Raw genomic sequence first — 56731 nt, 5'->3', positions numbered from 1 at the left:
AAAAACTGAGCAAAAAAGAGGCCGTTGAGCAGGCGTATAGCCTGCTGGATGTGGTGGGGCTGCGTGATAAAGCGGATGCCTGGTCGCGCCATCTCTCTGGCGGGCAGCAGCAGCGCATCGCCATTGCCCGCGCGCTGGCGCTGCGTCCGCGGGTCATGCTGTTTGATGAACCCACCTCGGCGCTGGACCCGGAGCTGGTGGGCGAAGTGCTGGATGTCATCAAGAAACTCGCCCGATCCGGCACCACGCTGGTGGTGGTCACCCATGAGATCGGCTTCGCCAGAGAAGTAGCGGATCAGGTGGTGTTTATGGTCGACGGTAAAATTGTGGAGCAGGGCAGCAGCCACGAGGTGCTGAACCGGCCATCGCACGCGCGAACGCGTCAGTTCCTTTCACGAGTCCTGTAAGGAGTACCCATGAAATATGGACTTCTGGCAGGGCTGGCCTTTACCGCCGCCAGCCATGCCAGTATTGATTTAAAAGCCAACGAGCAGCCGCTGCCGGTGACGGTGGATCAGCAGGCGGTGGCGAAGATCCCCGCTCATTACAAATTTGTCGAGCCGGGAACCCTCACGGTGGCCATTTCTGCGCTTAACTCACCGCCGCTGGCCCTGCTTGCCAGCGACAACCGTACGCGAATCGGCAGCGATCCGGATATCGCCCGGCTGCTGGCAGGCAGCCTGGGGCTAAAACTGAAGCTCGTTCCCACCGCCTGGGAAGACTGGCCGCTGGGGATCACTTCCGGGCGCTATGACGTGGCGCTGGTGAACATTGCGGTGACCGAACAGCGCAAAGAGAAGTTTGATTTTGCGACCTATCGCGTCGATTCGCTGGCGTTTACGGTGAAATCCACCAGTCCGGTGCGGTCGATTAACGGTCCTGAAGATCTTGCGGGTAGAAAGGTTATTGTCGGATCCGGCACCAATCAGGAGCGCATCCTGTTAGGCTGGAACGAGGAGAATAAAAAGGCCGGGCGTGAGCCCGCGCTGCCGGTGTACCTGACGGATGATGCCTCGGGCAATCTTTATATTCAGTCCGGGCGGGCGGATGTGTTCTTTGGACCACAGTCGGTCGCGGCGTATAAAGCCGCGCTGACCGGTAAAACGCGCGTTGTCGGGCTGGGCCCGAAAAAAGCGTATGTCGCCACGACCACCAAAAAAGGCAATCAACTGGTCTACGCCCTGCAGGCCGCGCTGGACGGCGCGATCACGCGCGGGGAGTATCAGAAGGTGCTGGCGCGCTGGGGAGAGCAGGGCGAAGCGGTGACACACTCGGAGGTTAACCCGCCTGGGATCACGTATTAATTGTGCTCTACACTTAGGATTTTCACTCCTGAGAGGGCAACATGATCAAACTTTATGGTGCACCCGGCTGGGGCTCGGCAATCAGCGAAGTGATGCTGACTCTGGCAGACATCCCTTACGAGTTTATTAATGTGGACGGGTTTGATGCGCCCGGTCCGCAGCGCGAATTGCTGCAAAGACTCAATCCATTGTGTCAGGTGCCGACACTGGCGCTGGAAAATGGCGCGATCATGACCGAAACAGCCGCCATCGCCCTGATGGTGCTCGACAGGTGTCCCGATCTGGCGCCGCCCGTCGGACAGGCAGAACGTCAGCAGTTTCAGCGCTTGCTTATCTGGTTTGTCGCGAACGTCTATCCGACCTTTACCTATGCCGATTATCCCGAACGCTGGGTGCCTGACGCACCGGAACAGTTGAAGAAAAATTGTATCGAATACCGCAAATCCCTCTATTTGTGGTTCGATAGCCAGCTCAAAGCGGCCCCGTTTGCGCTGGGTGAACAGCTTACGCTACTCGACGTCTATATTGCGGTCGCACATACCTGGGGGCCACGGCATGCGTGGTTTGCCGAGAATACGCCAAAGATAACGGCCATTGCAGACGCCGTGTGTCAGCTTCCTGAACTGCACAAGGTGTTAAAGGCAAACGGCATTATCTGATAACGTGTAAACCTGATTCATAACAGGAAGCCTGCACATGCCACATGTAGATATCAAATGTTTTCCCCGGGATTTAAACGACGAACAAAAAAATGCGCTGGCGGCAGATATTGCCGAGGTGATAATTCGTCATTTCAACAGTAAAGACAGTTCAGTGTCGGTGGCGTTAAACCAGGTTAATCCTGAAGACTGGAAAGCGCAGGTCTGGGACAGCGAAATTGGCCCGAATCTGGATTCGTTGATTAAAAAGCCCGGCTATTCGATGTAATTTTATTTGTCGGGCAGCGGCCTCGTTGACCCGGCATTTAAGTTTCTCCCGACATTTCGCAAAAATCGATAATACGATCCTGTGACGTTTCCGTTACACTTTCCCTCTCTAAAACTTTCACGAAATCATCTGGTAAGCACAGCAGTTGCGTTAAATTCAGTACAGGATAATTTTCTCATGACAAAATTACCTCAGTTCTCACTCGCCTTTTTTCATCCTCGTTACTGGCTCAGCTGGACAGGCATTGCAGCGCTCTGGTGCATTGTGCAGCTCCCGTATCCCCTTTTATTAAGAATCGGACACGGGCTTGGTCGTCTGGCCATGCGTTTGCTTCCCCGTCGTGTGGACATCGCTCGCCGCAACCTTGAGCTCTGTTTTCCCGACATGAAAAAGGATGAGCGCGAAAAGCTACTGCAGCGTAATTTTGAATCGGTTGGCATGGGCGTCATCGAAACCGGGATCGCCTGGTTCTGGCCTGACTGGCGGGTGCGTAAATGTTTCAGCGTCAGCGGATATGAACATATGGAAGAGGCCCGGGCGCGCGGAAACGGTGTGGTGCTCATCGGTATGCATTTTCTCACGCTTGAACTGGGGGCGAGGATCTTTGGTATGCTCAACCCGGGTGTCGGTGTTTATCGCCCTAACAATAATGCGCTGCTGGACTGGCTGCAGACGCGCGGCCGTCTGCGCTCAAATAAAACCATGCTGGATCGCTATGACCTGAAGGGCATGATCCGCGCCCTGAAGCAGAATGACATTCTCTGGTATGCCCCGGATCATGACTACGGTAAAACCAACAGCGTGTTTGTACCGTTCTTTGCGGTTCCTGATGCCGCGACAACCGCCGGAAGTTATATGCTGGTGAAGAGTGCCAGACCGGCGGTGATCCCGTTCGTTCCACGCAGAAAGGCAGACGGCAGCGGTTACGAACTGATTATTCTTGAAGATATCGGCGAAATGCTGCAGGGCGGTGATAAAGCGTCGGTAGCCACGCAAATGAACAGGGCGATTGAGCGCGCGGTGCTGATGGCGCCGGAGCAATATATGTGGTTGCACCGACGCTTCAAAACCCGTCCTGAAGGCCAGCCGGACAGATATGCGCGCAAAAAAAGCGTGGTCACTTCCAACAGAACTGTATCTACAGGCGACATGCCTGAACAGTCAGGCATTCAGCACTAAAGTATGCCCTCACCGTAACGTGAGGGCAGGCTGACGGCTACAGCGCAGCCCTGCGGTACGGCGCATAATCTGCTTGCCACCAGGTCTCTTCAATCCGCGCCAGCAACATCTCATCCTCCATGGCTGGCGCAACACCTTGCTCAATGGCCGCTCGGGCGACGGCAAACGCGATATGGCGTGACACCGTTTCTATATGATCCACCGGCGGCAATAACCCGCCTTTTTCGGTTGTCACCAGCGGCGACTGCGCGGCCAGGCTGTGGCTTGCCGCCATCAGCATCTCCTCGGTGACCCGGCGTGCATGGCAGGCCAGAATACCCAGCCCCAGCCCGGGGAATACATAGGCGTTATTACACTGGGCAATATCGTACTGCTCGCCCTGCCAGAACACCGGCGCAAACGGGCTGCCGGTGGCGACGAGCGCGGCGCCCTGTGTCCAGGCAATGAGATCCTGCGGTTGCGCCTCCGCGCGGGATGTGGGGTTAGAAAGCGGCATAATCACCGGACGCGGGCAGTGGCGATGCATCTCTTTCACAATCTCTTCGCTGAAGAGGCCCGGCTGGCCTGAGACCCCAATCATTACCGTCGGATGCGCGTTTTTAACCACGTCCATCAGCGAAATATTGTTCGACTCAACCTGCCAGTCGCGGATCGCCTCGCGCGCCGTGAGCAGGTTTTTCTGGAAGTCGAGGAGGTTGGTCATATCGTCAGTCAGCAGGCCAAAGCGATCGACCATAAAGATCCGACTGCGGGCTTCGGCTTCGGTTAGCCCGTCATCCATCATCAGCGCCACGATTTTTTCGGCGATGCCGCAACCGGCGGATCCGCTCCCCAGGAAGACCACGCGCTGATCGCGAACACGGGTCCCGGCAGCATGGGCGGCAGCAATCAGCGTGCCCGCGGTCACGGCGGCGGTACCCTGGATATCGTCGTTGAAACAGCACAGCTGGTCGCGGTAGCGCTGCAGCAGTCTGGTGGCGTTTTTCTGCGCGAAATCCTCAAACTGCAGCAATACATTGGGCCAGCGCTGCTTCACGGTACTGATAAACATGTCCATAAACTCGGCGTACTGATCGTCGCTGATGCGTGGGTGACGCCAGCCCATATACATGGGATCGTCCAGATGCTGCTGATTATTGGTGCCGACATCGAGCATAATCGGCAGAGTAGACGCCGGGTGGATCCCGCCGCAGGCGGTATATAACGAGAGTTTTCCAATGGGTATTCCCATCCCACCAATTCCCTGATCGCCAAGCCCCAGAATACGCTCTCCGTCGGTCACGACGATGACGCGAATATCATTGCGTGAGAAGCTTTGCAGCATTTCATCGATACGGTGACGATTGGGCCAGGAAATAAACAGCCCACGCGCGCGGCGATAAATAGTCGAGAAGTGTTCGCACGCTTCTCCTACCGTGGGGGTATAGATAATGGGTAACGTCTCTTTCAGGTGCGAACGCAACAGGTTGTAAAACAGCGTCTCATTAGTATCCTGGATATTACGCAGATAAACGTGGCGGGAAATATCGCTTTTAAAATGACAGAATTGTACCCAGGCGCGTTCGGTTTGTTCCTCGATGGTTTCAACGTTGTGTGGCAACAAACCGTGCAGATTAAAGTTATCGCGTTCTTCTTTAATAAATGCGAGCCCTTTATTTAATAACGGGTTTTCCAGTAATACAGCGCCGCTATAAGGGGTATACAGTACTTCTTTGCGAGACATGAATGACTCCTGAATTTCAATAATCGGATAAGGTTCAGTTGCAGGCGCAGGTTTATTTATGTCTGTCGTTTCGCGCTAATCTAGCGGTTAAGGATCATAGGCGTAGTGATAACGGTCACAGTCTTTCTGGTTTAATTAATTTCAAAACACCGATGCGGCGATTAAAAACTTTAGTTACGAAAAGATGAATTAAGTTATTTAAAAACAAATTCTCGTGCTGTTCACATTTCCGGCGAAATCGCCATGCTAATTTCTCGATGAACCATTTTTATAAATGGCAATTTGAATACGATTAAATATTAAAGCTTTATTAAGTACAGGCCAATTACGATTTATTCCTGTTTATTGATATCCGAACCTACTAATCCGGTGATTATATGAAAGATAATTCTGTAACCACGTCTCCAGTCGCTTCACGTTTTGCTTTTGGGTTGAGCAATGCTGAAGTTGGCGCGGTCCCGTTGATGCTGTTTGTCGGGATCGCGGCCATTGTGGCCACCTCCGCGTGGGCGGAGCTGCTGCCGAAAAACATGATCGGTGGACTCGCGGTGATCATGACGCTCGGTTTCGCCTTTGCCAAAATTGGCCGACAAATCCCGCTGCTGAAAGATATTGGTGGCCCGGCAATATTGTGCCTGATGCTGCCCTCGGTGCTGGTCTATTTTGGCGTATTCGAGAAACACACCCTGGATACGGTTCACCTGTTGATGAAAGAGGCCAATTTGCTCTATTTCGTCATCGCCTGTCTGGTGGTGGGGAGCATTTTGGGGATGAACCGCGTGCTGTTGATTCAGGGGATGATCCGCATGTTCGTTCCGCTGGTGGTGGGTACCCTGATGGCCGTGCTGACCGGCTTACTCGTTGGTTCGCTGTTTGGCTATACGCCGTATCACACCTTCTTCTTCATCATCGTACCGATTATCGGCGGAGGGATTGGCGAGGGAATTTTACCGTTGTCGCTGGCCTATTCGGCGATACTGGGTCAGACACCTGACGTCTACGTGGCGCAACTGGCACCCGCCGCCGTAGTGGGGAATATTTTTGCCATTATTTGTGCGGGTACGCTGGCGCGCCTCGGGGCAAAACGTCCCTCGCTTTCAGGCAATGGCATGTTAACCCGCAGCAAAGATGACACAAGCCTGTTTGCCAGCGCGCAGAGCGTACAGCAGACGGATTTCCATCTGATGGGGGGCGGGCTGCTGATGGTGTGTGCGTTTTTCATCGTTGGCGGACTGTTTGAGAAGCTGGTGCATATTCCCGGCCCGGTATTGATGATCCTCATCGCCGTGCTGTGCAAATACTTCAAGGTGATCCCGGCCTCCATGGAGCAGGGGGCGCACAGTTGCTATAAATTCGTCTCCGCTGCGCTGGTCTGGCCGTTGATGATTGGTCTCGGCATGCTGTACGTGCCGCTCGAGAGCGTGGTGTCGGTCTTTTCGGTGGGATACGTGGTGGTGTGCGGTTCGATCGTCATCGCAATGGCGCTGAGCGGCTATTTTATTGCGTCGCGCCTGAATATGTACCCGGTGGAAGCGGCGATTGTCACCTGCTGTCATAGCGGGCTGGGCGGGACAGGGGATGTGGCAATTCTTTCCGCGTCTAACCGCATGTCGCTGATGCCGTTTGCCCAGATTGCGACCCGCATTGGCGGTGCGTCGACGGTGATTTTCGCCACGCTTTTGATGGGCTGGTTAATGGCGCACTGATCCCGGATGTCAGAAGACTGAATCGCAACGACATTTTCAGCACGCCGTTGCGGTTCAGTTCTTTATAAATATCACTGCGCTGGATAGAATTACCGCATTCACAGCGACGGGAAACCGCACGATGACCGGAAGAGTTGATTACCAGATTGAAAAATTTCTCTTTACCGAAGCCGCCGAACCGGAACGTCTGACGCGCCAGTGGGCGGAGGTACTGGAAGAGTGTCGGGAGCAACAGGCCGGTGCAGAAGAACGTCTTCGTCTGGCGCTGCTGAATGTGGATTACGTCACCAGCTTTGAGCTTCCTTTCCGGTTACTCCTCACCCGCGCCCCGCAGTTAATTGACGGCCTCAGAAAAGAGCTTCAACTCAGCCAAAAAAATGTGCTTTTTAACGGCAAGCGCTTCGGCTGTGTTTATAGCCTGAAAATGAATCTGGACGGGATCCCCGATGAATTTAACTACCACCTGAAAACGCGTATCCAGCGCAGTGATAGCGAAGGGGGGAGCGAAGTGCCGTACCGGCAAATCGCCCAGCAGGTGAAAGCGCCCCGTGAGCGATTAAAGTTAGCGCTGGAAAACGGGCTCGCGGTAACCGCACTCGACGGGCTTTTCTGGTTCGGCATTCAGCGCATCGCGGCCGATGTGCAACGGTTGCGCAAAACGGGGATGAGAATAACCACCTCCGGGACCGAGGTCTTTGATACGCTGACCAGGACCCGACGGCAGATCCCGGTCTATCGTCAGGAAAAAGCGTAGCGTTGCCACGAATATTAACGTAACCGCAGGGCTATTCAGCCCGCAGCAATATCGCCATCAGCCCAGGAAAACGGGCATCCAGATCGTCTCTTCGCAGTGAAATCATATTCTCTCGCCCCTGCGGGCGCTGCCAGATTACACCGCTGTCGCGCAGTACGCGCCAGTGGTGGGTCATGGTGGATTTCACCACATCGTCCGGGCGCAGCGCGTTGCAGCTCAGTTCACTGCCATCGGCCAGCCTGCGGATAATCGATAGCCGGAGCGGGTTGCCGAGAGCAAACAGCACATTTTCCAGCAGTATTTGTTCAGGTTCGGGGTGGTTTGGGATCATCGTTTTCCTGCGTCAACGTTCAGATTGAGCTATATCAACAATAGGTCAACCGTGAAAAAATAGTTCGATAATACTCGTACAATAGGACTATTATAGCAAACGAACACACAGGCGACCATCCCGGTCGTCACAACTCAGTCTTACAGACTTAAGGAAATATTATGCCCCGACCCATCCCTCTCGAACGTTATCGCAACATCGGTATTTCCGCGCATATCGATGCCGGTAAAACGACAACCACCGAACGCATCCTGTTTTACACCGGGATGAGCCACAAGCTGGGTGAAGTACACGATGGCGCGGCAACAACCGACTGGATGGCGCAGGAGCAAGAGCGCGGGATCACCATTACCTCCGCGGCCGTCAGCTGCTTCTGGCCGGGTATGGACAGAGGGTTTGAACCGCACCGGATCAATATCATCGACACCCCGGGGCACGTGGATTTCACCATTGAGGTGGAACGTTCCATGCGCGTGCTGGACGGTGCCGTCATGGTGTACGACTCCGTGGGTGGCGTCCAGCCACAGTCAGAGACCGTCTGGCGTCAGGCGAATAAATATCATGTGCCGCGCCTGGCGTTCGTCAACAAAATGGACCGTCCGGGTGCCGATTTCTTCCGCGTCGTACGGATGATGCAGGAACGCCTGAAGGCGAATCCGGTGCCTGTTGTGATCCCTGTGGGCGCGGAAGAGCATTTCACCGGCGTGGTGGATCTCATCAAGATGCGTACCATTGTGTGGGATGATGCCACACAGGGCATGGTGTTTAACTATGCGCCGGTACCGGACGAATTGCTGAGCACCGCGCAGGAGTGGCGGGAAAAAATGGTCTCTGCGGCAGCAGAAGCCAGCGACGCGCTGATGGATAAATACCTGGAGACGGGCGACCTTGATGAGGCTGAGATCATCAAAGGGCTGCGTATTCGGACCATCTCCGGTGAAATCCAGCCGATGCTGTGCGGCAGCGCCTTTAAAAACAAAGGGGTACAGCGCATGCTCGATGCGGTGATTGAGCTGATGCCATCCCCGCTGGATGTACCGGCCATCGACGGTGTGGACGAAAAAGGGCAGCATGCGGAGCGTCATCCAAGTGATGAAGAGCCGTTTTCTGCGCTGGCGTTCAAACTGATGAGCGATCCGTACGTCGGGCAACTGACCTTTATCCGCGTTTACTCTGGCGTGTTGAGAAAAGGCGACGCGGTGTACAACCCGGTGAAGGGCAAGAAAGAGCGTATCGGACGCATCGTGCTGATGCATGCCAACGATCGTCACGAGGTGGACGAGCTGCGCGCCGGTGATATTGCGGCCTGTGTGGGTCTGAAGGATGTGACCACCGGGGACACGCTCACCGATCCGAATGCGATCATCACGCTTGAGCGAATGGAGTTCCCGGACCCGGTGATCTCCCTTGCCATCGAGCCAAAAACCAAGGGCGATCAGGAGAAAATGGGCATTGCCCTGCAACGCCTGGCGGCGGAAGATCCGTCTTTCCGTCTGCATACCGATGAAGAGTCCGGCCAGACGATTATCTCCGGTATGGGTGAGCTACATCTTGAGATTATCGTCGATCGCATGAAGCGTGAGTTTGGCGTCGAGGCGAACATCGGCCGTCCGCAGGTGACCTACCGCGAGACGCTGCGCAAAGCGGTGAAAGATATCGAAGGCAAATTTGTCCGGCAGTCCGGCGGTAAAGGGCAGTACGGGCATGTGGTCCTGAGCCTTGAGCCGTTAGAGCCTGGTAGTGGCTTCAAGTTTGAAGATGCCACGAAGGGTGGCGTGGTGCCGCGTGAGTATATTCCCTCTGTGGAAAAAGGGCTGCGCGAAGCCATGAACAGCGGCGTGCTGGCGGGGTATCCGGTTGTCGATGTAAAAGCGACCCTGACCTTTGGGTCGTATCACGACGTCGACTCCTCGGAAATGGCGTTCCGCATGGCGGCGATCCTCGGGTTTAAAGAGGGCGCTCGCAGAGCGGATCCGGTGATCCTTGAGCCGGTGATGCATGTCGAGGTGGAAACGCCGGAAGAGTACGCCGGTAATATTATGGGCGATCTCTCATCCCGTCGTGGCATGGTGCAGGGCATGGAAGAGCAGTACGGCAGCCAGATTATCCGCGCTGACGTGCCGCTGGCAGAGATGTTTGGATACGCCACCACGCTGCGCTCGATGTCGCAAGGGCGCGCGACCTACACGATGGAGTTCCACCATTTTGCGGAAGCACCGCGCAATGTGGCGGATGAGATTATTGCCCGGCGTGCGAAGTAATACGTTCACCCTCTCCCCGATGGGGGGAGGGTATATCAATCCAGCGCCTTCACCATTTTCCCACTCGCCACAAACGTCCCGGCTCCCAGATGGTGCAGGGTATTCAGCTTATCCCCGTCAAACTGCCAGCGTCCGGCGACAAACGCGCGTTCATCGGCAGCGGCTGAAACCACTTCCCCGAACAGCGTATCGTACTTTTCTGCCGCAGATGTAACGGGTAATAACCGGCACTCCATCCACGCCAGACATTTATCTTCAATGACGGGCAGGCCGAGTGCCGGACCGTTCACCACCGGGATGCCGTAGCAGTTGAATTTGTCTTCGTCGCGCCCGCTAACGCTACCGACCGCGTAGGTCCAGTTGGCGGCGGACACGCCGGGAATGACGATGCCAAATTGCCCGCTGCGTTCAATCAGTTCACGCGACCAGGTGCTTTTATCCACCACAATGGCGATACGCGGTGGTTCAAACTCAACCGGCATCGACCACGCGGCAGCCATAACGTTACGCCTGTCCAGGGTTTCATCCCGACTGGTGATAAGCACGGTAGGACCATGGTTTAAAAGACGGCTGGCATGACGTAATTCAACAGGACGAAAGTGGCTCATAGGGTCTCCTCATCAATAACGATGAGTATGGCGAAAAAGCACGGAAATCAAAGTGGACGCGTAAAATTAGTTTATAAACAGAACATCACTGTTAAAGGAAACTGATGCATGTCCCCATTTCTGACTGCCTATTTCGCCCGCATCGGCTGGAAACAACCGGCTACTGTTGATATCGACACCTTGCGCGCGCTGCATTTACATCACAACTGTGCGATCCCGTTTGAAAATATCGATGTCGTTCTGCCGCGCGAAATACAGCTCGACGATCAAAGCCTTGTCGACAAACTTGTTAAGGCGCGTCGCGGGGGGTATTGCTTTGAACAAAATGGCTTGTTTGAGCGCGTGTTGCGCGAAGTTGGGTTTACGGTGCGCAGCGTGCTGGGACGTGTGGTATTAGCGAATCCACCGCAAATGCCGCCGCGCACGCATCGCCTGTTGCTCGTCGAACTTAACGGCGAGCGCTGGATTGCCGACGTTGGATTTGGCGGCCAGACGCTGACGGCACCGATTCGTCTGCTTGCCAACGAAGAGCAGGAGACGCCGCACGGTCTGTATCGTCTGCTGAGCGAGGGGAACGACTGGGTACTGCAATTCCGTCACCATGAGCACTGGCAGTCGATGTACCACTTTGACCTGACGACACAATATTTCAGTGATTACGTCATGGGGAATTTCTGGTCGGCGCACTGGCCGCAGTCCCATTTCCGCCATCATCTGCTGATGTGCCGCCATCTGCCTGACGGCGGCAAACTGACGCTGACCAACTTCAACTTTACTCACTGGCAAAAGGGCCATGTAGAGGAGCAGATCCATCTTCCCGATGCTGCGGCGCTGTATCAGTTGATGCAGGAGCGCTTCGGGCTGGGTGTTGACGATCCGAAGCACGGTTTTTCACTGGCGGAGCTGACGGCGGTGATGGCTGGTTTTGAAACTCACGGAAAATAGCCGCCTCGCTATCGGCCGCGAAACTCGCGCCGATGGCGAGAAGGCGAGGTGTTATTAAGCCTCCGTGTGCCAGCCAGTATAGAGACCTGGCTGGCGACGGGGATCAAGTCCGGTCTTATTCTGTGACTGGCAGCGCCATAACGTCTTTGGTCGTCATAATCTCGGCAAACACATCGGCAACACCGGCTAATGCCGCACGTTGCAGCGCTTTGTGGTCCACCACGCCACCCTGACCATCATCCAGATCGCGTGTTGCTGTCGCATCTTCAGGGATAATCACGTTATAGCCCAGCGGAACAGCGTCACGTGCGGTAGAGGAAATGCACATGTGCGTCATCAGGCCAATGACTATCACCTTTTTGATCCCTTTTTTCTTTAATTGCGCATCCAGATCGGTGCCAACAAAAGAGCTCGGGGTCGCTTTGGTGATAATGGCATCGCGTGCAGAAGGCTGTAGGTCTTGATGGAACTTGGCATAAACAGACCCTTCGGCAAACAACGGGCTATCCTTTGGCGCTATATGGCGCACGAAGTACACCGGCATCCCCTTTTGATGGGCATAGCTAACCAGCTTTTGACTGTTCTTCAGTACCTTATCGCCATCAGGGATCACCATCTGACCACGAAAATCTTTACCTGCGTAATATTCGTTTTGGATATCCACCACGATTAACGCCGTTTGTGAGGCGGATAAAGACGAAGTCGCCGTTGCGCCTGTCATTGCACGAATGGTTTTGCTATTCGTGCCGGTCGTTTCCTGCGCGCTAGCATAAGTGGAAAAAGTGCTCATCATGCCGATCAGCAATGCTGTACGAAAAAATGGTTTCATCACGCGAACTCCTTCTGTGTTGTGTTCGGGAGCCATTATTCCGCACAGTTGCTCACAGTATGAGTCACCTGGAGGACCAATAACGATACTTTTGGGCCATTATGAGAGGATATTTCGTGGTGGAATTTTCTTCTGCAAAGCGGCATGCTTCAGCCTTCATCGCCCGGTGGCGGCTACGCCTTACCGGGCCTACAGCCCACGCGGCGGCATCATTCGAAGGCATGTTGATATGGAAATCGTTCTGCGAAATAAATTCAGTTCATTGGGTATGTTGCTGGGAGGAATTGCACTCATTCTCTCAATCGTCCAGTTTTCATTCGGCCCGTTTTCGTCAAAGCCGCCAGCGCTTGAAGTTATGGTTGCTGAGAAGGTTTCGGCTGTAAAACAAGGGATAATTGCGGGGCTAAAGGGGGAGCGTCCTGCTGCCCGAACAGAAAAAACAACGGTCGATATCGACCGCATTCTTCTTAATACCGGGATTATTCTCGCTGTTGTGGCTCTGGGGCTTTCGTTCATCGGAGGGATGTGCAAGGAGAGCCGTTGGGGGATCTCCGGGGCACTTCTTTTCTCAGGGCTAACGCTAACGTTCCATGCTGTGCTACTTGCATTCGGATTGATCGTCGCGGTGCTGTTGCTGTTATTTATTCTCTCTCTGATAACCGGAGGGTCAGTAAGTTGACATTAAAGCCCGGTGGCGGCTACGCCTTACCGGGCCGACAGGTGCTTGAACGTAGGTCGGGTAAGGCGAAGCCGCCACCCGACAAAATCAACGGCGCGACCTCACCACCTGATACCGACGGGTAAAGTACTCAAACGGTGCGCTCCACACGTGCACCAAGCGGGTGAACGGGAAGATAAGGAAAATCGTCATCCCCAGCACCAGATGAACGCGGAAGATCGGCGCCACGCCGCTCAGCATTTCTGACGAACCTCCCTTAAACGTCACAATTCCCTGCGCCCAGCCGACCAGCTTCATCATCTCGCTTCCGTCAGGATACTGTGCGGAGAAGGGGATGGTGGTCAGCCCCAGAATGCACTGTATCAGCAGGATACTCATGATGATGATATCCGGCGTGGTGGAAGTGGCGCGCACCCGCTGGTTGAACAGGCGGCGAATCAGCAGCATGGACCCGCCAATCAGCGTCAGCACGCCGCAAATCCCCCCAGCAATCATGGCTAACTGCTGCTTAACCGCGACGGGTAAAAACCAGGCATACATCCAGTGCGGAGTTAGCATGCCGAACAGGTGTCCGAAGAAAATCCCCAGGATCCCAATGTGAAACAGGTTAGAGGCCCAGTTCATACCGCGTTTGCTGAGCATCTGGCTCGATGAGGCGCGCCAGGTGTATTGCCCGTAGTCGTAGCGCAACCAGCTGCCGAGGAAAAACACGGTGGCGCAGATGTAGGGGTAAATGTCATAGAAAAAGACGTTCAGGTAATGTGTCATTTTGGGCCTCCGGCGCTGACGTCTACGTACTGCGGCGCGACGTCCTGGCTAAAGCGTCGTTGATAGTGCTGCATCGGCGAGCTGTCGCACGATGTGGCGTTGTCTTCGATAAACTTGACCTGTTCCTCTTCCCAGACGGCGTCCAGCGCCTGGCGGGTATCATCGCGTTTCTCCGTGGCCACCTGTTTCGCCACGCTGTCGCTGGAAAGCCGCGTTCCGGCCAACACCAGCAGGGCATCGAACAGCTGATAATGGGCCACGCCGCGCTGCTTCAGACGCCCGCCAATCAGCGCCAGGATAGGCGCGACGTTCTGCACCCCTTCGCGCGCCTCGTCGTCCGTAACGATGCTTAGGTACTCCAGATAGAGCGGCAGATAGTCCGGCAGTTCGCGGCAGTCAAGCTGTAGCCCGGCTTTCTCATACTGCCCCATGAGGTCAACCATCGCCTGACCGCGATCGCGAGATTCAGCGTGAACATGCTCGAACAGCAGCAGCGAGGTCGCGCGGCCACGTTCAAATACCTCGCACCACTCGGCCTGTTTATCCAGCAGCGGGGCGCTCAGGTGCTGACGGGCAAACGACAGCAGCATGGGGGCGTCCTGCTCAATGAGCGAAAGCGCTTCCTCGCGATTTTCCCACAGAGTCTCATCGGGATACTCAATCAGCAGCGCGATGATTTTGAGGATCTGCATTACTCTCCCTCCCCATGTTCGCGCACCTCGGTGATGTTGATGGCATCAATCCGGCTGCTGTTGAAGAGGTTAAATTTGGTGTCAGAGCCGTGGCAGCCGTCGCCAAAAGTGAAGCCGCAGCCGTTACGTTCCGGGAAGGCATCGCGCGCCATTTCACGGTGGCTGGTGGGGATCACGAAACGATCCTCATAGTTGGCGATGGCCAGATAGCGGTACATCTCTTCAACCTGTTCCACGGTAAGGCCTACCTCCTCAATCGCACGGGTGTCCGTGACGCCTTCTACCGTCTGGGAGCGCTTGTAGTGTCGCATCGCCATCATGCGTTTAAGGGCGCGCAGCACCGGACCGGTATCCCCCGCGCTAAGCATGTTCGCCAGGTACTGTACCGGGATGCGCAGGCTTTCCACCGCAGGCAGGACGCCGTCGCTCTGCGGCAGGCCGCCTGCGTCAGCGTAGGACTGGATCGGTGACAGCGGCGGCACATACCAGACCATCGGCAGGGTGCGGTACTCGGGGTGCAGCGGCAGGGCGAGCTTCCAGTCCATCGCCATTTTGTAGACCGGGGAGCGCTGGGCCGCATCAATCACGTTCTGCGGAATACCCTGTTTCAGCGCTTCTTCAATCACCGCCGGGTCGTTCGGGTTGAGGAACACGTCGCACTGGCGTTCGTAGAGATCGGTTTCATGCTCGGTGCTGGCGGCCTCCTCAATACGGTCCGCGTCATACAGCAGCACGCCGAGATAGCGGATGCGCCCGACGCAGGTTTCCGAGCAGACGGTCGGCTGGCCGGATTCAATGCGCGGGTAGCAGAAGATGCATTTTTCTGACTTGCCGCTCTTCCAGTTGAAGTAGATCTTTTTGTACGGACAACCGCTGATGCACAGACGCCAGCCGCGGCATTTGTCCTGATCAATCAGCACAATGCCGTCCTCTTCGCGCTTGTAAATGGCGCCGCTCGGGCAGGTGGCGACGCAGCTTGGGTTCAGGCAGTGCTCGCACAGGCGCGGCAGGTACATCATGAAGGTGTTTTCAAACTGGCCGTACATCTCTTTCTGGATCTTCTGGAAGTTACGGTCGCGGGCGCGTTTTTCGAATTCGCCGCCCAGCAGCTCCTCCCAGTTGGGTCCCCAGACGATCTTGTCCATCCGCTTGCCGTCAATCAGCGAGCGCGGGCGAGCGGTAGGGAGGTGATCCCCCTCCGGCGCGCGGTGCAGATCCTGATAATCGAAGGTGAAAGGCTCATAATAATCGTCAATCTGCGGCAGGACGGGGTTAGAAAATATTTTCGACAGCACCCCCATTTTGCCGCCGAGACGCGGCGTCAGCTTACCGTGAATACCGCGGATCCAGCCGCCTTGCCACTCTTCCTGGTCTTCCCAGTTTTTCGGGTAGCCGATCCCCGGTTTGGTTTCGACGTTGTTAAACCACGCATATTCCATGCCTTCACGCCCGGTCCAGACGTTCTTACAGGTGACCGAGCAGGTGTGGCAGCCAATGCATTTATCGAGATTCAGTACCATGCCAACCTGTGAACGTATTTTCATTTTTTCGTCTCCTGTACCTGATCCCGACCTTCGCCATCCAGCCAGTTAATGTTTTTCATTTTGCGGATCATGATGAACTCGTCGCGGTTGGAGCCAACGGTACCGTAATAGTTGAAGCTGTAAGCCAACTGTGCGTAACCGCCAATCATGTGCGTCGGTTTCGGGCAGACGCGGGTCACCGAGTTATGAATACCGCCGCGCCGTCCGGTCACCTCTGAACCCGGAATGTTAAGAATGCGCTCCTGGGCGTGGTACATCATGGTCATACCCGGTGGCACGCGCTGGCTCACCACCGCGCGGGCGGTGAGGGCGCCGTTGGCGTTGAAGGCTTCAATCCAGTCGTTGTCCTCAATGCCCAGCTCACGCGCGTCGGTTTCACTGATCCAGACAATCGGCCCGCCGCGCGACAGGGTCTGCATCAGCAGGTTTTCGCTGTAGGTAGAGTGGATGCCCCATTTCTGGTGCGGCGTCAGGAAGTTGAGCGCTTTTTCCGGGAAGCCGTTCGGCGGGATCTCGCGCATATGGGTAACGCTGCGGGTATCAATCGGCGGACGGTAAGCCACCAGACTTTCGCCGAAGGCGCGCATCCACGGGTGATCCTGATACAGCTGCTGACGGCCGGAGAGGGTGCGCCACGGGATCAGCTCGTGAACGTTGGTATAACCCGCGTTGTAGGAGACATGCTCGCTTTCCAGACCGGACCAGGTCGGGCTGGAGATGATTTTACGCGGCTGCGCCTGAATATCGCGGAAGCGGATTTTTTCATCTTCTTTATTCAGCGCCAGGTGGGTGTGGTCGCGTCCGGTCAGTTCGCCCAGTGCTTCCCACGCCTTCACCGCCACCTGACCGTTGGTTTCCGGTGCCAGCGCGAGGATCACTTCGGCGGCATCAATGGCCGTCTCGATACGCGGACGGCCTTTCGCCGGGCCGTCGAGCTTGACGTAGTTCAGCTTGCCGAGGAACTCGACCTCGTTTTGCGTGTTCCACGAGATCCCTTTCCCGCCGTTGCCGAGCTTGTCCAGCAAGGGGCCGAGGGAGGTAAAGCGCTCCCACGTTTCCGGGTAGTTACGCTCGACGACCGCAATGTTCGGCGCGGTTTTGCCGGGGATCAGATCGCATTCGCCTTTGCGCCAGTCCTGAATATCAAACGGCTGGGACAGTTCCGCCGGGGAATCGTGCTGCAGAGGCTGCAACACGACGTCCGTTTCCGTACCGAGATGGCCGACGCACACGTCAGAGAAAACTTTGGCGATGCCTTTGTAAATCTCCCAGTCGCTGCGCGATTCCCACGCCGGGTCGACGGCGGCAGACAGCGGATGAATAAACGGATGCATGTCGGAGGTGTTCATGTCGTCCTTTTCATACCAGGTGGCGGTTGGCAGGACGATGTCAGAGAACAGGCAGGTGCTGGACATACGGAAATCGAGCGTTACCAGCAGGTCGAGTTTGCCCTCAATGGCGTTAGTCTGCCAGTCGACCTCTTCAGGCTTCACGTCATCGGTCGAGCCTAAATCTTCCCCTTGTATCCCGCTTTCGGTGCCGAGCAAATACTTGAGCATGTACTCGTGGCCTTTGCCGGAGGAGCCAAGCAGGTTCGAGCGCCAGACAAACAGATTGCGCGGGTGGTTTTTACCGCTGTCGGGCTGCTCGCAGGCGAAGCGGATATCGCCCGATTTCAACGCCTGAACGGTGTACTCCTGCGGAGAAAAGCCTGCTGCCTCCGCGCGGGCTTTGATGTGCAGCGGGTTGAGGTTGAGCTGCGGCGCCGACGGCAGCCAGCCCATACGCTCGGCGCGGACGTTGAAGTCGATCAGATGACCAGTGAATCGGGATGCGTCCGCCAGCGGAGAAAGCAGCTCCTGCGCCGTCAGCTTCTCATAGCGCCACTGGCTGGCGTGGTTGTAAAAGAAAGAGGTGCTGTTCATCTGGCGCGGCGGGCGGTTCCAGTCCAGCGCGAAGGCCAGCGGCAGCCAGCCGGTTTGCGGACGCAGCTTCTCCTGGCCCACGTAGTGCGACCAGCCACCACCGCTTTGGCCTACGCAGCCGCAGAAGACCAGCATGTTGATCATGCCCCGGTAGTTCATGTCCATGTGGTACCAGTGGTTTACCCCGGCACCGAGAATGATCATCGAGCGTCCATGCGTTTTGTGCGCCGTGTCGGCAAACTCACGGGCAATTTTTTCAATCAGATACGCGGGGACGCCGGTGATCTGTTCGCCCCAGGCCGGTGTATACGCTTTGATCTCACCATAATTTTCAGCCGCGTTACTGTCTTCCAGACCACGATCGAGACCGTAGTTGGCGAGCACCAGATCGTACACGCTGACCACATGTTTCTGGCTGCCGTCGGCAAGCGTCAGGGTTTTACTCGGCACGCGGCGGGTCAGCACTGGTTCCTGTTTCACGCTGCGAAAATGCGGGTTCTCATTACCGCCAAAGTAGGGGAAGGCGACATCCGCCACGCTGTCGTGGGTGATCAGCAGGGAAAGGGTCAACTCCGTTTCCTGACCCGCAGCCAGCGATTCCAGGTTCCATTTGCCTTTTTCGCCCCAGCGGAAGCCAATGGAACCGTTAGGAACCACCAGATTACCGGCAATATCAAAGGCGACGGTTTTCCACTCCGGGTTGTTGGCTTCGCCCAGCCCGTCAACAAGGTCGGACGCCCGCAGCATGCGTCCCGGCACCAGACGACCATCGGCCTGCTCATCCAGCAGAACCAGCATCGGCATGTCGGTGTAGCGGCGGCAGTAGTTGAGGAAGTAGTCGCTTGGGTTATCGAGGTGGAACTCTTTGAGGATCACATGTCCCATGGCCATCGCCAGCGCGCTGTCGGTCCCCTGTTTGGGGGCGAGCCACTGGTCGCTCAGTTTGGCAACTTCTGAGAAGTCAGGCGTGATGGCAACAGTTTTGGTCCCTTTATAACGAACCTCGGTAAAGAAATGGGCGTCGGGGGTGCGCGTCTGGGGAACGTTAGAGCCCCAGGCGATGATATAGCTGGAGTTGTACCAGTCGGCGGACTCCGGCACGTCGGTCTGCTCGCCCCAGGTCATGGGCGAGGCGGGAGGCAGGTCGCAATACCAGTCATAGAAACTCAGGCAGGTACCGCCGAGCAGAGAGAGATAGCGCGTACCGGCAGCGTAAGAGACCATCGACATCGCCGGAATAGGCGAGAAACCGGCCACGCGGTCCGGGCCATAATTTTTGATGGTCCAGACGTTGGCGGCGGCAATCAGCTGGTTCAGCTCTTTCCAGTTCGAGCGGATAAACCCGCCTTTACCGCGTGCCTGTCGGTAGCTCTGCGCTTTTTGCGGATCGTTTTGAATGGCATCCCAGGCGAGTACCGGGTCGCTGTGCTGCGCCAGCGCCTCGCGCCAGAGTTCAATCAGCCTGCGGCGCACCAGCGGATATTTGAGGCGGTTGGCGCTGTAGAGGTACCAGGAGTAGCTTGCGCCGCGTGGGCAACCGCGTGGCTCATGGTTAGGCAGGTCCGGGCGTGTGCGGGGGTAATCGGTCTGCTGGGTCTCCCAGGTCACCAGTCCGTTTTTGACATAAATCTTCCAACTGCAGGAGCCGGTACAGTTCACGCCGTGGGTAGAGCGCACAATCTTGTCGAACTGCCAGCGCTGGCGGTAGCTGTCTTCCCAGTCCCGGTTGGTGTGATACACCTGCCCGTGCCCATCGGCGAAACTGTCGCCTTTTGTTTTGAAGTAACGAAAGCGGTCCAGCAGTTTGCTCATGACATTTCTCCTGCTTCGATAGCATGGCCGGAGGGTGCTGCATCACGCTCCGGCGAAGATGTAGTTATTATTTTTGTGAGGATTTACGGCCGTACACCAGCCAGGTGACGAGCACGCAGACGATGTAAAACACGAGGAAGACTTTCATGGCGCCGACCGGCGATCCGGTCATTGCCAGCGAGGTGCCGAAGGCTTTAGGGATAAAAAATCCGCCTACTGCGCCAATGGCAGAGATAAAGCCCAGCGCGGCAGCGGTGTCCGTCACGGCTTCATGCTGCGCCTGTTCATCCGTGCCACCTTGCTTTCTCACCCGGTCGATGGTGATTTGGCGAAAGATAATCGCAATCATCTGGAAGGTTGAGCCGCTGCCCAGCCCGGCGGTGAGGAACAGCCCCATAAAGACCAGATAAAACGCGACAAAGCTGCCGGAGCCCGAGCCGGGCAGGGTCAGGAAGATCAGGGCGCTAAAGATGGCCATAAAGACAAAGTTGATGAGCGTGACGCGCACGCCGCCCAGCCTGTCGGAGATCATCCCGCCCGCTGAACGCGCCAGCGCACCAATCAGGGGGCCAAAGAAGGCAAGGTGAAGAATGTTAACGTCCGGAAACTGGGTTTTCGACAGCATGGCAAAGCCTGCCGAGAAACCGATAAACGAGCCGAAGGTCGCCAGATAGAGCAGGCTCAGCAGCCAGAGATGAAACCGCTTAAGTACCGGAAGCTGGCTGGCGATAGAGGCTTTTGAGCTGGCGATATCGTTCATGCCAATAAACGCCGCAATGGTGGCCAGCAGCAGAAGCGGAGCCCAGATCCAGGCGGCATTCGCCAGCCACATGGTGGACCCGTCCTCCAGAGGCACACCGTTTACCCCCAGAAAGGTGAACATCGGCAGAAAAATGACCAGTGGCGCGATCAACTGCATCACGCTGACGCCCAGGTTTCCCAGCCCGCCGTTGATTCCCAGCGCGCTACCCTGTCTGGATTTCGGGAAGAAAAAGCTGATATTCCCCATGCTGGAGGCAAAGTTAGCGCCCGCAAATCCGCAGAGCAGGGCAATGACGATAAAGACCCAATAAGGCGTCGCGGTGTTCTGAATGGCAATCCCCAGCCAGACGCAGGGGATAATAAGGATCACGGTGCTCAATACTGTCCAGTTACGTCCGCCAAATATCGGCACCATAAAAGAGTAGGGGACACGCAATATTGCGCCGGAGAGAGAAGGTAATGCCGTTAGCATAAAAAGCTGATCGGTAGTGAAATTAAATCCGACTTTATTGAGGTTAACCGCAATGGCACTAAATAACATCCAGACGCAAAAGGCCAATAGCAGGCAAGCCACAGAAATCCATAGGTTTCTTCGCGCGATATGTTTGCCTTTATTCTCCCAGAATTGCGGATTTTCCGGTTTCCAGTTACTTAAAAGATGGTGATGACTTTTCTCACTTTGTTGTGACATATCGCCCTCTTGCTTACCCAGATGGAGATAAAAAATAAGTAAAAACAGCTAGATATGTGAAGGTCTGGTATTGTGGTTATAGGAAGTATTGAGATACATCTGAAAGGATAGATAAAAAAGCGAACCCCAGAGTTTGGAAATGAAATAGGGGTTCGCCTAATGTGTTACCAATTGTAACGGTGGGATTTAATTACTCAGAAGGGAGTATTAAAACAACTCCAGAGAAATTAATTTATCAAGATGATTATTAAACGCAGCGTCATCCATTTCAGGCATGTTTAATAGATATATGCCGTCAAGGCCACACACCAGGCCAATTAAACGCCAGGCAATACTTGCTGCCGGGTCACCGGAACGGAATACGCCTGCATTCCTGCCAGCTTCAATAAGGGCAACCGTTTCCTGATGCCACATCTCCATTGTCAGCACATACGCGCCCTTGATCTCTGCGTCGCGGGTTGCGAGGATTTGCGCTTCTCGCCAGAGGCGAATGTAGGGTTCAAACCTGCCGTCATCGCTGCCGAGCATGGCATGTAAACGTGCCCGCCAGCTGGCGTGTTCCCCGACCACATCCGCATCCAGCAGTTCGCGGATCAGCCGGATGAAGGCCAGCGATTTTAACTCACCGCCGGAGGTGAAATGGTGATGCACTTGCCCGGTTGCGACACCGGCTTCGGAGGCGATGCGGCGCACCGTCATGGCGGAAAATCCCTCGGCCAGCGCCACGCGCATGGCGGCCTGTAAGATCTCTTCCCGTCTTTCATCCCTGGTCAGATAACCCATTTTCTCTCACTCTTAAATAGCAATGAAACGAGTGTAACAAAGAGCTGGACAAGTGTTCAACATTCCGTAGGATCGCATCCTGGACATGTGTCCATTTTTATATAAAAAGGAAATTTATGTTTCGTCAGTGGTTAGCGTTAGTGATTATCGTGCTGGTGTATATCCCGGTGGCGATTGACGCGACGGTGCTGCACGTGGCGGCGCCGACATTGAGCATGACGCTGGGCGCCAGCGGTAACGAATTATTGTGGATCATCGATATCTACTCGCTGGTGATGGCGGGTATGGTGTTGCCAATGGGCGCGCTCGGCGACCGCATCGGTTTTAAACGGCTGCTGATGCTTGGCAGCACGCTGTTTGGCCTGTCATCGCTGGCGGCGGCCTTTGCCCCCTCTGCGGGCTGGCTGATTGCCGCGCGCGCCTCGCTGGCAATTGGCGCGGCAATGATCATACCGGCAACCCTTGCGGGTATACGCACCTTGTTTATTAACGCGCGAGATCGCAACATCGCGCTTGGCGTCTGGGCCGCGGTCGGGTCCGGCGGGGCGGCGTTTGGTCCGCTGATTGGCGGTATGCTGCTGGAGCATTTTTACTGGGGATCGGTCTTTTTGATCAACGTGCCGATTGTGCTGGTGGTGGTGTCGCTGGCCGCTGTCTATGTTCCGCGTCAGCAAGGGCGCCCAGAGCAGCCGCTGAATATTAGCCATGCCGTCATGCTGATTGTGGCAATTTTGCTGCTGGTCTATAGCGCCAAAACCGCGCTGAAAGGCGGGCTTTCTCCATGGCTGGTGGCCTGTACACTGCTCACCGGCGCGGTATTGCTGTTTATCTTCGTGCGTATTCAGCTTCGCGCCCGCTTGCCGATGATCGACATGCGCCTGTTTTGCCATCGCATCATTTTAAGCGGGGTGGTGATGGCGATGACCGCCATGATCGCCCTGGTGGGGTATGAATTGTTGATGGCCCAGGAGCTGCAGTTTGTGCATGGCTTTACCCCGTTTGAAGCGGGCATGTTCATGCTGCCGCTGATGGTCGCCAGTGGGTTCAGCGGCCCGATTGCCGGGATACTGGTTGGTCGTCTGGGGCTGCGCATGGTAGCGGCAGGCGGAATGGGGCTGAGCGCTGTCAGCTTTATTGGCCTGTCGATGCTCGACTTCAGCACGCAGCAGTGGCAGGCGTGGTGCCTGATGGTGCTGCTTGGCTTCAGTGCGGCGAGTGCGCTGCTGGCCTCCACCTCGGCAATCATGGCGGCGGCGCCGAAAGAGAAAGCCGCCGCTGCCGGGGCGATTGAAACCATGTCCTACGAACTGGGCGCGGGCCTGGGGATCGCGATATTTGGTCTGTTGCTGACCCGTAGCTTCTCGGCGTCGATTGAACTACCGCAGGGCTTACCTTCAACGCTGGCTGATAAAGCCTCGTCATCCATTGGCGAAGCGATGAAGGTCGCGCAGGATCTCAGTCCGGCGCTCGGTGAAACCGTCATTGAGGCGGCAAAAACGGCGTTTATCACGTCGCACAGCGTGGCGTTAGGCAGCGCCGGTGGGATGTTATTGCTGCTGGCGATTGGGATTTGGTTTAGCCTGGCGAACGCGCCGCAACAGTAAATGCAAGCCCGAAGGCGCTGCACCTTCGGGCTTTTCACTTCTTCTTCAGCGGCGCGGTGTCGTTATCGCGTCAGCCGATAGTGCGACTGCACCAGACCCGACGGAAATCTGCGGGTGGATAAAAGCGTCAAATCGATATCCCGGGTCAGCGAGCCGAACAGTGGCTTGCCTGAGCCGATCAGGACAGGAACAGTGGTGATAACCATATCGGCCACCAGTCCTTCGCGCAGAAACGACTGGATCACCTGTCCGCCATCAATATAGACGCGGTGTGCGTTCTGCGCCGCCAGCTCAGCAAGCGCTTCCTTTGGGGTACAGCGGGAGAACTGCACTTTACCTTTCAGCGCCTCGGGCACCTCGGTGTCAGCCAGCTGACTGGAGAGCACCAGCACGGGTCGGTTATAGGGCCATTGGTCAAAGGTCAGCACTTTCTCATAGCTTCCCCGGCCCATCACAATCCAGTCTTTGTCGGCAATGAACGCATCATAACCATGATCTTCCGTTGGATCATCGCGCTGGAGTAGCCAGCCGATATCGCCATCCTGGCGGGCAATGTAGCCATCAAGACTGACAGCGATAAAAACGTGGGTGGTAATCATCGAGGGCTCCCTGTTCAGGCTGTGACGTTAGGACAGTGACGACAGAGCAGTATACCGGAACCAGGGGATGACGATCAGGGGAGCGGGCAGAGGGGCAAAAAAAAGCCAGCCGCAGGGGCTGGCTTTCTGGTGTGACAAATCTTAGAACTGGTAGGTCAGACCTACAGCAACGATATTGTCGGTAGCGATTTTAGCGTCTTTGGTGAACGCATTGTCGTCCAGCAGGTTGATTTTGTAATCAACATAGGTGGACATGTTTTTGTTGAAGTAGTAGCTCGCGCCAACGTCAACGTATTCCACCAGATCCTGGTCGCCGTAAGAACCGATGTCTTTACCTTTGGATTTCAGGTAAGCGATGGACGGACGCAGACCGAAGTCGAACTGGTACTGAGCCACAACTTCGAAGTTCTGTGCTTTGTTTGCAACGTGACCGTCACCGAAAGCCGTCATGTTACGGGTTTCAGAGTAGGTGGTTGCCAGGTAGATGTTGTTCGCATCGTACTTCAGACCGGCTGCCCATACTTCTGCGTTCTCGCCACCTGCGTTCAGGTCGCTTGCTGCACGAACCTGACGGTCAGTACGGTCAGATTTCGCGTAGGTTGCACCCGCTGCGAAGCCGTCGAATTCATAGGTAGAAGAGAGGCCCCAGCCGTCACCGTTAGATTCGGTGATGTCGTTACGGTCGTTTTTACCCTGGTACTGAGCGGCAACGTTCAGACCGTCAACCAGACCGAAGAAGTCGGTGTTACGGTAAGTCGCTACGCCAGTTGTACGGCCAGTCATAAAGCCATCAGTCTGGGTCCAGGTATCGCCACCGAATTCTGGCAGAACGTCAGTCCATGCGCCGATGTCGTACGCCACGCCGTAGTTACGGCCGTAGTCGAAGGAACCGAATTCGTTGAATTTCAGACCTGCGAACGCCAGACGCGTTTTGTTACCGTCAGCACCCTGGGATTCAGAGCGGTTGCCCTTGAACTCATATTCCCACTGGCCATAACCGGTCATCTGGTCATTGATCTGAGTTTCGCCTTTGAAGCCCAGACGAACGTAGGTTTTGTCGCCGTCGTTGTCAGTATCATCAGAAAAATAGTGCAGACCTGTGACTTTACCGTACAGATCCAGCTTGTTACCGTCTTTGTTAAAAACTTCAGCCGCGTTTACAACGCCTGCTGCCAACATGGAAGTGACCGCCACTGCAACTAATTTAAGTTTCATCTTAAATATTCCTTATAATTTTCTTGGGTATTTCCTGAACCACTTCGAACGATTTCCAAACGAGGCTGTTCGTCAATGGCAAGCTATTTTTAAAAATCTTGTAGCCTGCTTTCAATAATAAGTTTCAAAATATTAAAGATAATTTCAATTAGTGTGATCGTGATCGGGTAAATTTCAGCTTTAAGGAATAAATTGCCTGAAAATTATGCATTTTGTGCGCGTTTTACCGCCATTTTCGTTGCGGGGAATATAATTATTACCATTTTTATTTCATGGTGTTAATTATCGTTTTTTCCGTTCTTTTGCAATCGTTGATGAAATTTACATTCATTAAAATCAGTGGCTTATAGGATTAATCGCACGTTGATCTCGATGTGTGAAGTGAATGTTTTGCGGTGAATTATATTATTTTATGCTTTTACTGACGTGACTGTTTGCTATGCAGTTATTACGTTCCGGTGTCAGTTTATGTCAATTTGCGCGCCATATCTTTACGAACGAGAGTTAATATAAACAGAAACTAAACCGCTTTCTATTATTTTGCTAAAGAGTGAATGGGTGATCACATTTTAAATTTATGTTAATTATGTGGCCAGGTTGTAATTAACCCGGCATCAGGAAAAGATTATTTTCGTGTGGCGTACCAGCACAGCAGAGAGCCCATACAGACCATGATGGCGCCTTGCCAGAAGGAGAAGGACAGTGGGGCACTCAACAACAGCGCCGCCAGCGCAGCGGATAAGACCGGGGTAAAATAGGACACGGCTGCCAGCACCGTGACGTTACCGTGAAGGATCCCAATATTCCACGACGCATAGCCCAGCCCCAGTGCGACGCCGCACATGAGTAATTTCACCACCACCGGAACGCTGAACACCATTTCCGGTTGATCGCTTAGGGCATATTTCACCCACAAACTCAGCGCGGTAAGCAACACAAAGAGCGTGATCCCGTTTTGTCCTTTGGCATATTTACTGGTTACCGTGCAGTACGCCGCCCAGATAAACGCGCCGGCAAATGCAAGGGCGTAGCTGAGGGGGCTGGAGACAACGTTGCGGATAATCTCATTCACCTGCAACCCTTGTTCGCCGCCCAATACCCAGCACACACCGAGTAAAGAGAGGGCTAATCCGGGGATCACCCACAGGGACGATTTCTGCCCGTTAAACAAAATGGCAAACACAATGGTCAGACTTGGCCAGAGATAATTCACCATGCCGACTTCAATCGCCTGTGAACGCGTAGCCGCATACCCTAACGACAGCGCCAGACAAATTTCGTAGCTCACAAACAGGAGGCTGCCGGCAATAAGATAGCCGGGAGTGAAGCGCCGGATTTGAGGAAATCCTACCGTCACCAGACAGAGTAAGCCGCTGACGGTATAGATCATGGCGGCACCCCCCACAGGCCCAAGCCCTTCACTCACGCTGCGAATGAGCCCCACCATGGTGCTCCATAACAAGATTGCTGCCAGCCCAATCAGCGTTGCTCTTTTTCTGTCCATATCCTTGCCATTACTCTCAAAACCAAAGGCAAAACTTATAGCACCGATCGCGCCCCGGTCGCGAATTATTCTCTTAAGCCGTTAATCAAAAAGAGGTATTTAAATGCGAGATGGCTGACTATTAAGGGGGCGAACACCGGCGACCTTGATTTGACGCAAAAAAAACAGGGACTTTGCTGTTAGTTTGCGGCGCGAAGTCTTATCCGTAAATGAGGACAACAATGGACGTCAGCCGCAGACAATTTTTCAAAATCTGCGCGGGCGGTATGGCCGGAACAACAGCCGCGATGCTGGGATTCGCTCCCAAAATGGCGCTGGCTCAGGCGCGCAACTATAAACTGCTGCGTGCCAAAGAGATCCGTAACACCTGCACATACTGCTCCGTGGGTTGTGGGCTTTTAATGTATAGCCTGGGCGATGGCGCGAAGAACGCCAGAGAGGCCATTTATCATATTGAAGGGGATCCGGACCATCCGGTGAGCCGTGGGGCACTCTGCCCGAAAGGGGCGGGACTGCTGGACTACGTTCACAGCGATAACCGTCTGCGCTACCCGGAATACCGCGCGCCGGGTTCCGACAAATGGCAGCGTATTTCCTGGGATGAAGCCTTCTCCCGGATTGCCAGACTGATGAAAGCCGACCGCGACGCCAACTTCATTGAGAAGAACGCGCAGGGCGTGACGGTGAACCGTTGGCTCTCTACCGGCATGCTGTGCGCCTCGGCGGCCAGCAATGAAACCGGCATGCTAACGCAAAAATTTGTTCGCTCCCTCGGGATGCTGGCGGTTGATAACCAGGCGCGCGTCTGACACGGACCAACGGTAGCAAGTCTTGCTCCAACATTTGGTCGCGGTGCGATGACCAACCACTGGGTTGATATCAAAAACGCCAACGTCGTGATGGTGATGGGTGGCAACGCCGCTGAGGCCCATCCGGTGGGGTTCCGCTGGGCGATGGAAGCGAAAAACAATAACGATGCGACGCTTATCGTCGTCGATCCGCGCTTTACGCGTACGGCATCGGTGGCCGATATCTATGCACCGATCCGCTCCGGTACGGACATTACGTTCCTGTCGGGCGTGCTGCTCTATCTGATTGAAAACAATAAAATCAACGCGGAGTACGTAAAACACTACACCAACGCCAGCCTGCTGGTGCGGGATGATTTTGCCTTCGATGAGGGGCTGTTCAGCGGCTATGACGCGGACAAACGTCAGTACGATAAATCGTCCTGGAACTATCAGTTCGATGAAAACGGCTATGCCAGACGCGATGAAACCCTGAGTCATCCACGCTGCGTGTGGAACTTGCTGAAACAGCACGTTTCCCGCTATACGCCGGACGTAGTAGAAAACATCTGCGGTACGCCAAAAGCCGACTTCCTGAAAGTGTGTGAGGTGCTGGCCTCTACCAGTGCCGCCGACAGAACCACCACGTTCCTGTACGCGCTGGGCTGGACGCAGCACACCGTTGGTGCGCAGAACATCCGCACCATGGCGATGATTCAGCTGCTGCTCGGCAATATGGGTATGGCGGGAGGCGGGGTAAATGCCTTGCGCGGTCACTCCAACATCCAGGGCTTAACCGATCTGGGTTTACTCTCGACCAGCCTGCCAGGTTACCTGACGCTGCCGTCGGAAAAACAGGCCGATCTGCAAACCTATCTCACGGCGAATACGCCAAAAGCGACGCGTGCGGAGCAGGTGAACTACTGGAGCAACTATCCGAAGTTCTACGTCAGCCTGATGAAATCGTTTTATGGCGATGCGGCGCAGAAAGAGAACGACTGGGGCTTTGAGTGGCTGCCGAAATGGGACCAGGCCTACGACGTCATCAAGTATTTCAACATGATGGATAAGGGCAATGTCACGGGCTATATCTGCCAGGGCTTTAACCCGGTAGCGTCCTTCCCGGACAAAAACAAAGTGGTTCGCAGCCTGAGCAAGCTGAAGTACATGGTCGTTATCGATCCGCTGGTGACGGAAACGTCTAACTTCTGGCAGAACCACGGCGAGATGAACGATGTGGATCCCGCATCAATTCAGACCGAGGTCTTCCGCTTGCCGTCTACCTGTTTTGCCGAGGAAGACGGTTCGATCGCCAACTCCGGTCGCTGGTTACAGTGGCACTGGAAGGGGCAGGATGCGCCGGGTGAAGCGCGTAATGACGGTGAAATTCTGGCCGGGATTTACCATCGCCTGCGTGAGATGTACCGCACCGAAGGTGGCAAAGGCGCTGAACAGTTGCTGAAGATGAGCTGGAACTATAAGCAACCGGATCATCCTGAATCTGAAGAGGTGGCCAAAGAGAACAACGGCGTGGCGCTGGCCGATCTCTATGACGCCAACGGCAATCTGGTGGCGAAGAAAGGCCAGCTGCTGAACAGCTTTGCGCTCCTGCGCGATGATGGTTCCACCGCGTCGTCCTGCTGGATCTACACCGGCAGCTGGACCGAACAGGGCAACCAGATGGCCAATCGCGATAACGCAGACCCGTCCGGGTTGGGCAATACGCTTGGCTGGGCCTGGGCATGGCCGCTAAACCGTCGGGTGCTGTACAACCGCGCATCGGCGGATATCAACGGTAAACCGTGGGATCCGAAACGGATGCTGATCGCGTGGAACGGCGCGAAATGGGCGGGGAATGATATTCCTGACTTCAACACCGCGCCACCGGGCAGTGAGACCGGGCCGTTTATTATGCAGCCGGAGGGGCTGGGACGCCTGTTTGCCCTCGACAAGCTGGCAGAGGGGCCATTCCCGGAACACTACGAGCCAATGGAAACGCCGCTCGGCACGAACCCGCTACACCCAAATGTTATCTCCAGTCCGGTCGTGCGTATCTACGCTGACGACGTGTTGCGTTTAGGCAAAAAGGACAAATTCCCGTATGTGGGAACCACCTATCGCCTGACGGAGCATTTCCACACCTGGACCAAGCATGCGCGGCTTAACGCCATCGCGCAGCCGGAACAGTTTGTGGAGATAAGCGAAACGCTGGCGAAAGCGAAAGGGATTGCCAATGGCGATCGCGTGACGGTGAGCAGCAAACGTGGCTTTATCCGTGCGGTTGCGGTGGTCACCCGTCGTCTGCAGACGTTGAACGTGAATGGTCAGCAGGTGGATACCGTGGGTATCCCGCTGCACTGGGGCTTTGAAGGTGTGGCGCAGAAAGGCTATCTCGCCAATACCCTGACGCCAAACGTTGGCGATTCCAACTCGCAAACGCCGGAGTACAAGGCGTTTCTGGTCAACATCGAGAAAGCGTAAGGAGCGAGTAAATGGCGATGGAAACACAAGACATTATCAAACGCTCCGCGACCAACCCGATAACGCCCGCGCCTCGCGCGCGGGATTATAAGGCCGAAGTCGCCAAGCTTATCGATGTCTCTTCCTGCGTGGGCTGCAAAGCCTGCCAGGTGGCTTGTTCGGAGTGGAATGATATCCGCGATGAGGTAGGGCACTGCGTTGGCGTTTACGACAACCCGGCCGATCTGAGCGCCAAATCCTGGACGGTGATGCGTTTTAGCGAAACTGACCAGAACGGCAAGCTGGAGTGGCTGATTCGAAAAGACGGCTGTATGCACTGTGAAGATCCGGGCTGCCTCAAGGCCTGCCCGTCTGCAGGCGCCATCATCCAGTATGCGAACGGAATCGTCGACTTCCAGCAGGATAACTGTATCGGCTGCGGGTATTGCATTGCGGGTTGTCCGTTTAACATCCCGCGCCTCAATAAAGAGGATAACCGGGTATACAAATGCACCCTGTGCGTAGACCGCGTCAGCGTCGGGCAGGAGCCTGCCTGCGTCAAGACCTGTCCAACCGGGGCCATTCACTTCGGCACCAGGAAAGAGATGCTGGAGGTGGCGCAGCAGCGCGTGGACAAACTAAAAGCGCGCGGCTACGACAAGGCGGGCATTTACAACCCGCAGGGGGTGGGCGGTACGCACGTGATGTACGTTCTGCATCACAATGACCAGCCGGAGCTGTACCACAATCTGCCGAAAGATCCGGCGATCGATACCTCCATCAACCTGTGGAAAGGGGCGCTAAAACCGCTCTCGGCGGCGGGCTTTATCGCCACCTTTGCCGGGCTGATTTATCACTACATCGGTATCGGGCCGAATAAAGAGGTGGATGACGACGAGGAGGAGCATCATGAGTAAGTCGAAAATGATAGTGCGCACAAAGTTTGTCGATCGCGCCTGTCACTGGACGGTGGTGATCTGCTTCTTCCTGGTGGCCGTATCCGGAATTTCGTTCTTCTTCCCGACGCTGCAATGGCTGACGGAAACGTTCGGCACGCCGCAGATGGGGCGTATTCTGCACCCGTTTTTTGGCGTACTGATTTTTGTGGTGCTGATGTTTATGTTCGTGCGTTTCGTCCACCACAATATCCCGGACAAGCAGGATATTCCCTGGCTGAAGGGCATTATTGAGGTCCTGAAGGGGAACGAACATAAAGTCGCGAAGGTCGGTAAATACAATGCCGGACAGAAGATGATGTTCTGGAGCATCATGAGCATGATTTTCGTCCTGCTGGTGACTGGTGTGATCATCTGGCGTCCTTATTTTGCGCAGTACTTCCCGATGCAGGTCATCCGCTACGCGCTGCTGATCCACGCAACCTCAGCCATCATTCTGATCCATGCCATTTTGATCCATATGTATATGGCGTTCTGGGTTAAAGGGTCGATTAAAGGCATGATTGAAGGGAAGGTGAGCCGCCGCTGGGCGCAGAAACACCACCCACGCTGGTACCGGGAAGTGGAGCGACAGGAAGCGAAACAGGAGAGTACGGAAGGGATGAAGTAAAACGTCCTGCGCCGTCGGCTTTGCCCGGCGGCGCTTCGCTTGCGCGGGCCTACGTTATGTGTTCGTCACTAACGCATCTATCGCCGCAATGACGGTACTTCTTGCGCTGCGAAGTTTACATACAAAATTTTTATTATTTAATTTCTTTTTCTCCACGTGTGTTATGCCAGCGGTGTTGAGAAAATATCTCTCAAATTCAATATTCACTAACGGTCCGGAGGGTTGTAATACCTGTGTAAGTTATTATGTTTCGATAAACATCGAACTGAAAGCACATTAAAGCCCTCCAAAATAAGGGTCATCTGATAATAATCCCGCTTTAGCAGTAAATTCATTCATTGCTTTTATGAACTCCTGATCCTGATGGTGCTGGCGTTTACGTTCCTCTGGAGTCAAGGCCTGACGCGGTATTCTCTCTATCCGGGGTAGTCTGCCACTGCAGTTTTTTGTTCGGTTTGGTTTCATTTTTTAGCCTCCTTTGTTGGTGCGGTCATTATCAACCGCAGCCAACAAAAAACAATACCGTTTCCCCTGGTAATCTTCATTATTCGAGCCGTATTCCAGCTTATCAGAATTTCTCCGCAATATATCGGAAAGGATATTTTGTCGGTTTGACTTTGCCAATTTTGCGCTTCGGCAAATCCACTTTTTCAACGTGAAGTTCTTTATACGGGATCTGCGAAAGCAGATGGGAGATAATATTCAACCGCACGCGTTTTTTATCTTCCGAGCGCGCCACAAACCACGGTGCCCAGGCAGTGTCCGTGGAGGCAAACATGGCATCCCGCGCTACGGTGTATTCATCCCATAAATTGAACGATTTAATATCCATAGGCGATAATTTCCAGATCTTGCGGCCATCGTTAATGCGATCGCGTAGCCTGCGTTCCTGCTCTTTCGGCGTCACTTCAAGCCAGTATTTCAGCAAAATGATCCCGGCATCGACCATCGCTTTTTCCATCACCGGTGCGCCATCAAGAAACTTTTCAACCTGTTCCGGCGTGCAGAACCCCATCACCCGTTCAACGCCTGCGCGGTTGTACCAGCTGCGGTCAAAAATAACGATTTCACCGGCAGCGGGCAGGTGCGGAACATAACGCTGGAAATAGAGCTGCGTTTTCTCTTTTTCTGTAGGCGCAGGCAGCGCGACAACCCGGAATACGCGCGGGCTGACGCGTTCGGTTATCGCTTTTATGGTGCCGCCTTTACCGGCCCCGTCTCGTCCCTCAAACACGATGCAGACTTTCAATCCTTTGGCGACAACCCATTGCTGGAGTTTGACCAGTTCAACGTGAAGGCGACGAAGCTCTTTTTCATACTCTTTTGTTTTCAGAGGGGCATTTTTAACGACATCAACAGCGACGCTGGTTTTCTTATTACTTGCCATGATTGTCATCCTCAGGTTGTCCGGTCGCGGGGAAGAAGCGAGGCCGCATTAAGAAGTGTAATTCACCTGAATTAATGGATTAACGTGTCAGTCTGCTGATTTGAACTGGCTCACCATACAAGATTATTCGATAATGCCCGCTGCGAATTTTCACTCGTGGTTGTGGTATGAAAAATACAATTTTCTCGTTAGCCCTTAGCACGTTTGGCCTGGGCATGGCTGAATTTGGTATTATGGGTGTCCTGACGGAACTGGCGCATGATACCGGTATTTCCATTCCCTCCGCCGGAAATATGATTTCGTTTTACGCCTTTGGCGTGGTGATTGGCGCGCCGATTGTGGCGCTGTTTTCCAGTAAGTTCTCGTTAAAAACCACGCTGCTGTTTCTGGTTGCCCTATGTGCGGTGGGTAACGCGATGTTTACCTTTTCCACATCCTATTTTTGGCTGGCGGCAGGGCGCTTAATCTCGGGGTTCCCGCACGGCGCAATTTTCGGCGTGGGGGCGATTATCCTCTCGAAAATAGCGCCACCGGGTAAGGTGACGGTGGCCGTGGCGGGGATGATCGCCGGGATGACCGTGGCGAATCTGGTGGGGGTTCCGTTTGGAACCTGGCTGGGGCATACATTCAACTGGCGTTATACCTTTTTCCTGATAGCCCTGTTTGACGCGCTGGTGATCCTCTCGGTGCTGGTGTGGGTACCAAACCTTCATGACGCATCAGAAATAAAACTCACCGAGCAGTTTCACTTCCTGAAAAAACCGGAACCGTGGCTGATTTTCGCTGCCACCATGTTTGGCAACGCTGGCGTTTTTGCGTGGTTCAGTTTTGTGAAGCCGTTTATGGTCAATGTCTCTGGCTTCTCCGAGGGGTTGATGACGATCATCATGATGTTGATGGGCTTCGGCATGGTGCTGGGTAACCTGCTGAGCGGGAAACTATCGGGTCGTTTCAGCCCGCTGCGTATTGCTGCCACCACCGATATGGTGATTGTCGCCTCACTGTTATTGCTTTTCGCCTTTGGTGAACAGAAAACCGCGTCGCTGGTGATGGGGTTCATCTGCTGTGCCGGGCTGTTCGCACTCTCTGCACCACTGCAAATTCTGCTGCTGCAAAATGCGAAAGGAGGGGAAATGCTTGGTGCCGCAGGCGGGCAGATGGCCTTTAACCTGGGCAGTGCGATTGGTGCTTATTTTGGCGGAATGATGATTACGCTCGGTTTTAGCTGGAGCTATGTCACGCTACCGGCGGCGATATTATCCTTCCTGGCGATGAGCGCGCTGCTGGTGTATGGCTATCTGCGCGCCCGGCGGGCTCAGTCTGATGCTCGTGCGCTGGCCTGAGTGCCGGAATGTGGTCATAAAAAACCGCCCCATAAACGGAGCGGTTAGCGGGAACGGACCGTTACGAGCGTAAATCAATCACCATACGGCCGCGGATCTGGCCCTGTTCCATCTCTTTGAAGATGGCATTGATATCTTCCAGCGGGCGCATTGTCACTTTTGGCACCACTTTGCCTTCGGCAGCGAACTGGAATGCTTCCTGCAGATCCTGACGGGTACCAACCAGCGAGCCGAGCACCTGGATACCGTCCAGCACCAGACGGGGGATATCAAGGCTCATGGCTTCCGGCGGCAGGCCAACGGCCACCACGCGACCACCGGCACGCACCGCGTCCACCGCCGAGTTAAACGCTGCTTTCGCGACCGCGGTTACCACAGCCGCATGCGCGCCGCCGGTTTTTTCCTGCACGATTTTAGCGGCATCTTCGCTGCGGGAGTTGATGGTTAAATCCGCCCCCATGCTTGCAGCCAGCTTCAGCTGTTCGTCGTTAACGTCAAGGGCGATGACTTTGGCGTTGAAGACGTTTTTCGCATACTGCAGCGCGAGGTTACCCAGTCCGCCCAGGCCGTAGATCGCAATCCACTGGCCCGGCTTGATATGGGAGACTTTTACCGCTTTGTAAGTGGTGACGCCGGCACAGGTTATGCTGCTGGCCGCAGCGGAATCCAGCCCGTCAGGCACTTTTACCGCGTAATCCGCGGTGACAATGCACTCTTCAGCCATGCCGCCATCAACGGAATAACCGGCGTTTTTCACATCGCGGCACAGGGTTTCGTTGCCGGTATTACAGTATTCACAGTGGCCGCAGCCCTCAAAGAACCACGCGACGCTTGCACGGTCGCCGACGTTCAGTGACGTCACGCCAGGCCCAACTTCTTTCACGATCCCAATCCCTTCGTGGCCCAGGATCACACCGGTTTTATCACCGAAATCGCCATTTTTGACATGGAGGTCAGTATGGCAAACGCCACAGCACTCCATTTTGAGCAGGGCTTCGCCGTGCTTCAGTGGGCGTAAGGTTTTTTCGGTAACATTGACCTGATGATCCTGTGTAACAACAGCAGCCTTCATAGGTTTCTCCTTGTTTTTAATGGGTATGTGTATCGCAGGGGAATACTACTTAAGGATTAATAGTTTAGAAGAGTTATGCAAGGCGGCGGCAACATAATGTCACCAATTGATGCGATTTCAGATTAAGAATACAGCGATCCTCTAATAATTAGGGGGGAATTCACTGGCCCGGCGAGAAGCTCGCCGGGCACAGATCTACAGTTTTGCTTCTATCACCTCAATCTCTTTGCGCCATTGCACCTGCAGATGTGGTTTCTGATGCTTAGGCTTACGCGCCAGGTCTTCTGCCAGTAGCGTTTCCAGTGCGATCAGCCTTTCAAGCAGATCGTCCGAGGCTTGCGCTTTAACATCCGCGACTGCGGGTGACGCCGACGACGCCATCAGGCTTGTGCGTTCACGCAGCCGTTCGAACACCGCTTCGGCGTCATGCCATTCGCTAAGCAAACCGTCCTCAATCAGCCAGAAGCGATTGCAGCTTTGGGCGATCAGCTGCCGGTCATGGCTGACCAGCAGCACTCCGCCGTCAAACTGTTGCAGGGTAGTGGCCAGCGCCTCTTTGCCTTCCATGTCCAGGTGGTTGGTAGGCTCATCCAGCATCAGCAGGCTATAACGGGCAAGCGTCAGGCCGACAAACAGCAGGCGCGAACGCTCCCCGCCGCTGAGGGTGCTGACCTTTTGCCCGTGACGCGCCCACGGGAACCCGGCGCTGATAAGCGCCATCTTGCGATCCTGTGGCGCTGGCGCAAAAGGCTCCAGCGCGTCGAAGATCGTTGCCTCATCCGGAAGCTGATTCAGCGTCTGGTCGTAATAGCCTGGCGACACGCGAGGATGGAGTTTTAGCCCAGCCTCTGACGGTTCACCTGAGAAATGCCGCCAGATGAGCTTCATCAGCGATGATTTGCCGCAGCCGTTACGCCCGACGATAGCCACGCGATCGCCACTTTTAAGCCGCGCAATGTCGACGTGAAATAGATCGGGCAACCCAGGTGCAGGCGGTACGCCGAGGTTTTCCATCTCCAGCAGTCGGTCCGCCCGCAGGGCATCACCACGCAGGGTTAACGTCCACGGACTGCCTGCCGTGAGCTCTGTCTGGCACTCCTTTAGCCGCTCGACCTGTTTTTCCATCTGTTTGGCTTTGCGGGCCAGATCTTCGTTATCGTAGACCTTGCCCCAGGTGGCCAGCCGTCTGGCACTGGCGGTTACGCGGTCGATCTCCTTTTGCTCCGCCTTATGCCGAAGCGCATCGCTTTCGTCTTTCGCCACCAGCGCCTGGCGCGCGGCGGTGCAGGGAAGGGCGAAGTAGTGCAACATCTTATCGCGCAGGATCCAGCTGCCGTTGGTGACGGCATCCAGCAACTGCCTGTCGTGCGAGACCAGTACAAAGCTGCCGGACCAGTTCTGTAAAAACTGCTCCAGCCAGAGCATGGTAGGCAAATCGAGGTGGTTGCTCGGCTCGTCCAGCAGTAACAGATCCGGCTCGCCGATCAACGCCCGCGCGAGCAGGAGACGCGTGTGTTGCCCGCCGCTCAGCGTCGCCGACGTTAAGGCCATGTCCTGCGGCGTAAAGCCCATACCTGCCAGCAGCGTTTCTGCTTTCCAGCGCAGGCTCTCGCGCTCAGTCGTGGGCAGTTGCGCCAGCACGGCATCCAGCATGGTCAGAGGATAAATGGCTTCTGGCAGATGTTGCTCAACGCGCGCCATCAGACAGTGTCCGGCCAGCGCGACGCTTCCGGCAGCGGGAGAATCTGTGCCGTCCAGCACCTTCAGCAGCGTACTTTTGCCGCAGCCGTTGTCGCCCAGCAGGCCAATGCGGTCGCCTTTTTTCAGCGTAAAGGAGAGGGAGTCGAAGAGCGTGCCAAACGCCGTATCAACACGTAAAGATTGTGCAGTGAGTAAAGTGCTCATTGTTGCTTACCCAAGAGTTACAGGCATGTTTATGCCTCGTCAAACATCGCTGACGATAACTCAGTAAGCCCGAGAGAAGGGATTTCAGGGGTTGGTGTCTTCGCTCAAGCAGAAGTTATCGCAGCACGATACCGATAACGCTTGAGCTGGTGCGATCACCAAATGCATGTGAAAAATTGAAAATTTCACAGTACAGCATAATTGGCCTCCTTTATATGTTAAGTGTTTGTAAGTAACTCTCACTATACAACTTTTTTCAGCGTAAACCTAGCTTTGGGGCAGCTTGGGGGCAAAGACGTTGGCATACGTGCATTCAGCATGTTCACCTGATCATTGTCGTTATCACTGATCCATCTCGAATAAACTTCATAAACCATTTTGGCGTTTTCATGACCCATCTGACTCGCGATAAAAGAGGGGTTAGCTCCGGCCGCAAGCGTCCAGCAAGCGTAGGTGTGCCGCGACTGATAGGGATGGCGCTCGCGGATACCGGATTTCTCCATGCCCCGGCGCCAGCCGTAAGAAATGGCCGACTTTGAAAAATGTCCCTTTTCCCCGGCATTGTGCGGAACGAACACGAAACGGAGATCCTGGCGTTCCGTCATGCCGTGCTCACGGTGATGGAAGCAGATCTCTCTTTTTTCGAGATGTCCGGTTACCTCAAATTGCCTTTTTAGAGCATCAAGAGCTGGCTGAAGCAGGGTGACAGTGCGTATTCCTGCGTCCGTTTTCGGTGGAACAAAGAGGCCTTTATCCGTAAGGTTTCTGGACACATGGATTTCGCCTTTCACCAGATCAATATCGCTCCAGGAAAGGGCGCACAACTCACCGTGCCTTAATCCAGTATGAACGGCGATGATCCATATTAGACGGTGTTTTTCCGGCATCGCAGATATGAGCTGCTGGTATTCGTCCACACCTAACGGATCTGGACGCTTCCTGGAAACTTTCAGGTGAGCAATCCCTTTATAGGGGGCGTGGGATATAAACTTGCTTCGCCTCGCTAACTTCAGCATTTCAGAAAGTAGGCTCATGAGAAGGTTAACCGTCGAAGGCGCTCGTCCGGTTTTGCTGAGGTAGGGCTTTCCTGGGTTAATCACTTCGCCAGTAAGTAAAATTTTGCGATAGTTCAGAATGTCTACATGCTGTATATCTGAAATATAGGTGTTACCACCAACCACGCGTAATAACGTATTGATGGAAGAATTAATTGAATTCATTGAAGAGGCTGCTACATCGAGTGCTTTTGTCTCTTTAAATATATCCGTTAATTCTTGAAATGTCGTAATACGCTTAGTGCTGGAAAATTTTGTCAGCGCCTTGGATTCGGGAAATCTGGCAGCGTAGTCGAACTGTCCAAGCTGTATTTCACTGACAATAAGCGCACGAAGATTTCCGGCCTTGCGAACGTTACTCTGGGTCACTGCCCAGCCTTTAAGAACTTCGCGGCAACGAGTGCCGCGATAAGTGAAAGAGATCCTGATTTTTCCATTATGCAATTCGACTCCCGTCGGAAAATCCATTACGCATCCCTCACCAGTTCGTTAATCTTAGGATAGTTGTACCAAAGCAAACCATTGGATTTATCGGTTTCACCGCGAGCCGTAAGGTGCTTGAAGTGAACACCCTCGACCCATAAATTCATCCGATAACTTTTAATTTGGCCTTCAGTTAGACCCGTCTTCTTTGCGAGTCCTGCTTCAGCTATCCATTCTTCATTGAAAATAATTGTGGTCATTTGGTCATGTCTCTGCATAACCGCCGCAAACTTTAACGGCAAACCTGCGGCGGGGGTTGAACAAGAATAATCAAGCTCAGAAATCAAAGGTTTGCTTTCCACCTCCCTCAATCACTTTCACACTTTTCGTGTATTCGTTTGAAAATCCCGCCCAATGAGCCGCGCGGATCCGCGCAGCTTCCTCTTTTGTCAGGCAGGGTTCCGGTAGGGCGCTGTCCTTTCGGTGCTCTGCGACCCGTATGGGTTGCCTGATATCGTGCAGTTTCTGGCAGATAGGGCACAGGTCCTTTGTGTCCATTCCCCGCGCCTTACCCTCAAAAAACAGATTGCCGTGCCACGTCGCGCAGCTGCGGCACATAGGTGCGTCACAGGTGAACATTCCCCTGCATTTTTGCATCATCTCGTTTTCGTCCTCATCAGCATCCCAGCCGATCAAACCGTCACAGAGCAGGGTGGCCGGTTCGCCGCAGAACATGCAGGTGTCTTTTTTCATGCCGCCTGGTCCTGACGTTCAACGCACATTTCCGGCAGGTTCGCACGTACAAGGGCTTCGGCGAACTGAGGCGGTACCGCGTTTCCGCAGCGGGCCACCTGCTTGTCTTTCGGGTAGCGGTTGCCGAGGTAGTCCCGGTCGATGATGTACCATTTCGGGAAACCCTGGCACAGGTACAGCTCATGTGGCTGCAGCATGCGCATCCCGATATCGACGATCCGGTAAATCACACCGTCCACATCCACAAATTCGGATGCTTCATCACCCAGGTATTCGCGCAGGAAATCGCGTACATTAGCGGCGTGCGGGTAATCAGCATCATCCGCAGCCAGCATGGTTTCGATGTTGCCCAGGTGCAGACCGCCAGCCGTTACTGTTGGCGCAGGCTCATCAGTGCGCTGCCCGTCGCGGCAGGTGCCGCGCAGTTTGACCAGATGCGAGGTCACAAGCGCGTGGTGATTCCCGGTTGTAACTGTATGCGATGGATCGTTAAGTGGGCCGCCTGAATGCCCTGTGTTGTTGACCATCAGCTGCGCGGTTATTAATGCGTGATGATCGACAGTCGTTACAGAGTGTGCTGGTTCATTCAGCCCAATACCTGCCCCCTGGTAATTACCGCCGTAATGCTTGATCAAGTGCGCCGCGACAACCGCGTGCTTTCCTCCGCCGGCCACGACGGTACCGAGAGGTTTCCCGAGACCCGGCACGCGCGGTGCTTGCCCGGGGCGCTCCCCATAACCGACCTGTATGAGCGTTGCAGCGGTGATCTGGCTTTTTCCGCCGCCTCCGGCAGTGATTGTGCCAATCGGAGAATCGGCGCGGTGCCCGGTGCTGTTACCGAATTGCCGGGTGATCACTGGCGCTACTACGCAGGCCCGCGATTGCTTAAGGATTGTATGGGATGGTTTTGTCATTGGCCGCGGCTTCGCCTGATATTCGCTTCCACCGTTCCCGGCAATCAATGGGGTCATGACTGCAGTAGCAATGCCGAGCGCGTGCCCGTTCCCGCCGGGGCGAACGGATGTTCCAGCCGTGATGGTGGGAGCTGGTGCCGTAACGGGCTGCCCGGTAGCTCCGGTGCGGAACTTTGTCAGATGCGGGACGACGACGGCGTAGCCGTGCTTTTTCGTGATGGTCTGCAGTGGATCCTGAATATCCTGTCCGCGAAACACGTCATAGCCTGCGCCCGTGTGGTTGCATTTAACGATGAACGGTTTTTTGGTGCCTTTGACGTAGCGCTGGATGCCGCGGGCAATTCGACGCATGGTGTTAACCGCCAGCGGTTTTTTTCTGCCAAAAATTGACGGGCAGGGGATCGACCAGTCGATGCACTCTGCTGCTGAGCGCCAAGGTTTCAGTATGCCAGATTTGACCGCTGCCGTTGCCGGGTCGCCGTGAGTTATCTTCGGCCAGGCGATCGGACGCCCGTCGCAGCGCATGACCATGAAGAACCGTTTACGGATGGTGGGAGTGCCATAGTCACAGGCACGCAGCTCTCGATACTCGACTGCATAACCCAGACCGTTGACGAGCTGCTGCGCCTGCTCGCTATCCGTGGAAATTTTCAGAAATTCACAGCACTCCGCAAGCGCCGGGTGATCAGCTGCAATACCAGTTGTCAGCATGCCGACGAACGCCTGGAATGTTTCGCCAACTCGTTCTGGATCCGGGCGCATCTCGGCTGCCAGCAGCGGGCCCCACGTCTGGAATTCTGAAACGTTCTCCAGCATGCCAACCCGCGGGCGGACGTCCAACGCCCAGCGCAGCACAATCCAGGCGAGGCCGCGTATCTCTTTCTCGACGGGCTTCGCTCCCTTTGCCTTTGAAAAATGGCGGCAATCGGGTGAGAACCAGGCGAGACCAACTTTGCGCCCGGCTATCGCCACCCTGGGCTTAACGTCAAACACCGATTCGCAGTAGTGAAGGGTGTTGGGGTGGTTTGTCGTATGCATCGCTACGGCATTCAGGTCGTGATTGATGGCGATATCCACGCTGCGGCCAATCGCCATTTCGATCCCGGTGCTGGCACCGCCGGCACCGGCAAAGTTATCAACGATAATTTCGTTCACGCGTATTTCTCCATGGCTTCGCGCAGTGAACGCGCGGCGGTGAGGATAGAGGGGGCTGGAACCTTTTCCAGCCACATGCGGTTGATGTGATGCTTCAGGCGACGCTGGTGGTGCGCGGGTAGAGGATCAACGTCGCCGCATTGGGAAAAGACAACCTCTACCTCGGCGGGTCATACGGTTTCAGGCACGTCCGGCAGCAGCATAGATTCCAGCTCAACAATGCGCTGAATGGCGTAATTCAATGATGCATCCATTAGGCACCAGCCCTAACGCACTTGAAATTTTTCAGCGTCACTTTTGCTTCATGCGAGACGCCGGCCTCTTTGCTGACCGAGAGGAATTTTTCGCACTCGTCTTTTGTCATTTTTTTCTCAGAAAACCGAGTCCAGTTAGTTGGACAGTTCCCCGGTTTGATCACGGTGGCGGTAATTTTGTATTTGGTCATGTCTCTGTACGCCCCTGACGGGGCGTCTCCATCTTATTTGGTCAGACTAAATTCAGAAGGGAAATCAGGGGTGACGACGGGCTGCCACGCAAGAATTTTGAAACGGCCTGCAAAATCGCCGCGAGGGAAATACCCGTCATCCTCTTGAATGCAATAGCGGTACCGGCCTTCATCGCCGCCGATAAAGTCAATCCACCCGGTAAAGTTTGCGTGCTCGCCGTCTTCGTTAGTCCACCAGTCCAGCGCGCCAGGCGCTTCTGCTGGCAGTTCTCCTTCCTCTTCGAACACCTCAAGTTCGGCATCCGTAAGTTCTGCGTTGAGCCAGGACAATTTGATGACCGTCTCCTGAGGGAAGTTAAATTTTTCTTCCCAACTACGCCTCCCCATGCGTTCTTCAAAGGAGACTGCAACCCAGCATTCGAAACACTCGCCACGTTCGATAGTTGGTAATTCTGCTACTGATTTCCAATCTTGGTTTTTCATGATTTTTCCTCGATACGTTTAAATTCGATAACCCAGACCCATGGGTTTGCTTGCCAACTGCCCGGCCCGGTATCTTCTTCTTGCTCGAAGGATTTACCGCGTACCGATTTCCATAAAGATTCGAAAGACTCCCGCGGGCTGTGCACGCAAAAAGTACCGTCGCCGCTGAGTCGATAATCGCGCCAGAACTGGTGGTCGTCGTCACGGTCTTTTGGAACAGGAATGATTCCTTCAGCGATACAATCGGCATCGCTAATGCTGTTCAGCCGTTCAACCCGGACCCCTGTGATTTCCAGTACAATACGGCTTGCCCAGCGCGGCATATGGATTGATGGTGTCCAGGTGCCTTCGAAATCGAACCCGTCTGGAGATGTCCAAATCCCGTAATTACGCGGTTTCTGTATTGCGCTGGCCCGGTAAATGCGCTGAGCGTCCTCTCTGCTGCAAAGATTGCCTTCTGCATCCACAGGATGTCCGTCTTCATTCCCGATACAGGAGAAGGTTTCTCGCACCCATATGCGATCACCGGGTTTACCGTGCGGGCAGGCAACATGCGCAAAATTTTTGTTTGTCTCTCGGTCTGTCGAGCCTGAACCATAAACCCAGCCTTTCCATGAAAAACCTGAACCTGCAGTTAATTCCGGTTGTGGATTAACAGGCCGCCGAGTCTGAGTCTTCCGCCCGTCGAGAATGGCGCGGACCATCTCGCCGTTGAATATCATGCCGCGCTCTTTCATTTGGTTGCCTCACGGAGTGCGGTTTGTCGGTCGAGACGCTCAATATCAGCCAGAATCAGGGCACCGGCTTTCACCAAATCACGACGAAGGTAAGTTGGTTTCCAGTATGTGGCAGGCCATGGCCATAATTCTGGAACGAGGCCAGGGGAACCTTCAGCAACGATGTAACATGCAGCAGCCTCTCTCAGCTCTCCATCGGTGTAGCGGTCGTCCTGTTCGTGTGTATAGCCCTCTGATGTGACCTGACGGCGGCGTTCGGCAAGGACATCCGACACGGCTAACGAGAACCCTCTGGTCTCCAGTTCTAAAAGTTGTTTCTGGGAATCCGCCAAAGCTTGCAGCACGGTCTGAACTGCAGGGCCGTAGCCCCAATTCTTCCCCCCTGGGCCAGATAAAGCCTCCAGAAGATCTTTTTTTGCCTGTTCAATATTCACTTTGCATCTCCTTTGCTTTTCAACAGCTCAAGCGGAATGTCGATCTCGCCGCCAAGTGATGAAGCGATTGCTCGACATATAGCTGTTCTTGGGTCGTCAGCAATGCATCCCAGACGTTTCCCGGCAAACTCTCTTTCGTTCACTCCTACCCAATGAAGGGCTTCACCAGTAAAGTGATCCATCTGGCGATAACAGCTAATAGAGTGGGTTTCCATCAGTGCACCACAGAGTTTCCAGCTCGAAGTGGGGCGGAATCCATCACCTGAGGCACGGATAATAGAAAATGCCTCGCCGTATTTTTTGCCATTCACCGCCCGGTCTACGGCGTAGTCCAGGGCGATTCCGGTTAACTCAGAGATTTTCAGTTTCACTTTTGACATAACATTGCTCCGTGAATATTGATAACGCGGGAATAGACACCGCTGTTACTCAGCGGAGGTAAACCAGACAGGGGGGATTTTGGGGAATAACTGAAGCGCTCCAAATCGAAGTCGATGGTTGCTCGCTGATCCCGAAACAAGCCAAGTTTGCCGTAGCGAACGACTTCGCCCGTGCTCACAGCTGCACGGAAATATTTCTCGGTGGTTGTACGATGCAGTCCGAGAATTGCTGAAGCATCCCTCACGGTCAGACGACCAGATTGACGAGTGAGGCGAATGATTGTTTTGATACATGCTGATTTTTGCGCTGGTGATAATGCTCTTGCCATCGTTTAAATCAGGCGGTCGGTGACCGCCAGCCTCCGTTATGCGCCGATGTATTCAGGTTTCATGTCGTTTAGCCGGATGCTGTACGTTTCGTGCAGTTCGCCGAGATGGACTTTTGCAGCGTTGAGTGCGTATTCCAGTGCTGAGAGCTGAGCGGCGGCTTCCGGTTCCCCCGGTTTCGGGAGGTCTTTAAACATCTTCTCGATGCGGGTTACAGCATTCTGACGGAATTTACTGACCGGCTTTTCTTCCACCGCTTCCTGTGTCGGGGTGTTATCTTCCGGGCCAGCGGAAGTCGTAGAAACGGGAGCAGGTGCAGGAGTCGAGCCATCAGCTTCGAACCAGTCTTCTGCGGCGGACATACCATCGCGCATGCTCTGATAAATCTTGCGTAATTGCAGGAACTGCGCTGGTCTGATTGACTCCATGCGTCGCTGGATCCGCTTTTCGATTTGCCCCTGCGTGACGCCGAACTCGCTCAGAAATGTGCTCAGTAATTTTTTGATATTTTCTGCTGAAACATCGACAGTTGAGCTTTGCGTTATCTCACACTGACGGACGGCGGCCTCCGTCACATCGCCGGGAATTACCCCCAGAATACAGGCTCGCAGACGACGAGCCCCCTGGTTAGCCACAACTTCATAAACGTCGCGAGCTTCGGTGAGTGCCTTTTTCCCTTTCTTCGTATCCCGAACGTGGGGAACAGCGAAGGTTTTTACCTGTCTGGTATTGGTCTCGACATCCCAGGCGAATGCTTCAACAACAGATACGCCGTTGCGCTGTTCCAGTTCGCGAATACCGAACTGAATGTTGCCCCAGTTCTGTGCTATTGCCTCAGCCAGACGAATGCTTGGGCCCGTAACCTCAGCACCGCCGCGGCTATAACTGTACAGGGCGGAATCAGCGAGGGTCTGGCGGGTGCACGCCTGGATGATCCTGTCCATTGCTGCAATCGGGTCGCGTGGGAAGCGCTTGGCGATAACCAGTGATGCCTGCACCTCCTGAATAGCACGCTCCTGTTCAACGGCGAGAGCCCCGCCAGGTTTGCCCTGGCTCTCACGGTTGCCAAATGGGTTAGTTACCTGTGTGTTCATGCCCAATCCTCCAGCTTCATCTCATTTAATGCATCAAGGCGACTAATGTCATAGTCGTTAAGTTCATCGACGTATTTACCGACGATTGGCGCAGGCCATTTCCCGCTAAAGGTTGCCTCATTGATCAGGTGTAAAAACCTGCGGTATTCCTTGCGGCCAAGCTCCAGCATTTCGACGGAGGCATAGACAACTGCAACCCAGTGATAGCCGGGGTCTTTGTTGACGAAAATCCAGGCGAAGGCGTTCAGCTTTGCAACATCGCAGTACATTGCGGCGCTGATATGGTAACCACGCTCAATAATCTCCCGGTGCAGACGGGCTTTCAGTCTGTCCTGTGGCACATAACCCAGGTTGAGTGTTTTCAAGTCGGCGCAGATACTGTCGAGGTATGCCGGAAGGCGGATCTCAATATCGGGGCGAACCCGGATCTCAAGCCCGGTATCTTCGTCAAAGCCGAAATAACTGACCTCAGATTTGCGTTCCGGATGGTTGAGCAGCCAACTGGCATCTGGATCCGCCTGAAGCGCATCATTAATATTTTTTGCCATCTGGTACATGTCCTGGCTGATGACTGTTCTGCCCCTGAAAGCCTCTTCCTGTTGCTTCTGCCATTCGTCAGCGGTAACAATGTCCGGGCGGATAATGCGCACTATTTCCGTCAGTTGCTCTTTGGTGCCACTGATGTTGTAAGGGATGAATTTTGCGCGTTCTGCGTCAGCAAATTCCGGAGCAACGGTGGCAATCTGATCAAGCAGTTGATCGCGGCTGCCACTGGTCTTCAGTAACGGCGGCAGGCTGGCGTTGTACTCTTTGATGCAGGCTTTCATGGCAGATGCTGTCGGTTTTGTTTCTTCTTGAATTCGCTGGTGGTCGGCAGGGAGGGACATATACAGATTTGCGATTTCATCCGCGCTGCCGCTCAGAGGGAGTGGCGGGGTCAGGCTGCCGTTGTAGTCCTCAATCCATGCCTTCAGTTCCTCAGTTGTCATCAGTGCTGGCAGGCTGGCGTTGTACTCTTTGATGATCGCAGTCATATCAACAGCGGTGGAAACCACATCTTTTGGCATTTCAGTCGGTACAGCATATTCATCAAAGAATTTTTCTGGCTCCAGCACCAGACAGTGAGCCACGCGGCCAAAAAGGAAGGCCTGACTGTCCTGGCGGGGGATGACCCTGGTGACGTGTCGGCCGTGGTAGTACATTAGGCTGATCCGCGCATCTTTTACCTGGGTAGAGCTGATGCCGTTGGCCGAGTGATACACATCGTTCGGCACGTTCTCATAGCGGCCCGGTTCGAAACGGGCAGGCCATTGCTGTTCTGGTTCGATCTGCGGCGCTTCTGGTGTGGTTTCGGCCATTTCTGGCTCGATCTGGTTAACAGATTCGCTGTTTTGGCTGGACGATGCGGCATTCTGGTTTGCATCGGACAGATTCTGGTCGGCCAGGTGTGGTGCGGCTGCTGCGAGAATTTCGGCGTTGCTGGTTACGGTAGGCGCCACGCAATCGCTGCCAGTGCTTTTGCCTGGCGGCAGTACGTCTTCGCCCGGTTGCAGCGCAGCACCAGCCTGTTCTTCATCACGGTCAGTCGTTTGTACTTGCACATCGCTGGTGGTCTCCACTTCCGTTTTTTCTACTTCATTTGAGGCGTTTTCTGTCGATTGCTCTTTAGCAGTGCCCGTCATCGGCATAGGCAAAGAAGAACGACCACAGGCAATATCAACCAGCAGTTCATCCGGATGGGCGTGATCGGTCTCGGTCATAACGCGGTTAAGGTACTCGAGGTGTTTGATGTGGTCTCTCCAGAGTCCCTGGGGCGTGGTTTTGACAGTTGCAACATTGCAGGCCCGGGAGTAGTCCATGCCGCCAGGCATATCGTCGAAAATTTTGCAGGTGGCAAGGTACTCATCGAGAACATCACCTTCATCAGACCAGTTGAGATTCATGATGGCGTTTGCTTTCGCGTCAACTTCAAGTGACGGGGAATAAATATCGAACTCAAATTGGCGAGCAAGCAGACCCAAAGCGATTTCGTAATCACGGCCGGTCTTCGTCAGTGGGGTGAGTCGGTCAGACTTAATACCGCCGCCAGCGTTCGCGCCGGATGGGGTACGGTTGATCTCACTCACACGATTTCCTTTCACCCATTCTTTAACCAGGAGGCCACGATCAAGATGTGATGTGCCAGCCCATACCTGCGTGAACTTCAACACCAGTGCAAGTTCGTGACGTTTTTCCATATCGAAAACGTCTCTGACTGCTTTGGTGTATTTCCACAAAAACGGCATGTCCAACTGCTGAATTTTTTCTACGCTGGCGGCTGACAGAAGCAGGTTCTGGACATACCCGTTATCAGTGTCCATTTCCAGTCGGGCGATTTCATGATATTCAGCCTGCGTGAGGTGGTAGCGGTGCGCTTCAGACGTAAGCTGTGACAGCAGCTGCTTGCGGAACGACATTTGAACGATCGGGTAACGTGTGTCTTCGTCGTCGCCTTCGTCGATCTTCAGGTCCGGGTTGCTTTCTGGCATGGTGCCAGCCTCATTCAGAGCCTGTTCATCGACGATCTCACCAGTGGAAGTATCCACGCCGTCAACGATAGTTGTGTCGGTACCATCCACAACCTTTTCGCCCGGGTGAGCGGGTAGGGTAACGCCGGGGATTTGCTGCCAGGTCATACCGTCATCCGCGAGCTGGTAAAAGTCACAGAAGGTGAAACTTATCTCGCCTTCCGGCGGCAGCTCGTTCACGACGGGGAAGTTTGTCACAACCGCCTTGAAATAGTTGGCCGGGTCTTTTTCCGCATCCTCGAGCGCGTTCTCTGCATCGCGCAGGGCGCGGGATTCAGTTTTCGCGGTTTCCCAGAAAACGGCATGCGGTTCGCCGCTCTGCTTTTTGGCCTTGAGGTTAATAAAATACGGTTTTGCTTCGCTCATTACTTTTTTCCTCATTCCGTGTAGAATGGAGGCGTCCATTGATCGCCTCGCGGTGGTTAGTGGTCATGTCTCTGTCGGTGGGTTTGGTCGCCCACCTCAGCATCGCCGGGATGTAAAGCCGGGAAACAGCCCGCCTTAGTGCGGGCTTTTTTCATTCGTAGCCATGAGCGCCGCCATCAGAAGAATCCCCAATGGGCCAAGACCCCCGGCGTCTTTCGAACTGACATAAACGCCTTCGTCACCGCAATGGTGTTTTGCTAAAGCCTTCGCCGCGTGCTCAATGCAGCAGTAATCACCCAGGGTTTCACCATTAAGCAGTACGATGGATTGCGGTTTATTTTCGCGGTTCGCTTCTTTGTTTTCGCAAATATAACCAGCAGGTACTTTGTCAATTGTCACTTCTGCTACAGTTGGGAAAACTGTATTAATGGTTTTCAGTTCTACGGAAATGCTACGCATAATAAACCTCGTTTTAGGTAATAGAATTCCATGCCATTGCTGGCACACATTTTTTGAAACATCGGAAAACACCAATTATTTGATGCTTTCAGATATCGCAATGAATAACAGGTCTCCGAAAGCTCGCGACCGTCAGGGTGTCGGTCTCTTCTCGCTGTTATTATTGCCCCTTTCGGGAAACTTTAATTAACCTTCGTGCGCCATTTGGTCGTGTTCGGCGCAACGACTACTGCAATATTCACGTTCTTCTTTCGCTGTATTACGGCCATTTCGATAAATGAGAACTGATTTCACAGCGTCTTCTTTCTCAATTTCTTTCTTACAACCGTGATATGCGCACTTAATTTTCATAACGTCGGGTCTCCCTTCTGAGCCAGCATGTAGCACAGGCGTCGTACTAGAGCCCAAAAGATAGGTAGCTGTAGTGCCTGTTGACTGGCAGGCTGGCGCATCCAGTCACTGTGACTATTAATATTAGGGTTCACTGGTCATGTCTCTGTTTAATTAAACGAATTTTGTCGGTGTGGTGCCGGGTGCCTCCCGGTAAATAAATCCAGTTAACAAATTTATTTGGCACTAATCCAACTGATAATGGTGATATCGCTTTTAACTGAGCCGCGTGCGCATAGCCGCATTCACCACACCATAAAATTCGCTTTATTTATTCCGTTGCCACATTGATGAGCGCTGTTCTATTTCTATATCTGTTAGAGCTTCCAGCGGTACCGAAATCGTTCCGTTGCGGCACACGAGAATAGAACGAACTCCGTCACTCTCTCCTTTATAATCGCGATGGGTATGTTTCCATATTGCTTCAAGCTTCCACTGCCTATGGGCGTTATATTCCTCTTCGGCTTCGATGATGTGGCGGGCCTGTTCCCAGGCAACTCCAATAATTTCTTCCTGCTGTTGCCGCGAACTGGAGTGGAAGAGACACCAGCGGTTATGCAACCAATTGAAACGGTGGTCTTCCTCCACTGCTTCGGCGTGCGCGTCAGAAACGATCTGCTGTAATCTTTCCAGGGCGGCGAAGTAATCACCTTCTTCGGCAATCAATTCTTTAAGACATGTTAGAACCGGAAAACCAGTTTCTTTAGCCAGGCGCTGGGGACGGTCATCACTTGCAGCACGCATATTGAAAAGACGATTCATTTCCAATGCTTCGGTATGGCGAAGTTCTACAGAAACAGTCTGCTCAATTGGAGTCATCTGGTCCCATACTTCACGGGCAGCGTCGTCAGGTGCGTAAACGTATAAGGTGTTACGGGCATCGTATTCTTCCAGGGCTTCAGCATGGGCTTCGTCAACCAGCTGCGCCAGCATGCGTTCAAGGTCAGCCAGTAACCAGGCACGGCGTTTGTACTCGTCGTATGGAAGCGGGTATGGTTCGCCAGCTTCCACCCATACCGTGTTAACGTCGCGCACCACATCATTGATACGCGTAACGCCGTGTTTGGTGCGGCTGATTGCAATTTTCAGTGTTTCGATTTTGGTCATTGAATTGGTCATTTGGTCATGTCTCTGTCGGTGGTTCTGGTTAGAAAGCGCCGGAAAAGGTCGGCAGCTTGTCGCCAAGCACATCGGTCTGATATCCGTGAAATTTCACATCAGGGTTTGCCTGCGTGTCAGCAGGGAGGAGGGCGGCATACTCTTCTGAGAGAACGCTTTCGCCGTCTTCGTTTACAGCGGTGAATTTTTTACCGTGGAGAGCTGCCTCAAGGACTGCTGCCTGGGCTGCCATGATCGCAGAGGTCTGATCAGGCTCGTTGATGATTTCTACAACTTCGGACTGCTCGTCCAGGATGATGATTTCCATTTGGTGAACCTCATAGTGAAAATTTACTATGAGGTTATCTTAGCAATTTTTACCGTTTAGTAAAGGTAAATTTAGTAGAAAAGGTAAATATATTACCTTTTGGTTGTTTTGTTGTTGGTGTCTTCACCATCTGAAAAAGGGTCATATCCCTCTTTCTCAAGTCGCAGGAGACCATTTAAAACTACTTTCCTGACCATGCGAGAGGAAATCCTTGCAGGGTTTTTGATCAACTCTGCAAATTCTTCTTCGCTGATGTTGGGGACTGCTTCCGACTGCTGCACCTTGGTATCTAAGACTTTATGGAAAAAAAATCTTAATAATTTCATAGGTAACCCCGTTAGTTGAAATTGGTAAGCATTAGCTTGAGAATGATTTTTCAGATGGGTTACCCGCTTGATTCCAGGGTTAACGGATTGAGGCTAGTTATCCAGTTGTAGCTGGCCTCTGCGTTCGATTCTTGCTGTAGGCACCAATTGAGAAGGTCGTCATAGAAGGGGTTCCAGTACCTTGAAAAAGTAGATTGTGAAACTGAGCAATGTTTTAAAATCGCGTGATGGCACCGACTGCGCGTTAGAGGTTTCAGCCCTGTTCCGTGGCAGCGGGGGCAGGGCATTTGAATTGGGCGGCCTTTCATTCGCGAACTTTTGAGATCTCGCACCTCGCCTTTTCCACCACAGCGGCACTTTGCCCCTGGGGTGTCTGCTGTTCGACAATATTCCTCCAAAGCAAGGATAGAGATAACCGAAACTGCAGCGCAAAACCCTTCTGGTTTTTTTGACGGAAAATACTTATCTGTGATCGATGCCGCGTAGCGCTGCAGTTCAGCAAGAGCACTTTCCGCGGAAAATCGGTCTTTTGTATATTTCGCATAAATTAAAGAAAGTCCTGCCCGGGAGCGTGCTTGAGTCAACCCCAAGGAGGTAACGATATCTTCGCGGTTCAGATGACTTTCGCCTGTCGAACGGGCTTGTATAGCAACGATCTGCGCTGATTTCGGATCGCCGATTGTGATGGCGTATTTCAGTCTCATATCACTTCTTCCATTGCCGTTCTGCGATCAGAATTGTTACTGATACGCTGGTTCCAGCGAACTCGCCAGAACGTGGTTCTGACCAAGTGCAGTTCCATTCATCCGGTAAAACATCTTTGTTACGCATCCCTGCAGGTAGTACGGCCACGATTTTTGAACCCGTTTTAGTCAGAGTAGCGGCTGCCTGAAGGTGGAGCAGGGCGCGGCCATCGCTAAATGGTGGGTTCATCACTATCCGGTCAAAGCATCCACCATTCGCTGCCCATTTCAAAAAATCTGCTTCGTAGACACGGAACCCCTTACTGTCCAGAATTTGGCATTTGAGGGGCGATATTTCGACACAAATTGTTTGCTCGGTGGGCATGTAATCTGCCAGTCCACCATGTCCGGCGCTAGGTTCAAGGCATGTATGCCCCGGCTCGATACATGCAAGCTTGACACAGTGTTCTGCCAGTTCCGGCGGTGTTGGATAAAACTGATGGCTTTTATCGTCAGGGACACAGCCGGAAGCAATAATTTCAGCAAGGACACGGGTCGGATCATACTCAAATTCCCACCATGACCAGTTCCCCGATGTAAAACGCGTACCGCCGATAGATGACAGGATTCGTTCAGACTCCTGCCTGACGTAACGGTCATCTGTTGAGCCATACCCTCGAAAAACGCGGTTAAATGGGTTACGGGTTTTTGGCTCAATCGGATCTTCCCATTTGTATCGCTGAATCGGACGGTATTCTCCGATTTCCAGGCTACAAAGATCCTGCAAGACCTGCACTGGGAGAACGTTGTCCATCAAAACAAAATTTTTAATTTTTTTCGTCGGTTTACTTCGGAAAGCTGGAGGTATTGCCGCCGGATAAAGACTGGCAAGAATGCAGTTGAGCCGCCATGCAATTTTAGGATGCACCTCAAAATGCGCAGTACCCTTTAGATATGCGCGAACTCGAAGTTCCCCGCCGTCAATTGGCATCCACTCACCTGGATAATCGCGAGCAGCTTTAAGGGCTTTATTGGTCAGTTCATAAGAGGGTTCCGGTCTCCCCATAAATTTCGCAATAACTTGTCGAAGATCCTGCACATAGTTGACCATGCGGTAATTCGTCATACCCCACTGATCATAAACACCTGACAGTATCATTCGCTTGTTGAAACCTTCTGGCCGGTTCGTGACGTGTTCACCTGAAAGAGCCCGAAAAATGCCATCAACACGCTCGCCAAAGAATTTCGTGCGGGAATTAAGCATGTCCACTATCGTCGCGCGTACGGTTTCTTCCTCGAATTCAGGGGTATTCATCTGGCGAATGCTGTCGTTCCACTCTTCACGGCGCTTAGCGGGCATGACGTCCAAAACATCGGTTAGCAGGAGTGCCTGTTGCCAGTAGCTGGCGTTCAGATGTGCGATGGCGCCTTCTTTTTCGAAAAGCTCGTTGACGTTGCGTAGGCTTCTGTAACGCTCGTCGCGCTGATTTCCATTCAGGAAATGGTCTACGGCTACGTGGGCATCTTTGTCGCTCAGAATCGCTGCCAGTGACTCTATTTTCTGGCGTTCAAGGTAATACCTGCCCATCAGGTTATCCACCAGGTCGTTAGGGGCAGGGGCGAAAAACTCCCCTGTACTAAACACTTCGTTGGTCATTGGTCATGTCTCATTCAGTTTCTTTATCGCCTGATGCTCTAAGCTTTTGGCGAAGGTCATTTCCCACTGAGTGTGATATTTCATCACATCCTCACACATCCAGTAGCTGCAAAACTGGCACAACTGGGCGCTGGTGAAGGGGGCGGTTATGTGGAGATTAATCCCCCATTCCAGCGCACGTTCGGACAGACCCCGGGGACGGTTGCCATTCCGGGTGCATTCGAAATCGCTTTTGTTCAGATGGAACAGAGTTATCCACAAGCTGATCGCGCGCGTTATGCTCTCTCTCTTTTATATCTTCCTCTTCCTCTTCCTCTTCCTCTGGTAACGTTTTTCGTTCTCCATTTGTAACGCTCTTTGCGTTACTTTTTGGTTTCTGTTTGCGGTGTTCAGACACTCTTCTGTTTGTAAGTGCCCGTTTTTTAGAGCTTTCACCGTTATGTCGATCAAAGTTGGGTAGGGTTAGGTAACCATTACTTTCATGCAGCCAACCGACAGTAATCAGGGCGTCAGCGAACCCACTCATGAAAGCGACGCGATCAATTGCGTTTTTTGTAACGCTATTAGCGTTACCATCAATGGTTTGTTGATCGGCCCAAACCCAAAAACGAATTGCTTTTCCCAAAACAGCGTCGGGATCAATCTTCAAAATCTCGGCCAGCCTGAAAATTTCTGGTTTATCAGGTGTAATAACCTCGACCTTTATCCAGTTAGCTGCCATATAAACCTCGTTTGTGTAACGCTAATAGCGTTACAAGTGTTGCTTAAGCTGTGGTCAGTGGTCATGTCTCTGGCGCTGTTGGCGGTATGCCAACCGTAAATCATTTATTGCGGATTCTGCTTCGTCACATTCACGTTCGAAATCAAGCAGCGGTGCACCGAGCAGAGACGCCTTTACTGCATCCGTACTCTCCTTTAGAAGGCGCGAAACTAAATATTCGATGCTATTGCCGGCAGTGAATTGCTTATGCAGGTCTGGATTGTCTTTCTCAATGGCTGCTGTGATCATCGGAATTAACGCTTCAAACTTGGCCTGCTGCTCATCCGTTTCGCATTTTCGCCAGCGCTGGAAGATGTTGATTCTGTTTTTACGTAATGCTCTGTGATCAACTGTCCCGTCGGGAAAGGTTATTTGATGCAACGCAAGATCCGGCCTCGAAGGCAGTCGGAGAAACTCTTCTGTTATCAGTATCGTCGCACGTTCTTGAGTAATTTCCTGACTCCATGCCGACAAGGCTGAGTTAGCAATAGTGCTGTTGATCATGGTTGTTCAACCTCCGACCTTTTTTGCGCGGTAAACTCAAGTTCTTCTTCAAGCCAGTAGCGTTGCCAGTCGTTTGGCAAAAGTTCGCGCCGGGTGACGAGGCCATTTGTTGCTTCCTCGATTGCCAAAGCACGCGATGGTGGGATGCGCGTATAACCTGAAGACATTTGTGATAGAAACGAGACGGTTACGCCAAGCTGAACTGCCAGCTTGGAGACTCCACCACGATCAAGAGAGGCTACATAGTGTTGTAACTGCATAAATACTCCTTTGCTTATTAGGTAATTAATTTTAGTTAGTTTTGGTTAATAAGTAAATGGATTGCCTCTTTATTTAATGCTAATTAAAATTGCTATATGGAAGAAAAAGAGATCAGAAGACGTCGTTTGAAGGAGTGGTTTGCCGACGGCAAATACCCCGACAAAGATGCAAGCTACATATCCCAGGTCATTAATGGTAAATCCATTGGTGAGAAAGCCGCTCGCAGGTTAGAACGCGACTATGGCATGCCAGATAAGTATTTGGATAAGCCATTCGATGTTCCAGAGGTTAGCGCGGTGGAGTTGACGGCCAGACAGCAGCGAGTCATCGATTTGCTGGACGCATTACCTGACGAAGAGGTTGATGAATTTATCACCAAACTTCAGGAGCGGAAGGCGTTTTATGACCGCAGGTTAAAAGATTATCTTACTAAAAATAAGCTTTGATAATTACCATTTGGTTGATATCTGAATAATTTTGGCCTAATCTTCTCCACAAGCTCGACAAGTTGTACCCAAATCAAACCCGCTTCGGCGGGTTTTCTCGTTTCTGGAGACCGTGATGAAAGTTCAGGTGATCAATAACGACGGCACAAAAGTCTGGGAATTCGATGCTGAGAAACGCAACGATTTCAGTGGCGAATGGTGGAACGACCCGGGCAATACCCGGTTGATGGTTGGAATAGTTTCCGCGCTTTATCAGGCATATTGTCAGGCGGATACGCGTCCGCCTGGCTGGGTTATGCCGTCTAATAACGATTTAGCAGGAACTCACGAGACCACTCGCGGCTTTCTGGCAATCGCGCATTCAATCGCTCGCGCAGGAGTTCAAGGCGCTCAACCTGTTCGTCATATTCCAGAGTAGACCTATCATCATAGGTGGAGCGATCAATCATTTCGTGCACTGAAGCCAGAACGGATTTCTTTGCCTCATCATCTAAAAAATCGAAAATCGCAGTGATCAGTAGCCGATCCAGTGTGTTTTCAATGTCTGCATTTACCACAAAATTACCTCTAAATTGATATGGTTACTTTCGCAACGTCACAATATCAAATGAGGGAATCTGCCGCCAGACAGGTTCTGGCTACCCATCCTGAGGCTGCGCATCTGCGCGGCTTTTTTTATTTCCGGTAAGGAATTACATGAAGAAGAAAAACAGGCGCCTGTTGATTAACGGGCTGCTGGTGGCGGCTATTGCATCAATGGCCGCCTGTTCTGCTGTGTCGTTCACCCACGTAAATGGCGCGAAAGGTCAGGGCATTACCAACGCCGAGGTGCAACCTAACAATACAGTGGTGGTGACGTATCCGAACGGCTCCGCTTGCATCGATACCAATCCCGGCGAAAGCCAGGTCTGCAAAGGAAACTGATATGCGAACGCTGATGCTTTGTCTGGCGTTGTCGTGTTTGCTCACCGGCTGCGTGTCTCAGCGATACCTCGGCGTGCAAATCAGTTCAACGGACCA

Annotated in this window: 56 protein-coding genes and 2 pseudogenes (1 of these 58 cut by a window edge); 18 read left to right on the top strand and 40 right to left on the bottom strand. The window is 53.7% G+C overall.

Features of this window, described 5'->3' with window-relative positions; translation table 11 throughout:
- The 5 genes from VF709_RS16470 to VF709_RS16450 all read left to right on the top strand — a co-directional run.
- On the top strand, positions 1 to 407 hold the 3' portion of the coding sequence (locus VF709_RS16470) for an amino acid ABC transporter ATP-binding protein (RefSeq protein ID WP_440231955.1). Its footprint begins 367 nt before the window's first position; 407 of the gene's 774 nt are visible here — the last part of the coding sequence; the start codon falls outside the window, past its left edge; it ends in the stop codon at positions 405 to 407.
- A 9-nt stretch (positions 408 to 416) separates the two neighbouring features.
- Positions 417 to 1304, top strand: a complete 888-nt coding sequence (locus VF709_RS16465; RefSeq protein WP_029883358.1) for an ABC transporter substrate-binding protein — start codon at positions 417 to 419, stop codon at positions 1302 to 1304.
- A 41-nt stretch (positions 1305 to 1345) separates the two neighbouring features.
- Entirely contained in the window at positions 1346 to 1963 is a 618-nt protein-coding gene (locus tag VF709_RS16460) for a glutathione S-transferase family protein (RefSeq protein ID WP_149896711.1), read from the top strand.
- A 37-nt stretch (positions 1964 to 2000) separates the two neighbouring features.
- Positions 2001 to 2231: a tautomerase PptA gene (pptA, locus tag VF709_RS16455; RefSeq protein ID WP_023621239.1), complete on the top strand. Its 231-nt coding sequence runs from the start codon at positions 2001 to 2003 to the stop codon at positions 2229 to 2231.
- A 177-nt stretch (positions 2232 to 2408) separates the two neighbouring features.
- On the top strand, positions 2409 to 3410 hold the full coding sequence (locus VF709_RS16450; protein ID WP_057072323.1) for a Kdo(2)-lipid IV(A) acyltransferase: 1002 nt from the start codon (positions 2409 to 2411) through the stop codon (positions 3408 to 3410).
- A gap of 37 nt (positions 3411 to 3447) precedes the next feature.
- Here the strand turns inward: VF709_RS16450 and VF709_RS16445 are convergent, their stop codons facing one another.
- Positions 3448 to 5133 (bottom strand): NAD-dependent malic enzyme, encoded by a 1686-nt coding sequence (locus VF709_RS16445; protein ID WP_058651306.1) that lies wholly within the window; start codon positions 5131 to 5133, stop codon positions 3448 to 3450.
- Between the two features lie 377 nt (positions 5134 to 5510).
- Between VF709_RS16445 and VF709_RS16440 the strand changes: the two genes are divergently transcribed.
- Together VF709_RS16440 and VF709_RS16435 are read left to right on the top strand one after the other, a co-directional pair.
- Positions 5511 to 6839, top strand: a complete 1329-nt coding sequence (locus tag VF709_RS16440) for a 2-hydroxycarboxylate transporter family protein (protein ID WP_048972818.1) — start codon at positions 5511 to 5513, stop codon at positions 6837 to 6839.
- A gap of 121 nt (positions 6840 to 6960) precedes the next feature.
- Positions 6961 to 7593 carry a DNA-binding protein gene (locus VF709_RS16435; RefSeq protein WP_013096506.1) on the top strand — a complete coding sequence of 211 codons (633 nt, stop codon included), beginning with the start codon at positions 6961 to 6963 and terminating at the stop codon, positions 7591 to 7593.
- A gap of 31 nt (positions 7594 to 7624) precedes the next feature.
- On the opposite strand, the gene VF709_RS16430 is transcribed toward VF709_RS16435, so the two are convergent.
- Positions 7625 to 7924 carry an ArsR/SmtB family transcription factor gene (locus VF709_RS16430; protein ID WP_013096507.1) on the bottom strand — a complete coding sequence of 100 codons (300 nt, stop codon included), beginning with the start codon at positions 7922 to 7924 and terminating at the stop codon, positions 7625 to 7627.
- Positions 7925 to 8085: 161 nt separating this feature from the next.
- Between VF709_RS16430 and fusA the strand changes: the two genes are divergently transcribed.
- A complete protein-coding gene (gene fusA / locus VF709_RS16425) occupies positions 8086 to 10185 on the top strand; it encodes an elongation factor G (RefSeq protein WP_058678651.1) in 2100 nt (699 codons plus the stop codon).
- 35 nt (positions 10186 to 10220) lie between these two features.
- Here the strand turns inward: fusA and VF709_RS16420 are convergent, their stop codons facing one another.
- A complete protein-coding gene (locus VF709_RS16420) occupies positions 10221 to 10793 on the bottom strand; it encodes a flavin reductase family protein (protein WP_149896710.1) in 573 nt (190 codons plus the stop codon).
- 108 nt (positions 10794 to 10901) lie between these two features.
- On the opposite strand from VF709_RS16420, the gene nhoA reads away from it, so the two are divergent.
- Entirely contained in the window at positions 10902 to 11738 is an 837-nt protein-coding gene (nhoA, locus tag VF709_RS16415; protein WP_038419511.1) for an N-hydroxyarylamine O-acetyltransferase, read from the top strand.
- A 115-nt stretch (positions 11739 to 11853) separates the two neighbouring features.
- Here nhoA and VF709_RS16410 read toward each other — a convergent pair whose 3' ends face one another.
- Positions 11854 to 12567 carry an isochorismatase family protein gene (locus VF709_RS16410; RefSeq protein WP_029883346.1) on the bottom strand — a complete coding sequence of 238 codons (714 nt, stop codon included), beginning with the start codon at positions 12565 to 12567 and terminating at the stop codon, positions 11854 to 11856.
- A gap of 229 nt (positions 12568 to 12796) precedes the next feature.
- Between VF709_RS16410 and VF709_RS16405 the strand changes: the two genes are divergently transcribed.
- Positions 12797 to 13246: a hypothetical protein gene (locus VF709_RS16405; protein ID WP_029883345.1), complete on the top strand. Its 450-nt coding sequence runs from the start codon at positions 12797 to 12799 to the stop codon at positions 13244 to 13246.
- An 87-nt stretch (positions 13247 to 13333) separates the two neighbouring features.
- Here the strand turns inward: VF709_RS16405 and narI are convergent, their stop codons facing one another.
- From narI to VF709_RS16375, 6 genes are all read right to left on the bottom strand, one after another.
- Positions 13334 to 14014: a respiratory nitrate reductase subunit gamma gene (gene narI, locus VF709_RS16400; protein ID WP_013096512.1), complete on the bottom strand. Its 681-nt coding sequence runs from the start codon at positions 14012 to 14014 to the stop codon at positions 13334 to 13336.
- On the bottom strand, positions 14011 to 14706 hold the full coding sequence (gene narW / locus VF709_RS16395) for a nitrate reductase molybdenum cofactor assembly chaperone (RefSeq protein WP_029883344.1): 696 nt from the start codon (positions 14704 to 14706) through the stop codon (positions 14011 to 14013). Before narW ends, narI begins: the two co-directional genes overlap by 4 nt.
- Positions 14706 to 16250, bottom strand: a complete 1545-nt coding sequence (gene narH / locus VF709_RS16390; protein WP_029883343.1) for a nitrate reductase subunit beta — start codon at positions 16248 to 16250, stop codon at positions 14706 to 14708. Before narH ends, narW begins: the two co-directional genes overlap by 1 nt.
- A complete protein-coding gene (locus VF709_RS16385) occupies positions 16247 to 19987 on the bottom strand; it encodes a nitrate reductase subunit alpha (protein WP_187170739.1) in 3741 nt (1246 codons plus the stop codon). Before VF709_RS16385 ends, narH begins: the two co-directional genes overlap by 4 nt.
- 67 nt (positions 19988 to 20054) lie before the next feature.
- Complete coding sequence (locus VF709_RS16380) at positions 20055 to 21440, bottom strand: NarK family nitrate/nitrite MFS transporter (protein WP_029883341.1); 1386 nt, start codon at positions 21438 to 21440, stop codon at positions 20055 to 20057.
- A 207-nt stretch (positions 21441 to 21647) separates the two neighbouring features.
- On the bottom strand, positions 21648 to 22223 hold the full coding sequence (locus tag VF709_RS16375) for a TetR family transcriptional regulator (protein WP_013096517.1): 576 nt from the start codon (positions 22221 to 22223) through the stop codon (positions 21648 to 21650).
- A gap of 116 nt (positions 22224 to 22339) precedes the next feature.
- Here VF709_RS16375 and VF709_RS16370 point away from each other — a divergent pair, with 116 nt between their 5' ends.
- Positions 22340 to 23827 (top strand): MFS transporter, encoded by a 1488-nt coding sequence (locus tag VF709_RS16370; protein ID WP_149896708.1) that lies wholly within the window; start codon positions 22340 to 22342, stop codon positions 23825 to 23827.
- 62 nt (positions 23828 to 23889) lie between these two features.
- On the opposite strand, the gene VF709_RS16365 is transcribed toward VF709_RS16370, so the two are convergent.
- The 3 genes from VF709_RS16365 to yddG all read right to left on the bottom strand — a co-directional run bounded on the left by VF709_RS16365 (position 23890) and on the right by yddG (position 27145).
- Complete coding sequence (locus VF709_RS16365; protein ID WP_149896707.1) at positions 23890 to 24426, bottom strand: dihydrofolate reductase family protein; 537 nt, start codon at positions 24424 to 24426, stop codon at positions 23890 to 23892.
- Positions 24427 to 24567: 141 nt separating this feature from the next.
- Complete coding sequence (ompC, locus tag VF709_RS16360; RefSeq protein WP_013096520.1) at positions 24568 to 25641, bottom strand: porin OmpC; 1074 nt, start codon at positions 25639 to 25641, stop codon at positions 24568 to 24570.
- 625 nt (positions 25642 to 26266) lie between these two features.
- Complete coding sequence (yddG, locus tag VF709_RS16355; protein WP_040022630.1) at positions 26267 to 27145, bottom strand: aromatic amino acid DMT transporter YddG; 879 nt, start codon at positions 27143 to 27145, stop codon at positions 26267 to 26269.
- A gap of 221 nt (positions 27146 to 27366) precedes the next feature.
- Here yddG and fdnG point away from each other — a divergent pair, with 221 nt between their 5' ends.
- Genes fdnG through fdnI form a run of 3 tightly spaced genes read left to right on the top strand, consistent with a single transcriptional unit; the run spans position 27367 to position 31959 of the window.
- On the top strand, positions 27367 to 30414 hold the full coding sequence (fdnG, locus tag VF709_RS16350; RefSeq protein WP_149896706.1) for a formate dehydrogenase-N subunit alpha: 3048 nt from the start codon (positions 27367 to 27369) through the stop codon (positions 30412 to 30414).
- An 11-nt stretch (positions 30415 to 30425) separates the two neighbouring features.
- Entirely contained in the window at positions 30426 to 31310 is an 885-nt protein-coding gene (gene fdxH / locus VF709_RS16345) for a formate dehydrogenase subunit beta (protein WP_045294169.1), read from the top strand.
- On the top strand, positions 31303 to 31959 hold the full coding sequence (gene fdnI, locus VF709_RS16340) for a formate dehydrogenase-N subunit gamma (protein ID WP_013096526.1): 657 nt from the start codon (positions 31303 to 31305) through the stop codon (positions 31957 to 31959). Before fdxH ends, fdnI begins: the two co-directional genes overlap by 8 nt.
- A gap of 276 nt (positions 31960 to 32235) precedes the next feature.
- Here fdnI and VF709_RS16335 read toward each other — a convergent pair whose 3' ends face one another.
- The gene (locus VF709_RS16335; RefSeq protein WP_109455517.1) at positions 32236 to 32424 is read right to left on the bottom strand and encodes a type II toxin-antitoxin system CcdA family antitoxin; all 189 of its coding nucleotides are present in this window, start codon (positions 32422 to 32424) and stop codon (positions 32236 to 32238) included.
- 103 nt (positions 32425 to 32527) lie between these two features.
- On the bottom strand, positions 32528 to 33346 hold the full coding sequence (gene ppk2, locus VF709_RS16330; protein WP_013096528.1) for a polyphosphate kinase 2: 819 nt from the start codon (positions 33344 to 33346) through the stop codon (positions 32528 to 32530).
- A gap of 167 nt (positions 33347 to 33513) precedes the next feature.
- Here ppk2 and araJ point away from each other — a divergent pair, with 167 nt between their 5' ends.
- Positions 33514 to 34689: an MFS transporter AraJ gene (gene araJ / locus VF709_RS16325; protein WP_440231944.1), complete on the top strand. Its 1176-nt coding sequence runs from the start codon at positions 33514 to 33516 to the stop codon at positions 34687 to 34689.
- 61 nt (positions 34690 to 34750) lie between these two features.
- Here the strand turns inward: araJ and adhP are convergent, their stop codons facing one another.
- The 25 genes and pseudogenes from adhP to VF709_RS16200 form a co-directional block, all read right to left on the bottom strand.
- Positions 34751 to 35761, bottom strand: a complete 1011-nt coding sequence (gene adhP / locus VF709_RS16320) for an alcohol dehydrogenase AdhP (protein WP_440231942.1) — start codon at positions 35759 to 35761, stop codon at positions 34751 to 34753.
- 195 nt (positions 35762 to 35956) lie between these two features.
- Entirely contained in the window at positions 35957 to 37666 is a 1710-nt protein-coding gene (locus VF709_RS16315; protein WP_114518818.1) for an ABC-F family ATP-binding cassette domain-containing protein, read from the bottom strand.
- Between the two features lie 242 nt (positions 37667 to 37908).
- A complete protein-coding gene (locus tag VF709_RS16310) occupies positions 37909 to 39189 on the bottom strand; it encodes an Arm DNA-binding domain-containing protein (protein WP_440231940.1) in 1281 nt (426 codons plus the stop codon).
- Positions 39189 to 39404: an excisionase family protein gene (gene xisR, locus VF709_RS16305; RefSeq protein ID WP_440231981.1), complete on the bottom strand. Its 216-nt coding sequence runs from the start codon at positions 39402 to 39404 to the stop codon at positions 39189 to 39191. The genes VF709_RS16310 and xisR overlap by 1 nt, the downstream gene beginning before the upstream one ends.
- A 76-nt stretch (positions 39405 to 39480) precedes the next feature.
- Positions 39481 to 39897: a hypothetical protein gene (locus tag VF709_RS16300; RefSeq protein WP_440231938.1), complete on the bottom strand. Its 417-nt coding sequence runs from the start codon at positions 39895 to 39897 to the stop codon at positions 39481 to 39483.
- Positions 39894 to 41966, bottom strand: coding sequence for a DNA cytosine methyltransferase (locus VF709_RS16295; RefSeq protein ID WP_440231936.1), 2073 nt, complete (start codon positions 41964 to 41966; stop codon positions 39894 to 39896). The genes VF709_RS16300 and VF709_RS16295 overlap by 4 nt, the downstream gene beginning before the upstream one ends.
- Positions 41963 to 42220: pseudogene (locus VF709_RS16290) on the bottom strand (hypothetical protein). The gene VF709_RS16295 and the pseudogene VF709_RS16290 overlap by 4 nt, the downstream one beginning before the upstream one ends.
- The gene (locus tag VF709_RS16285) at positions 42220 to 42411 is read right to left on the bottom strand and encodes a DUF1187 family protein (protein WP_281853065.1); all 192 of its coding nucleotides are present in this window, start codon (positions 42409 to 42411) and stop codon (positions 42220 to 42222) included. Before VF709_RS16285 ends, VF709_RS16290 begins: the two are co-directional and overlap by 1 nt.
- Before the next feature lie 33 nt (positions 42412 to 42444).
- Positions 42445 to 42894: a hypothetical protein gene (locus VF709_RS16280; RefSeq protein ID WP_440231934.1), complete on the bottom strand. Its 450-nt coding sequence runs from the start codon at positions 42892 to 42894 to the stop codon at positions 42445 to 42447.
- Positions 42891 to 43631 (bottom strand): hypothetical protein, encoded by a 741-nt coding sequence (locus tag VF709_RS16275; protein WP_440231932.1) that lies wholly within the window; start codon positions 43629 to 43631, stop codon positions 42891 to 42893. Before VF709_RS16275 ends, VF709_RS16280 begins: the two co-directional genes overlap by 4 nt.
- A complete protein-coding gene (locus VF709_RS16270; RefSeq protein ID WP_440231930.1) occupies positions 43628 to 44065 on the bottom strand; it encodes a hypothetical protein in 438 nt (145 codons plus the stop codon). Before VF709_RS16270 ends, VF709_RS16275 begins: the two co-directional genes overlap by 4 nt.
- The gene (locus tag VF709_RS16265) at positions 44062 to 44445 is read right to left on the bottom strand and encodes a phage protein NinX family protein (RefSeq protein ID WP_440231929.1); all 384 of its coding nucleotides are present in this window, start codon (positions 44443 to 44445) and stop codon (positions 44062 to 44064) included. Before VF709_RS16265 ends, VF709_RS16270 begins: the two co-directional genes overlap by 4 nt.
- Positions 44433 to 44774, bottom strand: coding sequence for a DUF977 family protein (locus tag VF709_RS16260; RefSeq protein WP_440231927.1), 342 nt, complete (start codon positions 44772 to 44774; stop codon positions 44433 to 44435). Before VF709_RS16260 ends, VF709_RS16265 begins: the two co-directional genes overlap by 13 nt.
- Before the next feature lie 36 nt (positions 44775 to 44810).
- Positions 44811 to 45866, bottom strand: coding sequence for a hypothetical protein (locus VF709_RS16255; RefSeq protein WP_440231926.1), 1056 nt, complete (start codon positions 45864 to 45866; stop codon positions 44811 to 44813).
- On the bottom strand, positions 45863 to 48799 hold the full coding sequence (locus tag VF709_RS16250) for a RecE family exodeoxyribonuclease (RefSeq protein WP_440231924.1): 2937 nt from the start codon (positions 48797 to 48799) through the stop codon (positions 45863 to 45865). Before VF709_RS16250 ends, VF709_RS16255 begins: the two co-directional genes overlap by 4 nt.
- A gap of 135 nt (positions 48800 to 48934) precedes the next feature.
- Entirely contained in the window at positions 48935 to 49258 is a 324-nt protein-coding gene (locus VF709_RS16245) for a hypothetical protein (protein WP_440231922.1), read from the bottom strand.
- 186 nt (positions 49259 to 49444) lie between these two features.
- On the bottom strand, positions 49445 to 49609 hold the full coding sequence (locus VF709_RS16240; RefSeq protein WP_440231921.1) for a YdaE family protein: 165 nt from the start codon (positions 49607 to 49609) through the stop codon (positions 49445 to 49447).
- A 306-nt stretch (positions 49610 to 49915) separates the two neighbouring features.
- A complete protein-coding gene (locus VF709_RS16235; protein ID WP_440231919.1) occupies positions 49916 to 50755 on the bottom strand; it encodes a hypothetical protein in 840 nt (279 codons plus the stop codon).
- A gap of 40 nt (positions 50756 to 50795) precedes the next feature.
- Positions 50796 to 51074 (bottom strand): hypothetical protein, encoded by a 279-nt coding sequence (locus tag VF709_RS16230; RefSeq protein ID WP_440231918.1) that lies wholly within the window; start codon positions 51072 to 51074, stop codon positions 50796 to 50798.
- A gap of 92 nt (positions 51075 to 51166) precedes the next feature.
- Positions 51167 to 51400: a hypothetical protein gene (locus VF709_RS16225; protein ID WP_440231916.1), complete on the bottom strand. Its 234-nt coding sequence runs from the start codon at positions 51398 to 51400 to the stop codon at positions 51167 to 51169.
- A gap of 59 nt (positions 51401 to 51459) precedes the next feature.
- Complete coding sequence (locus VF709_RS16220; protein ID WP_440231915.1) at positions 51460 to 52104, bottom strand: antitermination protein Q; 645 nt, start codon at positions 52102 to 52104, stop codon at positions 51460 to 51462.
- A 1-nt stretch (position 52105) separates the two neighbouring features.
- Complete coding sequence (locus tag VF709_RS16215) at positions 52106 to 53740, bottom strand: DUF4942 domain-containing protein (RefSeq protein ID WP_440231914.1); 1635 nt, start codon at positions 53738 to 53740, stop codon at positions 52106 to 52108.
- Between the two features lie 60 nt (positions 53741 to 53800).
- Positions 53801 to 54461 (bottom strand): annotated as a pseudogene (locus VF709_RS16210) (DnaT-like ssDNA-binding domain-containing protein); the annotation flags it as partial.
- Between the two features lie 54 nt (positions 54462 to 54515).
- Complete coding sequence (locus VF709_RS16205; protein WP_440231913.1) at positions 54516 to 55004, bottom strand: hypothetical protein; 489 nt, start codon at positions 55002 to 55004, stop codon at positions 54516 to 54518.
- Positions 55001 to 55264, bottom strand: coding sequence for a transcriptional regulator (locus VF709_RS16200; protein WP_440231911.1), 264 nt, complete (start codon positions 55262 to 55264; stop codon positions 55001 to 55003). Before VF709_RS16200 ends, VF709_RS16205 begins: the two co-directional genes overlap by 4 nt.
- 96 nt (positions 55265 to 55360) lie before the next feature.
- Here VF709_RS16200 and VF709_RS16195 point away from each other — a divergent pair, with 96 nt between their 5' ends.
- The 3 genes from VF709_RS16195 (at position 55361) to VF709_RS16185 (ending at position 56635) form a co-directional block, all read left to right on the top strand.
- A complete protein-coding gene (locus tag VF709_RS16195; protein ID WP_440231910.1) occupies positions 55361 to 55711 on the top strand; it encodes a hypothetical protein in 351 nt (116 codons plus the stop codon).
- A 115-nt stretch (positions 55712 to 55826) separates the two neighbouring features.
- Complete coding sequence (locus VF709_RS16190; RefSeq protein WP_440231907.1) at positions 55827 to 56129, top strand: hypothetical protein; 303 nt, start codon at positions 55827 to 55829, stop codon at positions 56127 to 56129.
- A 278-nt stretch (positions 56130 to 56407) separates the two neighbouring features.
- Positions 56408 to 56635 (top strand): hypothetical protein, encoded by a 228-nt coding sequence (locus tag VF709_RS16185; protein ID WP_440231906.1) that lies wholly within the window; start codon positions 56408 to 56410, stop codon positions 56633 to 56635.
- Positions 56636 to 56731 lie beyond the last annotated feature (96 nt).

Origin of the sequence: Enterobacter sp. Lyrl_3, from assembly GCF_051948675.1 — a bacterium.
Lineage (GTDB): Bacteria > Pseudomonadota > Gammaproteobacteria > Enterobacterales > Enterobacteriaceae > Enterobacter > Enterobacter cloacae.
The sequence above is the reverse complement of the archived record's forward strand: the minus strand, read 5'-3'. Positions and strand labels throughout refer to the sequence as shown.

What these genes read in the sequence shown, in the direction of transcription:
- VF709_RS16465 (WP_029883358.1), top strand. Translation starts at nt 417, where the DNA reads ATGAAATATGGACTTCTGGCAGGGCTGGCCTTTACCGCCGCCAGCCAT.
- VF709_RS16460 (WP_149896711.1), top strand. Translation starts at nt 1,346, where the DNA reads ATGATCAAACTTTATGGTGCACCCGGCTGGGGCTCGGCAATCAGCGAA.
- pptA (WP_023621239.1), top strand. Translation starts at nt 2,001, where the DNA reads ATGCCACATGTAGATATCAAATGTTTTCCCCGGGATTTAAACGACGAA.
- VF709_RS16450 (WP_057072323.1), top strand. Translation starts at nt 2,409, where the DNA reads ATGACAAAATTACCTCAGTTCTCACTCGCCTTTTTTCATCCTCGTTAC.
- VF709_RS16445 (WP_058651306.1), bottom strand. Translation starts at nt 5,133, where the DNA reads ATGTCTCGCAAAGAAGTACTGTATACCCCTTATAGCGGCGCTGTATTA.
- VF709_RS16440 (WP_048972818.1), top strand. Translation starts at nt 5,511, where the DNA reads ATGAAAGATAATTCTGTAACCACGTCTCCAGTCGCTTCACGTTTTGCT.
- VF709_RS16435 (WP_013096506.1), top strand. Translation starts at nt 6,961, where the DNA reads ATGACCGGAAGAGTTGATTACCAGATTGAAAAATTTCTCTTTACCGAA.
- VF709_RS16430 (WP_013096507.1), bottom strand. Translation starts at nt 7,924, where the DNA reads ATGATCCCAAACCACCCCGAACCTGAACAAATACTGCTGGAAAATGTG.
- fusA (WP_058678651.1), top strand. Translation starts at nt 8,086, where the DNA reads ATGCCCCGACCCATCCCTCTCGAACGTTATCGCAACATCGGTATTTCC.
- VF709_RS16420 (WP_149896710.1), bottom strand. Translation starts at nt 10,793, where the DNA reads ATGAGCCACTTTCGTCCTGTTGAATTACGTCATGCCAGCCGTCTTTTA.
- nhoA (WP_038419511.1), top strand. Translation starts at nt 10,902, where the DNA reads ATGTCCCCATTTCTGACTGCCTATTTCGCCCGCATCGGCTGGAAACAA.
- VF709_RS16410 (WP_029883346.1), bottom strand. Translation starts at nt 12,567, where the DNA reads ATGAAACCATTTTTTCGTACAGCATTGCTGATCGGCATGATGAGCACT.
- VF709_RS16405 (WP_029883345.1), top strand. Translation starts at nt 12,797, where the DNA reads ATGGAAATCGTTCTGCGAAATAAATTCAGTTCATTGGGTATGTTGCTG.
- narI (WP_013096512.1), bottom strand. Translation starts at nt 14,014, where the DNA reads ATGACACATTACCTGAACGTCTTTTTCTATGACATTTACCCCTACATC.
- narW (WP_029883344.1), bottom strand. Translation starts at nt 14,706, where the DNA reads ATGCAGATCCTCAAAATCATCGCGCTGCTGATTGAGTATCCCGATGAG.
- narH (WP_029883343.1), bottom strand. Translation starts at nt 16,250, where the DNA reads ATGAAAATACGTTCACAGGTTGGCATGGTACTGAATCTCGATAAATGC.
- VF709_RS16385 (WP_187170739.1), bottom strand. Translation starts at nt 19,987, where the DNA reads ATGAGCAAACTGCTGGACCGCTTTCGTTACTTCAAAACAAAAGGCGAC.
- VF709_RS16380 (WP_029883341.1), bottom strand. Translation starts at nt 21,440, where the DNA reads ATGTCACAACAAAGTGAGAAAAGTCATCACCATCTTTTAAGTAACTGG.
- VF709_RS16375 (WP_013096517.1), bottom strand. Translation starts at nt 22,223, where the DNA reads ATGGGTTATCTGACCAGGGATGAAAGACGGGAAGAGATCTTACAGGCC.
- VF709_RS16370 (WP_149896708.1), top strand. Translation starts at nt 22,340, where the DNA reads ATGTTTCGTCAGTGGTTAGCGTTAGTGATTATCGTGCTGGTGTATATC.
- VF709_RS16365 (WP_149896707.1), bottom strand. Translation starts at nt 24,426, where the DNA reads ATGATTACCACCCACGTTTTTATCGCTGTCAGTCTTGATGGCTACATT.
- ompC (WP_013096520.1), bottom strand. Translation starts at nt 25,641, where the DNA reads ATGAAACTTAAATTAGTTGCAGTGGCGGTCACTTCCATGTTGGCAGCA.
- yddG (WP_040022630.1), bottom strand. Translation starts at nt 27,145, where the DNA reads ATGGACAGAAAAAGAGCAACGCTGATTGGGCTGGCAGCAATCTTGTTA.
- fdxH (WP_045294169.1), top strand. Translation starts at nt 30,426, where the DNA reads ATGGCGATGGAAACACAAGACATTATCAAACGCTCCGCGACCAACCCG.
- fdnI (WP_013096526.1), top strand. Translation starts at nt 31,303, where the DNA reads ATGAGTAAGTCGAAAATGATAGTGCGCACAAAGTTTGTCGATCGCGCC.
- VF709_RS16335 (WP_109455517.1), bottom strand. Translation starts at nt 32,424, where the DNA reads ATGAAACCAAACCGAACAAAAAACTGCAGTGGCAGACTACCCCGGATA.
- ppk2 (WP_013096528.1), bottom strand. Translation starts at nt 33,346, where the DNA reads ATGGCAAGTAATAAGAAAACCAGCGTCGCTGTTGATGTCGTTAAAAAT.
- araJ (WP_440231944.1), top strand. Translation starts at nt 33,514, where the DNA reads ATGAAAAATACAATTTTCTCGTTAGCCCTTAGCACGTTTGGCCTGGGC.
- adhP (WP_440231942.1), bottom strand. Translation starts at nt 35,761, where the DNA reads ATGAAGGCTGCTGTTGTTACACAGGATCATCAGGTCAATGTTACCGAA.
- VF709_RS16315 (WP_114518818.1), bottom strand. Translation starts at nt 37,666, where the DNA reads ATGAGCACTTTACTCACTGCACAATCTTTACGTGTTGATACGGCGTTT.
- VF709_RS16310 (WP_440231940.1), bottom strand. Translation starts at nt 39,189, where the DNA reads ATGGATTTTCCGACGGGAGTCGAATTGCATAATGGAAAAATCAGGATC.
- xisR (WP_440231981.1), bottom strand. Translation starts at nt 39,404, where the DNA reads ATGACCACAATTATTTTCAATGAAGAATGGATAGCTGAAGCAGGACTC.
- VF709_RS16300 (WP_440231938.1), bottom strand. Translation starts at nt 39,897, where the DNA reads ATGAAAAAAGACACCTGCATGTTCTGCGGCGAACCGGCCACCCTGCTC.
- VF709_RS16285 (WP_281853065.1), bottom strand. Translation starts at nt 42,411, where the DNA reads ATGACCAAATACAAAATTACCGCCACCGTGATCAAACCGGGGAACTGT.
- VF709_RS16280 (WP_440231934.1), bottom strand. Translation starts at nt 42,894, where the DNA reads ATGAAAAACCAAGATTGGAAATCAGTAGCAGAATTACCAACTATCGAA.
- VF709_RS16275 (WP_440231932.1), bottom strand. Translation starts at nt 43,631, where the DNA reads ATGAAAGAGCGCGGCATGATATTCAACGGCGAGATGGTCCGCGCCATT.
- VF709_RS16265 (WP_440231929.1), bottom strand. Translation starts at nt 44,445, where the DNA reads ATGTCAAAAGTGAAACTGAAAATCTCTGAGTTAACCGGAATCGCCCTG.
- VF709_RS16260 (WP_440231927.1), bottom strand. Translation starts at nt 44,774, where the DNA reads ATGGCAAGAGCATTATCACCAGCGCAAAAATCAGCATGTATCAAAACA.
- VF709_RS16255 (WP_440231926.1), bottom strand. Translation starts at nt 45,866, where the DNA reads ATGAACACACAGGTAACTAACCCATTTGGCAACCGTGAGAGCCAGGGC.
- VF709_RS16250 (WP_440231924.1), bottom strand. Translation starts at nt 48,799, where the DNA reads ATGAGCGAAGCAAAACCGTATTTTATTAACCTCAAGGCCAAAAAGCAG.
- VF709_RS16245 (WP_440231922.1), bottom strand. Translation starts at nt 49,258, where the DNA reads ATGCGTAGCATTTCCGTAGAACTGAAAACCATTAATACAGTTTTCCCA.
- VF709_RS16240 (WP_440231921.1), bottom strand. Translation starts at nt 49,609, where the DNA reads ATGAAAATTAAGTGCGCATATCACGGTTGTAAGAAAGAAATTGAGAAA.
- VF709_RS16235 (WP_440231919.1), bottom strand. Translation starts at nt 50,755, where the DNA reads ATGACCAAAATCGAAACACTGAAAATTGCAATCAGCCGCACCAAACAC.
- VF709_RS16230 (WP_440231918.1), bottom strand. Translation starts at nt 51,074, where the DNA reads ATGGAAATCATCATCCTGGACGAGCAGTCCGAAGTTGTAGAAATCATC.
- VF709_RS16225 (WP_440231916.1), bottom strand. Translation starts at nt 51,400, where the DNA reads ATGAAATTATTAAGATTTTTTTTCCATAAAGTCTTAGATACCAAGGTG.
- VF709_RS16220 (WP_440231915.1), bottom strand. Translation starts at nt 52,104, where the DNA reads ATGAGACTGAAATACGCCATCACAATCGGCGATCCGAAATCAGCGCAG.
- VF709_RS16215 (WP_440231914.1), bottom strand. Translation starts at nt 53,740, where the DNA reads ATGACCAACGAAGTGTTTAGTACAGGGGAGTTTTTCGCCCCTGCCCCT.
- VF709_RS16205 (WP_440231913.1), bottom strand. Translation starts at nt 55,004, where the DNA reads ATGATCAACAGCACTATTGCTAACTCAGCCTTGTCGGCATGGAGTCAG.
- VF709_RS16200 (WP_440231911.1), bottom strand. Translation starts at nt 55,264, where the DNA reads ATGCAGTTACAACACTATGTAGCCTCTCTTGATCGTGGTGGAGTCTCC.
- VF709_RS16195 (WP_440231910.1), top strand. Translation starts at nt 55,361, where the DNA reads ATGGAAGAAAAAGAGATCAGAAGACGTCGTTTGAAGGAGTGGTTTGCC.
- VF709_RS16190 (WP_440231907.1), top strand. Translation starts at nt 55,827, where the DNA reads ATGAAAGTTCAGGTGATCAATAACGACGGCACAAAAGTCTGGGAATTC.
- VF709_RS16185 (WP_440231906.1), top strand. Translation starts at nt 56,408, where the DNA reads ATGAAGAAGAAAAACAGGCGCCTGTTGATTAACGGGCTGCTGGTGGCG.